Source organism: Niallia sp. FSL M8-0099 (assembly GCF_038006945.1).
Classification (GTDB): Bacteria; Bacillota; Bacilli; order Bacillales; family Cytobacillaceae; genus Niallia; species Niallia circulans.
The window spans coordinates 2,016,221-2,073,891 of record NZ_JBBOWF010000001.1 but is presented as its reverse complement, the minus strand read 5'-3'; the positions used below and the strand labels follow the sequence as shown (position 1 = coordinate 2,073,891).

The following is a 57,671-nucleotide window of genomic DNA, read 5'->3' as shown; positions in this document are numbered from 1 at the left end:
ACTCATACTCTCTCTTATGATCCTTTAAAGGATAAATATCAGCCGCTAAATGTCCATATGCTCTTATCTTATTCACTAATGTTACTGCTGCAATAATTTTTTCAACTTGAACTTCGGACTGTAGAGATAAATGATTCGTGCTAGTTTTTGTTTGATTATCAATTGGGGGACCCCATTGATCAAAATGCCTTTTCATTTCTTCATCAACTGAATTTGGATCTTGAACGTATTTCTCATAAAGCTCCATTACGAGCCCTAAGTTCGGCCCATAAAATCTTGGTTGGTATGAGACTGTACCATCAGATGGCTTCTCCATGAAAATTTCCCTCCACCACTTTTATTATCATTTTTTATCTTCCCTTTGTTATTGCGCTTTACACTTTCTAGTGAAAAAACATTTTTTAAAACGTTTACATTTCTATTCTATCATGGTTTAATAACAGCTTCAAAAGTTTTACACATTTTTATGGTAAAAAAATTAAAAATATTTTTTATCGGCCCTATCTTCAGAAAAAAAAAACAATCTTAGTAGTAATCATATGCAGCATAAAGTTTTACATGACAAAGCAAAAAAGAGTGAAACATAGTTAACCCGAAAAAAAAGCCAGACAAACATGGTTTCCTCTGTTTGTCTGGCTTTATTAGTTGCTCATAATAGGAATAATTCGAAAGAAATTACAGGATGCTAATATTCTGCTCCCTGCCCTTCTTCCTCTTTTTCTTTGATGATAACTATATTTTAAAGCGAACAATTACTTTTGTTCCTTGACCAACCTTACTTTTAATTTCAATTGTCCCATTATATAAACTAACAATTTGCTTTGCAATGGCTAATCCAAGTCCTGTTCCACCCTGTTCTCTACTCCTAGCTTTATCCACTCGATAAAACCGGTCAAATACTTTTTCAAGATCTTCTTTAGGTATTCCAATTCCATGATCGATAATTTCAAGGATAAAATGGTTGTCTTTTTCATACGTATGCAGAAAAATATTTTTTTCATGTACAGAATATTTGACCGCATTATCAAGTAATATAGTCGTTATTTGCTGCAAATGTTGCTCAGATACCTCATAAAGATGGAGAGAGTCAAGTTTTATCTCGAATGTAAAATCGTCATGGAGCATCACAAAATCACGAATAGTATGCTCAAAAATCCACTTTACCCTCTCAGGAGTTAATTCTGCATCCATTCTATTTTGCTCTAATTTGGATAAGTCTAATAAACTGATAATTAGTTTTTTTAGACGAGCAACTTCTTCAGTTGATGTTTGCAGTGACTCTTCTAATATATCTTCATTATTCTTCCCCCATCTATTTAGCATGGAAAGATGACCCTCTAAGACAGAAACCGGGGTCCTCAATTCATGGGAAGCGTCTTCAATAAATTGTTTTTGCTGCTGAAAGGATTGTTCAATCACATCCATCATCTCATTGAAAATAAGAGATAAATCAGCAATTTCGTCCTTTTGAGGATAGACTGGCATCCTTTCCTTGAATCCACTGTTTTTTATTTTTTTCATTGTTTTTGTCATCGAATTAACTGGTCGTAATAATAAATAGGAAATAAAATAACCAATAAGGGCGCTGATAATGAGTGCAGCAATTGCAAACATTGTCATTGCAAACCATAAGTGTTCTCGTACTTTATCTAAGGATTCCAGAGAACGAATAATTTCTACTCTGCCATTAAATGCTTTTGTCTTAATTTCCTTACTATAAACTAGTGAATTCTGATCTCCAATTGAAATATAATGAAACTGTTCATCATTATATATTTGATTGGGCTCAATAATCGGGAAATCTCCATTCATATCTGCAAGGATGGCTTGTCCATTTTCATCTAAAATACGAATTAGTTGGTTATTATTATTAAGTTTTTCTAATAAAGTGACATTTGCGGCGATTTCTTCGTCTGTAGGATTCTTTTCTTGCAAACTCAATTGTTTAACAACTTGGTTCATCGCTTGTTTTACATCTGTTTCTTCCTGATTTAATAACCAAGAAGAAACAGTATGAAATTCAAAAAAGGAAAAAATAGAATAAGTTAAAAAAATACTAAAGGATAACCCAAGTGTTAATTTCCATTTCCAAGGTAAAAGAGATATTTTTTTTATCCATTTCATCTCATCACATATCCTATTCCTCTGACCGTTTCGATATATACTTCTTGTCCAGATGGATCAAGCTTATTCCTTAAATACCTAACATATACATCGATTACGTTTGTTTCTACTTCTGATTCATAACCCCAGATTTTTTCTAATAATATATCTCTTGATAAGACAATATTAATATTGGTCATGAACATATAAAGCAAATCATACTCTCGTTTGGTTAAGGACAGAATCTCATCTCCTTTTTTGGCGATATGTGATTCCACCTCCAGAGTAATATCTTTATAAGTCAACTTTGTCATAATTTGATTGGAAGTATTTGTTTGTGGCTCTACTCGGCGAAATAATGCACGTAATCTAGCAAGCAGTTCTTCAATCGCAAATGGCTTAACCAAATAATCGTCTGCGCCACTATCTAATCCAGAAACTCGATCTAAAACGCTATCCCGTGCAGTTATCATTAATATTGGGGTGTTTTTTGTTTGACGGAGTCTTCTGCATACCTCAATGCCATTTAATTCAGGCAGCATTAAATCTAATAAGATAATATCCCACTCTTCCTCTAATGCTTTATGAAGACCGCTCCTACCATCTGAGCAGACTTCTGTTTTATACCCTTCATATGTTAATTCCAACTCGATAAATCTCGATAAATTTTTTTCGTCTTCTATAATCAAAATTTTTTTCATTATACCACGCTCTCTATTTAACATAGGCAATGTTACAAGCGGCATGTTGAAATTTGATTTATTATGAAAGGAAATTTCAACAAAACTGCTTTAACTTGCCTAAATATATGATTATTTTATCATGTTAGAAGCTTGATATACAAAAAATACCCCGTAATCTTTAATTTTGCTTCGAAAACATTGAATCCATAATAGCATGTGCCATTTCTACAAATTGAAATCCGAATAATGATGCTGCTGTTAAAGAACTAAATACAATCATTGCAATGCGAAGAAATTGCATGTTTCATCTCTCCTTTGAATTAAACTTTCGCTTAAAAGTATCGAGGTCATTCCTCTATTACCCATTAATAACTATATTGAAAGCACATTTCTAGTTAATTTAATAAATTAAAAAACTTTTCTAATGTGCTAATGTGAATAAAACTTATGGTATACCTCTTTTTGTAAAAAAGCATGAAAGAAACATTAAAATTTGATGAGAAGAAAAAATAAAGAATATAATTGATGGAATTAGCCATTATAAAATTAGAAACCTTTCTAATTATTGTAAGTCCTGACAACAGATATGGTTCATTCATACGAAAGGAAGCGTTCATGTAGATAGCCATTTCCATGAACAATGGTTTGTAAGTTTAGGAGGTAGATCGATGAATATTGGGCGTGCGATTGAAATTATGAATGCTGCAGATATTGTGGATGTTAGTTATCAAGGAGAAAAGATTATTATCCAGAATGTAAATGAAAAAACAAAGAAAGCAACTATCTATACAAAAACAAATCCAGAACACGAGTTAGATGTAGATGTATACCAGCTTATTGAAGAAATATGATGATATATTACAATAGAAAGAATATAGTTTCTTTTCAGAAATAACAAAATAATTCTTGCCAATAAGCGAAATATATAGTAAATTAATAGTCAATTACATACGTAATTCTTATCAAGAGAGGTAGAGGGAATGGCCCGACGAAACCTCAGCAACCTTCAGTATCCTATATACTGAAAAGGTGCTAATTCCATCAAGCAAATGCTTGAAAGATAAGAAGAATGACCATTAGTATCCAAAGTCTTCTTCTTATAACGAAGAAGGCTTTTTTCATGTCATTTTTCTTTATCTTTTCTTGGTTTGTTTTAATTACATAAAAAATCCACAATATGAGAATAGGAGAGTTATAGAATGTATAGTTTAGAAACGAAGTTAGCGCAAATTGGTAATAGAAGTGAAACAACTACTGGGTCAGTTAATCCGCCTGTTTATTTTTCAACAGCTTATCGTCATACAGGAATTGGAGAATCAACTGGCTATGATTATACACGAACAGGAAATCCTACTCGTCAAATTTTAGAAAATGCAATTGCTGAATTAGAAGAAGGAGACCGCGGCTTTGCATGTAGTTCCGGAATGGCAGCAATTCAAACAATTCTTTCCCTTTTCCAAAGCGGAGATGAATGGATTATTTCTAAAGATTTATATGGCGGTACATACCGTCTATTAGAACAAGGGTATAAAAAATGGGGTCTTCGATGTACGTACGTTAATACCTCAGATACTGATGCTGTGCGTGCGGCGATTTCCCCAAAAACAAAAGCAATCTTCCTTGAAACTCCTACGAATCCTTTAATGGAACAGACGGATATTTCTGTGATTGCTTCCATCGCAAAAGAACACAATATTCTGCTTATTGTTGACAATACTTTTTATACTCCTATTATCCAACAGCCGATTCGTTTAGGTGCTGATATCGTTATCCACAGTGCAACAAAATATTTAGGTGGACATAATGACGTTCTCGCTGGTCTTATTGTTGCAAAGGGAGAAGAGCTTTGTAATGAGCTTGCCTTACACCATAATTCAGCTGGAGCTGTTTTAAGTCCCTTTGATTCGTGGCTATTGATGAGAGGAATGAAGACACTGGCGTTAAGAATGGAAAAACATGAAGAGAACGCGAAAATACTCTCTACTTTTCTGCAAGAACATGACGCTGTTGTAGATGTCCTCTATCCTGGTCGTGGCGGAATGATCTCGTTTAGAATCCAAAGCGAATCTTGGGTTAATCCATTTTTGCAAAACTTAACGTTAATCTCATTTGCCGAAAGTCTTGGAGGGGTGGAAAGTTTTATTACATATCCTGCCACTCAAACTCATGCAGATATTCCACTTGAAGTCAGATTAGAAACTGGTGTCGATAATCGACTATTACGTTTTTCAGTTGGTATTGAAAACGCAAATGATTTAATCAAAGATCTAGATAAAGCCTTTTCTATTGCAAAGGGAATTGCACAGGAGGTAACAATATGAGTACATCATATACATTTGAAACAAAATTACTTCATAATAAACATAAATTCGATCCAGAAACAGGAGCTGTCAGCGTGCCAATTCAGCACGCTTCCACCTTTCACCAAAAAGATATTGATGAATTCGGAAAATACGACTATAGCCGAAGCTTAAATCCAACAAGAGAAGCATTAGAAGAAGTTGTGGCAGAATTAGAAGAAGGAACACACGGCTTTGCCTTCTCTTCAGGAATGGCTGCTATTTCAACAGCATTTCTATTATTATCGCAAGGAGATCATGTCGTTATTTCGGAAGATGTTTATGGTGGAACATATCGTATGGTGACGACCGTATTAAATCGATTTGGAATCGATCATACCTTTGTAGATATGACCAATCTAGAAGAAGTTGCAGCAGCTGTATTGCCAAACACAAAAGTCTTTTATGTAGAAACTCCTTCCAATCCTTTATTAAAAGTAACCGATATTGAAGCAATTAGCTTACTTGCCAAAAAATACAATGCACTTACTTTCGTGGATAATACCTTTTTAACACCAGCCTTACAAAAACCATTAACACTAGGTGCAGATGTTGTGCTTCATAGCGCTACTAAGTTCTTATCTGGCCATAGCGATGGAATTGCTGGAGTAGCAGTAGTTAAAGATGCAGAGCTGGCAAAGCAAATTGGTTATTTACAAAATTCGTTTGGCGCAGTTCTCGGCGTACAGGATTGCTGGCTGCTCCTTAGAGGAATAAAGACATTACATGTTCGGATGAAGCATTCAAGTGAAGGTGCAAGAATGATCGCTGAGCATTTGCAAAACCACCCATTAATAAAAAAAGTGCATTATCCAGGTTTTGAAGATCATCCACAATATGCGATCCAAAGAAAACAAGCGCTAAATCCAGGAGCAGTTTTCTCCTTTGAGTTATATTCAGAAGAGGCAATGCGTACTTTTGTAGAGAATGTCAAACTTCCTGTATTCGCCGTTAGTCTTGGTGCGGTTGAATCGATTCTTTCTTATCCAGCAAAAATGTCTCATGCTGCAATGGATCCTTTAGCTAGATCTGAACGTGGAATTACAGATTCCCTTCTACGCTTATCTGTTGGATTAGAGAATCCATTAGATTTAATCAATGATTTTGATACAGCTCTAAAAAAGACCGCAGAGTTACATTATATTTAACTGGAGGATTACAATGAATTTTCTTGATAGACTAAAAAATGAAATTTTAATTGGTGATGGTGCTATGGGCACCCTCCTCTATTCTTATGGAAAAGATACTTGCTTTGAATCTTTAAATCTTTCTCACCATGAACAGATTGAACAGGTACATCAAGCATATATCCATGCCGGCGCAGATATAATTCAAACTAATACATATGCTGCCAACTATTTAAAATTACAAAGATATGGTTTAGAAGATAACGTAAAGGAAATAAATAGCGCAGCCGTGAAAATTGCCAAAAAAGCTGTGGAAAATAAAAATGTAAATATATTAGGAACGATTGGTGGAAATAGAGGCGTGAAGCCCCAAGCAATTAGTTTAGAAGAACTGAAGCGTAGTTTTCGTGAACAGCTATACTGTTTGTTATTAGAAGATGTCGACGGGATTCTTTTAGAAACATTTTATGATTTGGAAGAACTCGAAACAGTACTGCAAATTACTAAAAAAGAAACAGATATTCCAGTCATTGCCCAGCTTTCCATACACGAAATAGGGATTTTACAAAACCAAATATCCCTTGCTTCTGCTTTCGATAGATTAGAAAATTTAGGTGCTGATGTTATTGGGTTGAATTGCAGATTAGGACCACACCATATGATTGCTTCACTTGAACAAATACCATTACCTAAAAATGCCTACTTATCTGCCTATCCCAATGCTAGTTTGCCGAGTTATATTGACGGAAAATTCGAATATAAAGATAATGCAGAATATTTCCAAAAATCAGCCGAAGAATTTAGAAAGCAAGGCGTTCGTCTTTTAGGCGGCTGCTGTGGAACAACACCTGAACATATCAGAAATTTCGCAAAGGTGTTAAAGGAAGCCTCCCCTATCACAGAAAAAACAGTTGCAACTAATAAGACTGCTGTGGATGCTATATTTCATCATTCCTCTCCCCCTAGGGATTACACCCCTTTGGAGGAGATTGTAAAAACAAGAGCTTCTGTTATTGTAGAATTAGATCCTCCAAGAAAACTAGATACGACTCGATTCTTTGAAGGTGCTAAAAAACTAAAAGAAGAAGGAATTGATGCTTTAACACTTGCGGATAACAGTTTAGCATCTGCCCGTATTTCCAATACAGCAATTGGTACATTAGTAAAGCAAAACATTGGGCTTCGTCCCCTTGTTCATATTGCTTGCCGGGATCGCAATATAATTGGTTTACAGTCTCATTTAATGGGATTACATACATTAGGAATTCATGATGTCCTAGCCATTACAGGAGATCCAGCTCGTGTTGGGGATTTTCCAGGTGCTTCTTCTGTTTATGATATGACTTCCTTTGACTTAATTTCGATGATTAAGCAATTAAATGAAGGTCTCTCCTTCTCTGGCAAAAATCTCGGACAAAAAACGACATTTTCGGTTTCAGCTGCATTTAATCCAAATGTTCGTCAAGTGGAAAAAGCAGTAAAGCGGTTAGAGAAAAAAGTAGCATGCGGTGCTGATTACATTATAACCCAGCCGATTTATTCCGAACAAAAAATAATTGAACTTTATGAAGCAACAAAACACATTGATATTCCTATCTATATCGGTTTAATGCCCTTAACAAGCAGTAACAATGCGGAGTTTTTACACAACGAGGTTCCTGGCATAAAAATAGATGACTCCATACGGCGCACCATGGCACAATTTAAAGACAATCCAGAACAAGCAGCACAGGAAGGTCTCAAAATCACCAAATCTTTAATCGACACTGCAGCTAATTATTTTAACGGTATTTACTTAATAACACCCTTTTTACGTTATGAGCTTTCTGTGGAATTAGCTCGCTATACGAAATTACGAACTGCGGCACTTAGGAGGACAACTGATGCAACAAACTTCATTAGCTGAACAACTTAAACGAAAAATTATCATTATGGATGGTGCAATGGGAACAATGCTCCAGCGAGAGAACTTAACGGCAGCCGATTTTGGTGGAGAAGAATTAGAAGGATGCAATGAAAATCTTAATCTAACAAGACCAGATATTATTACGAAAATTCATGAATCTTACCTCCATGCCGGAGCAGATATTATTGAAACCAATACATTTGGTGCAACTAAAATTGTCCTGGATGAATATCATCTAGGGCATATTGCTTACCAATTAAATGTTAAAGCAGCGAAACTTGCTAGAGAAGCAGCAAACAAATATTCTACAGCTGATTGGCCAAGATTTATTGCAGGTGCAATGGGCCCAACAACGAAAACATTAAGTGTTACTGGCGGCACTACATTTGAAGAACTCATTTCTTCATACGAAGAGCAAGCATTAGGATTAATCGACGGAGGTGTTGATCTCCTCCTTCTGGAAACAAGTCAGGATATGCTGAATGTTAAAGCTGGATTTTTAGGCATTAAACAAGCATTTGCAAAAACAGGAAAAGAACTACCACTAATGATTTCTGGAACGATTGAACCAATGGGGACTACTCTTGCCGGACAGTCGATCGAAGCATTTTACATTTCTATAGAACATATGCGTCCTATTGCCATTGGCCTAAATTGTGCAACAGGTCCTGAGTTTATGCAGGATCATATTCGCTCACTTTCAAGTCTGTCTAAGTTTGCTGTTAGCTGTTATCCAAATGCTGGCTTGCCTGATGAAGAAGGAAACTACCACGAAACAGCCTCCTCTCTTGCCAATAAACTTGGTGGATTCGCAGAAGAGGGCTGGCTTAATATTGTTGGGGGCTGCTGTGGTACTACACCTGAGCATATTCGAGCAATCGCCGAAAAAATGAAAGACATCTCCCCGCGAAATGTTGCAGAAACTAATTTTCACATGGTTTCTGGAATTGAGCCCTTTATTTATGATGATCCTACATTAAGACCAATTATGGTTGGGGAACGAACGAATGTTATTGGTTCAAGGAAATTTAAAAGGCTGATAAAAGAAGGGAAATATGAAGAAGCAGCAGAAATTGCTAGAGCTCAAGTCAAAGGCGGAGCCCATGTTATCGATATTTGCTTAGCAGATCCTGATAGAGATGAATTACAAGACATGGAGCTTTTCATGGAAGAAGTTGTAAAAAAAGTCAAGGTTCCCCTTGTAATTGATTCTACTGATGAACAAGTAATTGAAAAGGCACTCTCCTACTCACAAGGAAAAGCAATCATCAATAGTATTAACCTGGAGGATGGCGAAGAAAGATTTCAAGCTATCGCTCCTCTCATCCATAAGTATGGAGCAGCTGTTGTTGTCGGAACTATTGATGAAGATGGCATGGGAGTTACTGTAGAGAAAAAACTACAAATAGCCAAGCGATCCTATGATCTGTTAACAAAAAAATATAACATTAATGGTCAAGATATAATATTTGATCCCCTTGTCTTTCCTGTAGGAACGGGAGATGAACAGTACATCGGCTCAGCATTAGCGACGGTAGAAGGAATTAAACAAATAAAGCAAGCATGCCCAGACGTCCAAACTATTCTTGGAATAAGCAATGTTTCCTTTGGTCTCCCTCCTGTCGGTCGAGAAATATTAAATAGTGTCTTTCTTTATCACTGCACACAAGCTGGCCTTGACTACGCAATCGTTAATACAGAAAAATTGGAAAGATTTGCGTCCATAAGTAAAGAAGAAATTGAATTGGCTGAAAAACTTTTATTTGAAACAACAGATGAAACGCTGGCTATTTTCACAGACTTCTATCGAGATAAGAAAAAAGAAAAGATCAATTCACTTGAAAATTTAACGTTAGATGAACGGTTAGCTTACTATGTTGTGGAAGGAACAAAAGAAGGATTAATAGCTGATTTAGCTATTGCACTTACTACATATAGTGCCCCACTAGATATTATAAATGGTCCTCTTATGGATGGAATGAAGGAAGTTGGCCGCTTATTTAATGATAATCAGCTAATTGTCGCAGAAGTGCTGCAAAGTGCAGAAGTGATGAAAACGGCCGTTTCTTTTTTAGAAGGATATATGGACAAAAATGTTTCCGCATCTACTAAAGGCAAAGTTATTTTAGCAACTGTTAAAGGAGATGTTCATGATATCGGCAAAAATCTCGTTGATATCATTCTCTCTAATAACGGCTATGAAGTCATCGATCTCGGCATCAAAGTTCCCCCAGCAGATTTAGTTGCTGCTATTAAAAAGGAACAACCAAATATTGTTGGCTTGTCTGGTTTACTTGTAAAATCGGCACAACAGATGGTACTGACAGCTGCAGATATGAAACAAGCTGGCATAGAAGTTCCTATCTTAGTAGGGGGAGCAGCATTATCAAGAAAATTTACCGACACAAAAATTTCGCGTGAATATGATGGATTAGTATTATATGCAAAAGATGCAATGAATGGCCTATCTCTTGCAAATCAGCTGACTAATAAAGACGAATTCGATTTGCTTAAACAGGAACACGAAAAGAAAAAACAATTACTTTCAGCTAGTCCAGTAAAAGAATACACAAAACCTGTTATCACAGGGATTAAAAGAAAAACTGTTAACCTAGATGCTCCCGTCTTTGTGCCGCAGGATACAAAAAGACATTTATTAACGAATTATACGACCGGTCATATTAAACCATATATTAATAAACAAATGCTCCTAGGTCACCATTTAGGAGTTAAAGGAAAAATTGATGTTTTACTAGAAAATAAAGATGATAAAGCCGTCCAATTAAATAATATGATTGAACAATTGTTAATAGAAGCTGAACAAAATAATTGGATTCTGCCAAAAGCGGTTTATCGCTTTTTCCCTGCTCAATCAGATGGCAACAAGATCTATATCTATGATCCAAAAGACAATACGAAAAAAATCGAAACCTTTGATTTTCCAAGACAAGAAAGAGAACCATTTTTATGCCTAGCGGACTATCTAAAACCAGTCGATAGTGGAGTGATGGACTATGTTGCATTTTTTGCTGTGACAGCTGGTACTGGTATACGGGAAGCAGCAGAACAGCTTAAACGAAATGGAAGATTTCTTGAATCCCATGCCCTTCAATCCCTTGCGCTAGAAACAGCTGAGGGGTTAGCAGAATTAATTCATCGACAGATTAGAGATAGATGGGGATTTCCTGACCCGGCAACTTTTACAATGAAGGATCGCTTTACAGCAAAATATCAAGGACAAAGATTTTCATTTGGATATCCAGCTTGCCCGGAATTGGAAGATCAGAAAAAATTGTTCAGCTTATTATCACCAGAAGATATTGGAATTACCTTGTCCGAAGAATGTATGATGGAGCCTGAGGCATCTGTTTCAGCAATGGTATTTGCCCATCCGGATGCACGTTACTTTAACGTCTTATCTAGCAATTCCTTATAATATTATTGTCTAGTGAAGTATTTGCTAGCTACAAAAAAATCCAATCCTGCTGTCAGCAAAGCTGGATTGGATTTTTACTTCGTCTATCTCTTTCACACTGTAAAATACATATAATAATTATCCATTTTTACCCTTTCACATCTATATATATTCTTAATATTATGATAAACTTACAATTAACTATTTTCAGAAAGCAGAAAGAAGGTCATACAATGATTCGAGAACTTACAGAACAAGATCATGCTGAGGTGATGAAATTTTTACTTCAAGACCCTTCGATGAATCTTTTTATTATTGGCGATATTGAAGCGTTTGGGTATCATTCAGAATTTCAAAGACTTTGGGGAGAATTCCAGAGCGGAGAGATAAAAGCAGTGCTTCTCAAATATTATAAAAGCTATATATTTTACTCTGTCGATAAAGATCATTTTGACGTCCAAGCTTTTGCGGCTCTAATGGAAACCAATTCAAATCCAGTAACACTATCAGGAAGAGCGGATTTAGTAGAAAAATTTGAAAACCATCCTTCTTTAAAATTAGGAAGGAAAAGAGTAACTTATTTTGCTCAATGCGGCAAAAAACGAAAAATTGAAAAAACGAAAATGATCAAACAGGCTAGTCTTAATGATATTGATCGCATTGTCGCATTGCGCAATTCTATTGATGAATTTATTACAACAGATGATTCAAGAGATATGCTCAAGAAAGCGATCGAGACTAAAACCGGGCGGACATATTTTCTTGAAAACGATAAAGGAGAAATTATATCAACTGTCTCCACTACAGCAGAAAATTCCCATTCAGCAATGATTGTCGGCGTCTGTACACATAAAGACTACAGAAATAAAGGATTGGCAAGCAAGCTAATGACGGCCCTAGTTAATGATGTATTAGATGAAAAACAGTTTGTCTGCTTATTTTACGATAATCCTGATGCTGGTAAAATTTATAAAAAAATTGGCTTTGAAGATATTGGATTATGGACTATGTATCGCTAAACACTCCCTATATTTTGCACCTAATGGCTCGTATAAAACAATCTAGAAAACAAACCATTTCTAAATATTAAACAAAATAAAGCCAACAATTATACAGAGATGCATATAATTGTTGGCTTTTTTATTCCTATTATAAATGAATGTTTGCGGCTATCCTCTTTAGATAACCGCATTTTTCAAAGGACAATAAACTGCGTTTATTTATCAATCATCCTTCCAAATCGATTTAACTTATTTAAGCAATAATTCTAAATCGGTAAAAAGAGAAATCATTTTCTGCAGCTGTCTCCATTCCTTCGATTGCATATTCACTAAATCAACCGTATAAGTCGTGGTCACAGTAACCAATCGAGCAGTACATTTAACCGTTTCAATTCCTAGCAGCTCTTCTTCCCAATCCCACATTTTTAAGCGATATAATTCCATCCTTAAAGCATCAAACTCTTCCGGCTCAATTTTATTAAAAACCGGTGGGATCACAATCGGAAACTGACTCCATTCTTGAATTAAGTAGTTGCGAAGATCGAAATCAATATGAATACTGAAAGAATGTTCTTGATTTACTTTATATTCAACAATTAATTTTGTAATTTCTTTTGCTGGATGAATCGATACTATATCATCATAAACCTCAAACAAGTCTTTTTTTCGAGAAAGTACAGACTTTATGGAGGACATAGAAATAGGTGTATCTTCCTCTCCTAAATAACTATTTAATTCATTAAAAATAGCGGAAAGGGTTGTCGGGCCTTTTTGTTGCAAAACTTCAATTATTTTTTCGTACAATGTGCTCATCTGTATTTCCTCCACTATTTAAATCTACCTATTAATGACTGCTTGTCCCATTATCTTATCGCAAATTCCAAAAATTTTCCATAGCCAGTGTATATGAAAACTAATTCCACTATTTTCTTGCAAAAAAGACAAGTTACGATAATTGTTCTTGATGACTGCCGGTTAATCGGTTCATCTCCTCAAAAATAAAATAACTCATTTTCTTGTAGCCTTCAGCATTTAAATGAATTCCATCATCACTAATGAAATCAGCAATATTCCCAGCCTTTTTAAGAGCTGAGCGAACATCTATACTTGGAAGATTTAATTGCTCGATTAATTTGTTTAAATGAAAATTATATAAACCATGCCAATGCTCTATCCCGCCACAGCAGCTAATCCAATGACTAATTGCTGTACCATATCTATCTGCAATTGATTTATAATATCTGACTGGATCCAGTGGTGGCAAAGTTAACAATATTGGCGTGATATTAGATTGCTTCATTTTTGTGACCATTTGAGCAATGTTTTCGATATATTGATTAATCGGAACAATCGGCTCATGATTACTATCAGGATCCTCGGCTACTTCTTGCCATTGAAAATTGCAATCATTCCCGCCTACGTTTAATAAAACATAATTCGGCTCCTCAGAAAGCACATCCTTTTCCAATCGCTTTAGTAATAAATCAGAATTATCATTAAATACACCCTTATTTAAGACAATTGTATCTTCTGAATTATTTAAGGCAAATAATTTTCCAAGTAAAGCGGGATAATTGTCTTTAATTATTCTTATCCTACCTTTTACAAATGAGACACCTCTTGTTAAGCTATCTCCAAAACAGATAATTTTCATTTAACATCCCTACTTTTTTCATTCTAATACTATAACTTATTATAACAGAAAAAAGGTTGTGCGAGAAAACTTCTGGTTTTTCCAAAAATAGGGTATGAATTGTATTTTTGTCCTAAAATAAGCAAATAAAAAGCTGTCTCCAATAATTATTGGAGACAGCCTAAAATCACATTTGTATTAAGATTTTTGTCTATTTAAAACGATATCTTCTTCCTTCTTTTCTTCAGGAGCTGCTTGATTAGATGTTCGTAAAGGAATTTCTTTTAAGAAGAAAACTAATAAAAACGCAACAACTAGGACGATGGTTCCAGTTAAGAATACCGTTGATAATGTATCTCCTAATGCATCTCTGATTCCTTGAATCATTTGCGCAAATATTGGTTGTACATCTGCAGGTAAATTTGCTTCTGTCTGTTCGAGTAATGGTTTATTCATCAATGCTTGTGGATTGGCGAAACCAACCATTTGCTCTGTTACTTTCGGATCTAACGTTGCTAAATCTTTTACTACTGGCGAGTTTTGCATCGTATCTTGCAAGTTTGTCTTAAGATTATTTGCCATAACTGTACCCATGACCGCAATACCAATTGTACCACCTAGATTACGGAATAATTGAGTGGAAGCAGTTACTACCCCCAATTCTTTATGGGAAACGGCATTTTGAGTAGCAATTGAAAATACCGGCATACCAATACCTAGTCCCAAACCAAATACAATCATACTTAAAATCGCCATTGGTACACTATTCATAAAAATCATAATGGCCATACCAGCGATCATTGTTGGAACCCCGATTAAGGCAAAACGTTTGTATTTCCCTGTTTTTGAAATTAACTGACCTATAATGGTACTTGAGATAACCATAACAATAGACATTGGCATTGTTACATAACCAGCATAAGTAGGAGATATCCCTAATACACCTTGAACGAAGAAAGATAGATAAATCATGGCACCCATCATTCCAAAGTTCATAATAAAACCAATTATATTAGAAACAGTAACAATATTATTTTTGAATAGATGTAATGGTAAAATTGGATTTTTTGCTTTCTTTTCCACCAATACAAACACAATAGCAAAAACAATACTTGCTGCAATCAATCCGAGAATTTGTACGGATCCCCATGCATACTCTGTTCCTGCCCATGAAAAGGCCAATAATAATGGAACAATTGCGACAGTCATAAATAAGGATCCAATGTAATCAATACTTTGTTTTCCGTTTCCTTCTACTTTAGGGAATAGTGCCATAATCATACCAAATGCAATAATTCCAATTGGTAGGAAAATCCAGAATAACCAGTGCCAATCTAAATGATCAACTAAGTATCCTCCTAATAGAGGGCCAAGTACACTGGAGAAACCAAATACAGCCGTTAATAATCCCATCCATTTTCCACGTTCACGAGGCGGGAATAAGTCACCAACTGCTGTAAAAGCGGAAGATTGAATAATACCAGCACCTATCCCTTGGATACCGCGGTATGCAATAAATTGAAATACGTCATTGGAAGTACCTGTTAAGAAAGCACCAACCATAAATAATAATATCCCAATTAATAAGAACGGCTTACGTCCATACATATCGGATAGCTTTCCAACAAGCACTGTGGCAATTGTGGATGTGAGCATATAAATATTAATGGTCCATGTATAATAGTCCATCCCATCAAGGATCGAAATGATTTTCGGCATTGCAGTACTAACGATTGTTTGGTTAATCGCTGCAAAAAACATCGCTGCCATGATTGCAATCATAATCGACAGCTTTTTCTTTTGTGTTAAATGTTCCATTGCATTCTCTCTTTTCTTTATAAAATATTAGAAATTCTCGTTTAATAATTTAAAGATACGTTTTAAATGTTGAATATCTTCCTCTGTTAGCTTGTGAAAGTGTTCCTTCATTTTATTCTGCTGCTCTTTTTTCATATTATTAACGATAGTTCTTCCTTTATCGGTAATGGTAATATTGACTACCCTTCGATCTGTCTTTGATCGATCTTTTGTAATATAGTCATCCGCCAATAGCTGATCAGTTATGGTTGTTACAGCAGCGTTAGTAATGTGTACACTTTTGGCGAGATCTGAAACATTAAGGGATCCTACCTTATCTAAATGAAAAAGCAATTTATATTGAGTAATATTTAAATCACTGCTATTTTTATTAAAGTCACTAGTTATATTTTTAATAAAATTGCCAAACATCGCAGTGACTTCAAAAAGCTCTTCGCCATTATGCACCTATCCCCCATCCTTTCTTAAATTACTTTACAAATAAATGTTTAACTTCTTAATTATTAACCATTTAATAATATATAACTTAATTAATTACATGTCAAATATTATTTTTTGTTTTACGTTTTTTTACCCCGTTTTAATGCTAAAAGATTTTTTCCCCCTTTATGCTGCTTCTTTCTATATAAGAAGCTTTTTAAATAAAAGAAATTACAATCTATATGGTAATCGGAAAATAATGTGGAAAGAGGGTTAAAATATACACTTTTCCATAGCATTAGCCAAGATGGAAAAGTCAGCACCATAAATTTCTTTATAGATCCATTCGTAAACAGTTTTTAACCCTCCTGGGAAGTGATTCGTTATATTTTTCCGAAAGTAACTACAACGTTTTTGATTTCTTTTTAACTTTACGTTATCCTAAGTAAATACACTCTTTCTCTAAAGGCTTCAAAAGTGTAATCTCAACCAACGTCTAAATAAAATGATTCAGGGACTTTATAAAAAATTTTGTAATTAGCAACTGTACGGATATTTTTGGCAATGAGGAGAGGATAGAAAAGTAGTCTCTACTAAGAATCTATAATCAGGTTTACTCTCCTTCCAATCAAGAATCTTAAAGTATAGTAGATTGAGCATATTGGTTATTATTTCTTTTCCTTTAACGTATTGGTTATTTTTCAAATAGAATCATTTATGAATTGCTTAAACAAGAAAAGTGGCTGGGAGGCTTGGCACACGCCCCATGGAAAGCGAAGTGTATTCACGCTGCGGATGATTACCACAAACCTTCTTTCTAAAATTAATAAAACCACGAACAATTATACGAATATTTTTTAGTGTGTACGTATAATTGATCGGGGTATATTTGATTGAAATACTTATGTCCCACCCTTCATAGATAAAAACGATATCAGGAAAACAGTTTACAATTGTTTAGTATTTCCTCTGCACTAAGTAAGGTTGCTTCTCTTATCCCCACATTATTAGCTTTCATGAAGGACTGTACTGCTTGGTATCCAACTGCATATCCCGCAAACGGTGATAGCCCAACAGGTTGATATCCCTGTTCTATTGCAATGGTGTCACCAAACATATAACTGCTAACCTCAGCAAAGCCTTTAACATTTACTGCATCTTTTATTATTCCGATTGAGTATTCTAAATCTTCTTTATGAAAAGAAGTAACCCAAGGACCTAAATTGCTTTCTCCGTATAACTCTTTTGCAAATGACTCTGCTAAACCTTCTATAATTAGGTAATCTCCAACTGTAACATTACCATGATCCCAATCAAAATAAGAAAAACGGAGATTATGATGAAATTCATGTGCAATGACAGCAGGGATTTTAGGTATATTATAGGAGTTAGGGAAAATTGCCACTTGAATAAACCCTGGAATTCCCCCAAAGCCACAATAACCTTTTTGTAATTCTAGCTTTTTAGGATCAGCAATATACATTCCAAATTTCAATTCATCATTATTTATTTCTAAGTTCTTCTCTTGTATAAAATCAGTACAGTGATTCAAGGTATCATATGCCGTTTGAAGTGCATGAATCTTCTTTAAATTCTCTAACGCTATCTTTCCGATTTCGGTTTTCGTAACATCAAGATATCCAAGCATTTTTGCAGCCATTATTACGTCATATCCATTAGATTGATTAGCCTTTAAAGGAACATTAATAGTATTCCACATTTTTTCAAAAGGTTTCATCATGGAATACCGAAAGTAGTTTTCTTTTTCATCCTCCATAGAGAACAACTTTTCATATTGCTCGGTTGTATTTTCGATTACTATTTTCATTGTTACCACCTTTTTTATTATCTGAATACTTATCGCTTCAGTCGTAAATTTTGCTAATCCATTACCATATTGATTAATGTTTTTGATAAATCGTTTTAATATGGATTGGACCTATCCATAAAGGGAGCAGGATAGTATTTGGCAAGTTTTTCATTAAAAATGCCATACCATTCATTAATTTTACTTATACTTTTTTAGATTCGGGAGATAGATCACAAAGGCTGCAAGTTTATGGAAAATTATATCCCGCTTTTCAGCTACTCTTTTTACTCTCCTATTCATCTTTTTGTACCTCCTTCAACTGCTACTGTAAAGAATTACGCAACGTAAGTGTCAATAGTTAGAGGATATTTTGTTATGAGATTTTTATAGGAATGGGGAAATTGATTAACTTAAGACAAATTTTGAATGAGGAGTTTTTAATATGGAATTCTAGACTATTATCCGATTATTGGTAGGTGTTTTCTTATTAGCAGGGAATTTCTCCACCATAAGCCGTATATAAAAAATGTCTCACTCGATCTTAAGAGGAGTAATCTATTCACTCCTCAAAGATCAAATAAGACATTCGCTATTTTTATATGTTTTGAAAGGGATTTTTCCATTCCATTAATACTGCATAATTTAAAGAATCTTCATCGTCCAAGTAGTTAGACAATATCGTTACTGGCGTTCTTCCGCATCGCAGTAAAAACGTTAGAACAGGGTCTTGCAATTTGCCTGCCATCACATAGTCTAAATATTTTGCGGGAGAAAGTTTGTCGGCCACTTTTCTGTAACCTGGCATTCTTCCACCGCCCAGCAATCGCTCTATGCCTAAGTGTATAACTAAATAATAGGCACTTTGTATTAGCACTTTACCTAAACCGAGCTTACGATATTTTGGCCGGATACTAATATCGACTACATATAATGCATTTCCATTCTCATCATGTGTGGTAATATAGCCATTATCGGTTATTTTCCCCCATGTGTGCTGGGAATGTTCAGGATCATAAATTGTACGGAAACTTGTTAATGATCCAGCAAGTTCTCCCTCCACTTCCACACAGATTGCCCCTTGTGGGAAATAAGCAAGATGACTTGCTAATTGTTCATCGTTCCACCAGAGATCTTCTGGAAACGGGGCAGGAAAACATTCTGCTTGAATAGCAATTAGTTCGTTAAAATCTCTTTCTTGATAATTTCGGACCGTACATCGAATCGGTTTTTCCTCATCATAAAGAAAAAACTCACTAAAGATCATGCAGTAATCATCCTTCCACAGTCGAATTCCAGTCTGGATAAAGATCTGTTCTTCTATCTCTCCATGTTGTGACAGAACCTTTTTCTCTTACTTCATATAATAAGGAAAGATCTAAATCTGCTGTTACAATCATATCATTATTTAATTCCCCTTCAACGAGAATTCCTTGTGGGGGGAATGGGATATCATTAGGAGTAATGACTGCTGCCTGCCCAAAGTTGGCTCGCATAAAGTCCACATTCGTTAAGCTTCCAACTGTTCCTGTTACAACTACATATACTTGATTTTCAATGGCCCTTGCATGACAAGTATAGCGAACACGATGAAAACCATGACGATCATCTGTACAAGATGGACAAAAAATCACATCTGCTCCTGCTGCTTTTGCCATACGGACAATTTCTGGAAATTCAATATCATAACAAGTTAGAATGGCAATTTTTCCTTTATCTGTATCAAAAATACGGAAGGAGTCCCCTTTTTCCATATTCCATTCATATTCTTCTGTAGGTGTGATATGAAGTTTTGCTTGTTCTTCTATTCTTCCATCTGGATAAAACAAATGAGCTACATTAAATAATTTATCTTCTCTGCGAATAACATGAGTTCCACCGATAATATGCATTCCCGTTTCCACAGCAAATGATCTGAATAATTCCTGATATTGCTCCGTAAATCCAGGGAGCTCATTGATTGTTAAGGCGTTATTTTCATCTCCCATAGATAACAGCTGTGTTGTAAAAAATTCAGGAAATAAAACAAATTCTGCACCAAATTCAAGCGCTGTTCGAACATAATGCTCACATTGTTTAGCAAATTCTTCAAATGACTTAATGTTTTCTAATTTGTATTGTACGGCAGAAACTCTTATTTTCATCTTCCATCTCCCTTTATATGTTTATTTTATATCTTATATAGATAAAACACTTTTTACATAAATGTGTTTAATGTTCATAAAAATGATTATTCAAGATTTGATTATGCGTTATTCTTCTATATTTTTCAATCGTTTTGCACTATTTTTTTATTGGAATTTACTATTTATATTTATGTTCTTAAAAATATAGATGTTCATATTATTTTATGATAGTCCATTGTTTTGATTTTCGGAAAAAAAGGAATTGAAATAGAAGTTATAAACCTGCTGAAGGAGGGATTTTTATTGAGTATTTTCATTTATGCTTTTCTTGGTTTAATTTTGATAGAGGAATTGGCAGTGATTGGATTAAAAAGATACATAAATGGTTCATTTAAAATAGAAAATCATTTTCTACGCCATTATCGGACAAATAAAATAAAAGTTGATAGGGAAAAAGTTAGCTAAACATCTGTTTATGGCGGCTGGACATTAGTATTCCAGCCGTCATTTATAACCAGTTAATTATCCGTCGTTTTCAATTAAAATTCTGTATAATTGTTCGGGATTTTTATTCTTTCCACAAAGAAATTGGCGGTAATTATTCGCACACTGAACAACCTTAAAAAATAGCGACATGCAGAGAAGGACGCTCGACTTTTGCGATAGATAGGTTTTTTCCCAGATTTCTTTGAAATATTATTTAATATTCATTTATCGACTTTCGTGCCAGCTGCTCAATCGTCATATCATCCATTGGTGGGTTATGTAAGCCTGCGCGTACATCTCGGTAGTAGCGCTGAAGCGGACTTTTTGCAGAAAGGCTGCGTGCGCCGACGATACGCATTGCTATATCTACCACTTCAATGGCAGTATTCGTGACCACTAATTTAACAGCACTTAATTCTGGCAGCATATGGGATTGCTGCTCTTTATCTGCTTCATCCCATTTTTTACTTACGGAATATAGAAAGTGTTTAGCCGTTTGCATTTTTAACTCTATTTCCCCTATTTTGGATCTTACGCTCGGAATATCGCTGATTGTTCCTTTAATACTATTTGGAGAATAGTTTTTCGCAAAAGTAACTGCTTCTTTTTGTGCAGCACCAGCGATTCCTATATAACATGCCGGAATATGCAGAAGCCAGGGATTAATTTTTTTTCGACTATCTAATTTTTCGACAAAATAACGAGCTGGAATTTCCACATTTTCAAAATAAACATCGTTACTTCCTGTTCCTCTTAAAGCAATGCTATCCCATGTGTTTTCTATACGAATGCCTCTACACTCTTTAGGAATTAAGAAATTCCCTACATCGTCTGTATCATTTATGGATGCCGTTACAAGAAAATAATCTAAAACAGGAGACATCGTTGTAAAGGATTTATGTCCATTTATAACCCAACTCTGGCCCTTTTTTTCTGCGGTAGTTTGTGGTTTTCCACCTCTAGTGGGACTGCCAGTTTGCGGTTCTGTCGCAGCTCCATTAATTAAGGAACCAGATAATAGGTTCTCATATACCTCTGTTAATGTATCTTTATTCCAATTTGCTTCTTGGATATTTCTTACGATTCCCATATGCCAACCGATGGATAAAGCAGTAGATCCATCGCCTTGGGCAATCACTTCTTGTAATCTTACCAATTCATATAATGAGATTTCTTGTCCGCCAAACTCCTTTGGTATGGTTAAACTTGTGTAACCTGATTCCTGTAATTCTTTTACATTATCAAAGGGAAATGATGCAGTTTCATCTATTTCCTTTGCTCTTTCTGAAAATCTCCTGCTCATTTCCATAAGTTTATTTATTTTTTGTGCTAAATCTTTTTCCAAACTGAAAAATCCAGTCACTATAGTGCCATCTCCCTTTAACAAGATCATCTATATGGTATATCATAGCACTATTTCTATATACTGATAAGTAAAATGCAATTCCCTTTAAATAGGAATGAATTATTTTCTGTTTATTAAATTTTGACGATTCTCCATTGCTGGCGGCTCTTCTGTGTATCCTTTTTTTGCCATTAACTCTGCACCTTGTACTCCATAATCATAAATCTTTGCAATAAGTGGAATAAAGGTTGCTGACAAGTCTTTGCGTAAGCTGAAGGTCGTACCAATAGCATTGCTGCCAAGTCCAAAACTACAAAATAAACTTATACAATATAGCATTAATTTATCGGAAAATGGGGCAGTCGTGGAAAGTGTTGGACTACCAACCCACCCTAAGGGAACTTGTATATCATCATCCGTTAATTTCTTGGAAAGTTTCGCAATGATTTTTTTGGATAGTTCTTTTCCTTCCGTAAAAAATTTTTTTAACTCAGGATCTTTTGTTACTTGAGCAAAACCAGTTATTAATTGTTGACCAATACTATTGCTTTGAATCGATTGATAGAGAAAAGAAACCTCTACCGTATTTAAAACCCTTTTATCTCCTAATATCTTTGTGCCTTTCAAATACTCCGTACTAACAACCACTTCTACTTGCTCAGGCATTGCGACTTGAGGTGGGCGGCTTAATGCTCCTTTTTCTATTAGCAGTTCTGTACATTCTTCATAACAATGCTGGGTTGTAACTGATAATTCTTGGTATAAACGAATTATATCCTTTCGATAGGATCTTGCTAAATGTAAAGCATGTAGTCCCATGCCTATTTCTGCGAGCATTCTTACGATTTGCAAGGCAAAGGTTGGTTGAAATAAAGGTGGAGCTTGTTTATTTACATCTTGGTCAGAAAATCCATGTGGAATAACTGCACCTTCCGCTATCAATATCGCTTCTATTTTCTTTATTTCTTTTGCTAACTTGGTTAAATGACTTTCATAGAAGTTTTTCTCTTTCTTCTCTTCATTAACAGCATGGAAATATTCAACGACTCGAAGAAACATTGTTTTTTCTTGATATGTCATCCATAATGTTGCAAGCTCTGATGAAGTTAAAATTTCTTTTTTATTCATTATCTTTCCCTCCATTTCCGTAATATTATTATTTGAAAAGGGTCAGAAATTATTAATTAAATTAATAAGTCGTAAAACCTAGTATCCTTTGCAAACGATAAATAATATAGCGAAACATGGGGAAGTTTTTTTGCTTATCTACCCCTTTTGTAAAAAGAGCCTGTTCATTTCCCCATAATTTTTGGAAATAGGTCTTTGTTTCTCTCATAATTTTTTCTTTATGGTTGGCAATTATTTTTATATCTGTTTCCAAATTAAAATCATAAAGATTTCTTTGCGTAAGATTGGCTGAACCGCTTATAATGATACTTTCTCTATCTTTCAATCTTTCTATATATAAGAGTTTCGGATGAAATTGCTCTTTTCCTGTGTTATACCATTTAATGTGAATGTTTTTTGCGGCTTTTGCTTTTCTTAGGTCAGCAACAACTGGGATATTGGGTAAGCCAATTTTTTTATTGCCAAATGCATTTTGATTTGGGTCTAATATTATATATATCCTTACATCTCTTTTAGCAGCTGCCTTTATTTCCTTGATTACTTTTTGATCTGCTAAATAGAGCATGCCTATCCAAATCGTTTCGCTTTTTTTGGTATTTTTAATTTCCTGTAGTATATGCTTACCAATTTTCCCTTCAGTTAATAATTGAATTTTCACATTAGCACTTTTCGATTCAGCTTGTTCTTTTATTCTCGGCAAATCAATCGGTTCACTTAATCTTGCTGCACTCTCCTCACTTTTTAGCAATTCGTTAAGGATATTCCCATGCACTTTAAAGGCAGCATTAGAGTGATAACCGCTTGCATTATGAATATTACCACTCGAGATAATCGCTGTTGTTTCGGTAATCATGACTTTCCGATGATTTGCTTTTATGTTAAGTAATTCTAAATAGGATATAGCTGTTACTTTTGGAGCGCTTTTTGCAAGCAAATTAGGTAGATGACCATCTCCTCTTGTTTTTAGCCACTGTCCAAACATACGCCAAAAGCCAGAATAAAGTGGATTAGAATCTCGCAAGTCATTCAGCTCTGTTTCTATCACTTTCACTCCGTTTTCTTTTAATTGCTTAAATTCTTCTGACGGATAAGAATCGTACACAGTATTAATTTTATCCGTTATAAAAATAATATTTATCATTGGTTTTTCTTGCTTTTTCTTAATTAACACTTCTGTAAACTTTTCTACTAACTTTGGATATTGCTGGTCTTCATTTGTATCTTTATTAAATAAAAACATATCAATTATGATAAATTCATTTGCTTTCTCTACTTCCTTTATCATGGAATTAATTATTTCATGCTGAACCATTCTTTTCTTTTGGTTATTTTTGTAGGTTAAATCTGTTAATAGTTCAACATCCTTCACCTGATGAATAACGCCTTCCATTGACAATCCCCTTGGCAGTGGTTTTTTCAAATGGTGATAAATGGTACTACTATAAAAAATGATAAAAATAATGAATAGAAAAAAGAATAATTGTTTCATCTTTTCTCCCCTCTTCTCAACAAAATCCAACTTATTTCCCTTTAGTTTTTACCATTAGTGGCAAGATATATAGATAATTTTTTTTGAAAAAATGATGAGTTTTCGCAATTACATGGTACAATATAAAGGCAAATAGTATACATACGTGAAGGAGAATACGAAATTGATTATTGGACTTTTAATTATACTCGCTTATTTAATTGGATCTATTCCTTCTGGACTAATAATAGGCAAATCCTTTTACAATATAGATATACGAGAACATGGCAGTGGCAACTTAGGTGGTACAAATACATTTCGAGTTCTTGGAAAAAAAGCAGGCTTTGCTGTTACAATCTCCGATATACTGAAAGGAACAATTGCAACAGTTCTCCCACTGTTAGTCACACTTATTTGGGATGTGGAAATAGATATTAATCCGCTTATAATCGGAGTATTTGCTGTTATTGGCCATATGTATCCCATTTTTGCAGGTTTCAAGGGAGGAAAAGCAGTTGCTACTTCAGCAGGAATTCTTCTTGGACACGAACCTATCTTATTCTTGATTATTGTTGCGGTCTTTTTTATTTCGCTCTATTTATCAAAATATGTGTCGCTGTCCTCAATGATTGCTGGTTTGGCGGGATTAATATATTCCTTTATTCTATGGGAAGATAAATTACTCATTATCATCCTGGCGATTCTTACAATTTTTGTTGTCTATAGACATCGAGCGAATATTAAACGAATTATTAATAAAACAGAGCCAAAAGTAAACTGGTTATAAGAAAAAAAGACCGATTATGGTCTTTTTTTCTTGGTCGAATATTTATTTGACATAAAATGATTTATTTCGTCATACCTTTTACTATAATTGTTAAAGGAGCGAATACAAAATGAACTTACCCGCTACATCTTTTCATGTATCTGACGCAACTTTTAAATGTTTTATCAATAAATGGAAGCATGTGGAGGAAAAGCTGCAAGAACAATCAGCAACCATGGAAGCACTAACAGATAGTTTGCAATCACTCTCTCTTTCCACCACTTACAGTGAAAATATTGCCAAAATGGTTACAAGTATTACACATGAAGTGCGTAATCCATTAACTTCTGTAAGTGGCTTCCTTCAATTAATCAAACAAACAAATAATGTCGAACTTATTCATCAGTACACCGATATCGCTCTTGGAGAATTAACACGTGCAAATGAGTTAATCACAGACTTTTTAACGCTTTCCAAACAACAAGCAGACGATATCACTCCATTATCTATAAACGAATTACTCCTAAATTTAATACCTATTTTTAAAAGTGAGGCTCATTTAAAAGACATAAATCTAATAACAAAATTTTCCACTGACGAACTTTTATGCAAGGGCCATAAACAACATTTAACACAGGTGTTAGTTAATATAGTAAAAAATGCTTTCGAAGCAACAGAAGCAAATCTTTCATCTATTCCAAAAGAAGTAACAATAGCCACAAGAAAACAAAGAAATCAATTAGTTATTGAGATTAAAGACAATGGATGCGGAATACCGGAAGCACAATTAAAAAACTTATTTATACCACTGCAAACAACTAAAAAAAACGGAACAGGCATGGGTCTATATGTGTGTAAACAACTAGTTGAGAAGTATGATGGAAAGATGAATATCATTAGTTCACGAGAGAAAGGTACAACTATGAGTATCTTTTTTCCGTTGTATAATTCTTAAAGTATGTACGACACAAAAAAGTTACTGAATGCCTATTTTATGTAAAAATCCCCTATTTTCCTTACAAACTAGTATTTTTTTGGTATGCTATTAAATGTAAAGAAATAAATAAAATTTAGAATTGTAAAGAGGCTAGCTATGCAGAAAAAAACACATCTATTATTCGTTTTCCTCCTTCTTCTTTTTGGTATAATCGGCATAATACTTACATATACAATAGACCATTCATCTTCTGCCTATAAAGAAGTGCGTCCTAATTCAGGAAGCGACAAAGGAAATTTAGCAAAAGAAGAATCCAGCGAAATTACATTAGCTGCAATCGGCGACATTTTAATCCATGATCGTGTCTACAATGATGCACGAGAAGGAAATCGGTTTAATTTTGATAAAATGCTAGATAATATAACAAGCGAATTAAAGAAACCTGATTTGCTAATAGCAAATCAAGAAACAATTGTTGCCGGAGAATCGATTGGTTTATCCGGATATCCTGCTTTCAATAGTCCACATGAAATTGCTGATAGTTTAAAAAAAGCAGGCATCGATATTGTCACAACGGCTAATAATCATGCCCTAGATCGTGGAGTTGATGCACAAAAGCTCTCCCTTGATTATTTAAATCAAATTGGTCTCCCTCATGTTGGAACTTACTTGTCTCAGGATGATCAAGATAAAGTCGTTGTCTTGAAGAAAAAGGGCATCAAAGTTGCTTATCTAGCCTATACTTATGGCTTAAATGGAATCCCTATTCCCGAAGGAAAAGAATATATTGTAAATATATTGGATAAAAAAAGAATGAGCAGTGAAATCCAAAAAGCAAAAAAAGAAGCAGATGTTGTCGTGATGATGATTCATTGGGGAAATGAATACCAACGGTTCCCATCTAATGAGCAAAAAGAATTGGCACAATTTCTAGTAGATGAAGGTGTGCATATTATATTCGGCAGTCATCCACATGTTTTGCAGCCAATCGAGTGGGTAAAAGGTAAAAATGGACATAAAGGATTAGTAGTCTATTCATTAGGAAACTTTTTATCTGGTCAGGACGAAGAGTATCGGGATATTGGTGGAATGGTAACTGTTACAGTCAAGAAAAAGCAATTAGGAAAGCAGACATCTATTACAATGGACGCACCTTCTTTCTATCCCACTTTTGTTTCTAGTAAGGATGAAAAAGATTATAAGATGTATCCATTACAAGTTTCAGAGCATGCAATTAATAAATATAGTCCTTCTATTTATAAAGAAATCATGGAGCATATGCAAAAAGAGGGACAAGCAGAGTAAAGTAAAATTTACAGCTCTTTAGGAATGTTTTTGAAATTATCTTAAATTCAAATATTCGATAATTCTCATCCATTCCTTTATAATGAACTTATAATTAGGAATAGAATTAAAATGCTTCAAGTAGTCGAAGCAAAATTCATAAGAGGTGTTAATATGAAAATTGTAATTAGTGACAAAGCAGCTGAGTGGTATAAAGATGAAATGATGTTAAAAGACGGTGACTATGTACGCTTCTTTGCACGTTATGGTGGATGCAGTACTGTTCAGCAAGGATTTTCATTAGGAATTTCTAATGAGCAGCCAGTTAACATTGGGGTAGAAACAGAAAAAGACGGTATCCATTACTATATCGAAGAAAAAGATTTGTGGTATTTTGATGATCATGATCTATTTGCAGATTTCAATGAAGTTGCAAATGAACCAGAATATCGTCATGCTCAATAAGTTCAATTGTTGTTTAGGGGCAAAATTTAAAAAAACAGTGAGATACATCAAGTGTCTCACTGTTTTTTTTAACAACATATTTTTTCCAGCCTTATCTTAATCAAGTGTAAAAAAACTATTTCTCTATTGTAAAGGATGGTCAATTCCTTCTTCTTTTAAAATCTTCTTTTGTGTGTCGCCTAATAGGTCAAAATGAGAATAGCCGTCATGCCGATAATGTATCCATTCCTCTTTTAAGCCATATTTCTTTCCCCAGTTTTTTAATTTCTCCAGATCCGCACAGCCAACTTTCGTAACAGTCTTACAGCCTGGAAAACGATCATCCAGCCAATAATGAGTTAAAAAAGCAATTTCTCCATTATCGATTTTTCTTTTCCATTCTATCAGTTCCTTTTTCTTCAAACCAAAGGCCATAATCGCAACCCCCTTTTGCTATTCTTACTTGTCAGATGGTTGCTTTTTAATTTCTTCATATTTATTAAACCATTCTGGAAACATCTTTTTAAACGATTTAGGTCTAAATGTTTCTTTTGAGACTATAATATGCGTAGTAGTACCCTCTACACAAACTTCATCGTCCTGATTAATAATCTGATATCCGTATACAGTTTTTATGCCATCATTTGTTTCTACCCAGGTTTTCACCTTTGCCTGATCTCCATAGCGTAATGGCTTTTTATATTGAGCATACACATCATATACAGGGGCGAAATACCCCTTATTCTCCATTTCTAAATAACTATACCCAAGATCTTCAATTAAACCTGTTCTTCCTCGTTCAAAAAATTTAAGATAATTCGCATGATAAATAACACCCATCATATCGGTATCAGCATAATCTATTTTTAGGTCAATTTCACTTTGATAAAACAACGTTTCTCTCACCTTTCAATTTCAAATTTTACAAAAGTCACACAAAAGTCACATTGTGATTTATTAAATCATCTCGTCAAATTTGTCAATTGCATCGATATGCATTTGAGGCAATACGTGACTATATGTTCCTAAAGTGGTTTTGATATCACTATGACGTAATCTTTCTTGTACTAATTTAGGACTCACACCTTCGCTAATTAGGTAAGTTGCATGAGTATGTCTTAGATCATGGAATCTAATTTTAGGCAGTTCGAGTTTTTTAATCAAATTACTGAATAATTTTCTGAAATTAACAGGATTAAGGGGTGTGCCATATTTTGTGCACACGACTAAATCATTATTTGTATACATTTTTCCACATAATATCTTATCATTTTCGATTACTCTTTTATGATCATTTAACATATCAATCAATTTAGACGGAATAGCAATTGTAGCTTTAGAAGAAGAAGTTTTAGTTCTTTGGACTAGTTGGTAAGTTGATTCACCAGATGTTAAAACAAGAGTTTGATTTATAGTAATAGTTTTCTTATCAAAAGAAATATCCTTCCAACGTAATCCTAAAACTTCACCCATGCGCATACCAGTCATAACTGTAATAGCCATTCCAATATAATGCCTTGAAAGTATTCTGTTTGTTTCATGTGCACTCAAGAATTTTTTAACATCATCCTTGCCCCATACGTTAATTTTCTTAGTAACTTTAGGGAGGTATAGATCTTCTAATTCATTGATATCAAATGCTTTTTTCTTTGCTGCCTTATGGAGAACTTCCTTAACATATTTCCAAACTCTTTCAACAGTTGCAGAAGAAATCACATTGCCATTCACTGTGACTTTGTTAGATAATTCATTAATATATTCCTGAAGAATATCATGATTAATATTCTTTAATAGTATATCTCCGATATAAGGGTATACATTGTTTCGGAAATTCTGCACAGTATTTGCATAGGTATTATATTGAATGCTAATCTTTTTATTTTCCAACCATGCTGAAGCAAACTCTTGAAAGCTAACATTACCTATTGTCTTAGATTTAACATCATTATTTTCTGCATCTAACATTACTTTTTTTAAAGCACGTTTTGCGTCAGTAACATTCTTAAAACCAGATCTTCTAATTTGCTTTCTTTTACCTGTTAATTGATCTTTACCTGCGTCGTAAACAAAATAATAAGTGCCTAATTTTTCATTGAGTTTAATTTGAGTCATAACACATCACATCCATAGATAAAATGTGCGGTGATACATTCAATTATAACATAACGTGATTTAGTCACAACTTTTCCTCCTTTTAAAAAAGGACTCAATTAGAGTCCTTTCAACTTGAAAACATATGAGTTCTTCCGTTTATTATTGGTGAATAACCATTCATAAAAGTCCTTTTCGACAGCCATAAAACGATTCCCAAAACGATGTACGGTAAACTCCCCGCAATGTAGTAACTCATACACCTTATCTCTACCTAATCCAGTTATCTCCATAATATCCTTCACTGAAAGAAGCTCTTTTTTTCTGTTTGTCATTATTTCACCCTTTCTATTACTCTATTTATCTCCGTATCTATCGAAAACTATCTAAACTATATCGAATTGTATTCACTACATTCGTAGACATCATTAATTTCTACCTGGATACGACCTTCTTTTGCCTTTTTCAAAATAGAACAGTTCCTTTTATATCTCTTGCAACCCATACATCTATCTTCAAACTTATGTAATAATTCATCGTTTTCAAATATACCTGTATACTCAACAGGCTTTAATTCCACTTCAACTCTAGGATTTTCTGAATCAATTAATATCTTTTGTGTACGAGTTAATATTCTTGAATCGTTGTCATAAACAATCTTTTCTAAACTGTCATTGAGCAACTTGTATATGTTGTTGTCGTCCCGTCCTAAACGGTTCATGTATATGTAAGTATCTAAGTATAAGTATGTATTTTTAGTTATTTCATAATCCCACTCTTGAAATTTCATCTGTTTCTTTGTCTCTGAAATGATTTTATTTTTAATCTTTTTACCTTCAGCACTCATAATTCGCTTACCAGTTGGTGTTCGTGATTTTGTTTTAGGATTATATGAGAATTGATTTATGTAAAGCTTGTTTATAGATACCGGTAAAGGCAACGTTAATTTAAGTTCCAACCAATCACCCTTCACGTAATTTATTTTTATTATAATACACTCTATAAATGACATGTTTTATATAATCGTAGTTTAATTGTAAGATTCAGCTAATCTACTACTTATGTATGATTTCTCTTTATACAAATCTTTCAACTCTTGTTCATATTGATAAATAGTTTGTTGGATTGCAGTTATTCTTGACTGACAAGCTAACTTTGTACTCAATGATTTAGCTTTGTACATTTTATATTTTAATTCCGCTATTTCAATTTCTGATTCCATTTTTAATTCTAATATGTATCGCTCGTGTTTGCTTTCATTCTTAATTAGCTTTTTTAATTCAGTTTTAAAAACTTTAGCCAATTTACGTTGTATATTTTTTCTATGACTACCCGCTTCATGATTTGGTATTACCACGCTTATTACTTCGTTTCCTCTAACGATAATCTTTTTATTTTCATATAGATAACAATCTGCTATCTTATTGTCGTCACCTATAATCTTTCCAATATACTCTGATAAAGGTAGCACTCGTTTAAAGTAATCTATAGCCTTTACTCCGTGTTCATTTATTCTTTCTCCATATCTTTTCCTAGCATGACCAGAGACCTTTAATTTAGTTACCTCCAACATTAACAATCAACTCCTAACATGTAATTTATTTATAATTAAAATATACTACTAGACTAAGAGTTTGTAAATATATAATTGTAATTTATTTATATTTAGTTTCTTTCATATGTTACAAAACTATAATCATAATCATTATTTTCATCTGATAGGTGTTTTTCAATGTCGATTATCTTCCACTCATTCACACTGATATTAGGAAAATATGCGTCAACCTTATCGAATTCGTGATTAATTATAGTTACGTATAGCTTATTAACATACTTGATGGCTTGCTTATAGACTTCTTCCCCGCCTATGATAAATAACTCTTGTTCATTATTGTTTAGTTTATATTCCTTGATTACATCCTCAATGGAATGACGTATAAACGCTCCAGGAACATGAAACTTTTTATTCCTGGAAAGTATGATATTATGTCTATTCGGTAGTAATTTACCGATACTTCTATATGTAGCCGAACCCATTAATACAAAGTGACCTTGTGTTAGCTGCTTGAAACGTTTTAAATCTGCTGATTGATGTGAAAGGAGTTTGTTCTTATAACCAATTGCAGAGCTTTTATCCATACATACGATTATATTGATCGACATTAAATATAGTATCCTTTCATACTTATATTTTTATTTTTTATTTGTACGTTTTTCTCTAATAATTGTTGCGTTATGTAATTTATTTTTTCTTCATCTGTGCGTATATCATATTTCACGATTATTAACTTAATTCCTCTTTCCTCACACAATCTGATCTTCAGCTCATCTCTTTTTTGTAATTCTATAAATGATTCCTCATCATGATAAAAATACTCTATTTGTCTGTAATGTTGTTCCCCATTATACTCTAACGCTAATTTTAATTTTTCATTATACATATCAAGTTCTAAATAAGTATTATTGTCTTTATATGTTCCAAGAGTAGTCCTTGTTTTTATAAAAATTTCGCCAGTCAATTGTTCCAATATGTATTTACATTTTGCTTCATTTGAAAATCTATTTGTGCAAGTGGGACACCATGTATTATAAGACATGATACTATCCATCCCTAATTTAAATTCATGACCATTTGAACATTTCCATTTCAATAATTGTTTAGAGTGTCTATATTGTTTAATAGGAGTTAATAGCTCTGCATTCCTCCCATGCGCAATAGACAAAATTATACTATGATCAATTCTTTTCTAAGTTGCATTCTTTACAATTTCTATCCTTTTTAAAATTATTTGTATTACATTCCCAATAATGATTATTTTTGCATATGAACCTCAATCTTGTTTTTTGGTTCTTAAATTCATCTGCTGTGGTTAATAATCTATAGTCTCTTGATTTTGCTAATTTCACCAATGAATTGTATTCTTTAATTCTGATTTCATCAAGATAGCAAGAATTGCACCAATAGCTATCTTTGTAAAATATTGCATTCATGGTTTTTGTGTTTATATGTCCATTTTTACATTTGTATACAACAGTAGTGCTATCACTTATAAAATCTGGATTATCGTTAATTTCTAGTAATTCACTTTTATTAGCTAATATGAAAGTATTCAAGTATTCCAGAGAAATTTTAAATTGGTTCTTTCTGCAAATCGGACACCATTGATGGAAATTCTTAACTTTATAAAAATTCATCTCAAACATATGACCATGTTCACATTTCCACCTCATTAGATATTGATTACCTTCATACTTCTCACTCAAACATAAACCGTTATGCTCAGTTTTTGCATATTCTTTTAAATCTTCAATTGAATATTTTTTTCTAGAACATAAACCACACCAATTTCCTCCACTCTTGAGATTATTCAGATTAATCTCAAAGACATGTCCATCCTTACATTTTACACTCAATTTTGTATGCGCATTTATATAATCAAACGTTAACAATTCACCACCTTTTTCTTCTACTAGATACTTAAATTCGTTTAAATATTTTTGTCTTGTCCTGTTTTCTTTCTTTTCCTTTTTACACATATAACAATCTTTCATAACCCGAAATGAAGCCAGAGAAGTATTCAGTCTCCCGTGCTTCTCACATATATAGGTAATTACAGGTTTCACTTTTCCATTAAATACATCATTTTCTAATTTATAAAACCCTACATTCTTTTCAACACACATTTTCACAGCTTTGTCAATTAAAGATTTTTCGATTTTTTGAACATTATTATCTTTTATCAAATCATACACTTACTCTCATCTTAATATGAGGATGATATTTATAGTTTAATAGATTTACATCTTTGTCCGTAAAAGAATAAAAATCTTTAATATTCTTGTTTAAAGAAAAGATTGGCGCGTCATATGGTTCTCTGTTTAATATTTCTTTCATAGCTTCAAAATGCTGTTCATATATATGAGCATTAGTTAAACAGAAAATGATTCTACCGGCTTTCAGTCCACTTACTTGAGCTAACATGTGATTTAACACTGACATTTGAGCTACATTAAACGGCAAACCCAATGCCACGTCAGAACTACGAATTGTAACGTGAGTGTTTAAATGTCCATCGTTTACGTCCCAAATAGAATTAAACATACATGGAGTTAACATCATCTTATTTAGATCTTCACATTGCCATAAATTAATCATCATTCGTCTTGATTGATTGTTATTTTTTAAATCAGCAAGCAGTTTGTCCATTTGTTTATGTTTATTCACAATATATCCGTAAGCGTTCCCTATTGTATTTTTTTCGTTCGCCCATTCGTCCCAAATATGTATTTTTCTTTCTTGTAACCATGTAACATCATTGGATTGGATTTGATATATCCATCTCATTTCATTTACCAAAGATTTAAATGGAGTAAATTTAAGTGTAAGCATAGGGAACTCTTGTTGTAGATTTACTGTTATAACTTTCCCGAACACTTTTTTAGTATTATCCTCTGTTCTGTTTTCTGCGTAGTAACCATTTTTTAGAATATCACTGACTAATTCTTTGTATTGAATATCAAATTCACTCATGAACATACCTCACTACAATTATTTGTATATAGGGAAGAGAAATAAATCCCTTCCTTATTTTATTATTTATTAATTCTTTCCAGTACTTCCATGCCCACCACGATCTTCATTATCCAATGCATCTACTTCTTCAAACTCAACAGTTGGCATTTTCTCCATAATTCTAAACTGACAAATACGTTCACCTTCATTGATAACAGTGTCTCTCAATGCATACGCTGGAAAGAACCATTGATCATTATCCCCTTTATACGATTCATCAATTATTCCCATTGAGTTAGTTTCAATAATACCGAAGTGCTTAAATGTACTTGAACGAGGAACTACATGGGCTTCATACCCTTCAGGTAATTCCATTGCAATACCTAGTGGAATAAGTTTAAACTCATCTTTTTTAATTTCTACAGTTTTAGCTGCTCTTAGATCAATCCAGTCACCTTTCTCTATTTTGTTCACTTTTGGTAAATCCTTATTAAAGTATTTAATTTTAATTTTTAATGTCATCTGTATAATGCCCCTTTAATCTATTCTAAATTTACGTAACGTTTTCTATTTTACCACTAACTAATAGCTAGTTTAACCTCTAATAAAATCCATCTTTTAATGCAATTTACAATCTATATGTAGTAATCTCGTGTTAATAAAACACTATATATGGACATTATTAGTTAGATGAGCCATCCCCATAACCCATCTAACTAATACAATTATCTTTTAAAGTGCAATAATAATATTTTCTAACTCATCAGGTTTAAAACCAACGGATCTCTTAACTTCTTCTCCTTCTTCATCTAATAGGATGGTTACTGGTACGGATGAAATTTTGTACTGTACAGCAAGCTTTGGGTTTTCAAACGGATTAACTTTTTCTACATACACATTGTTTTCTTGTAAGAAGTTCTCAACCATAGTACAAGCAGGACAATTTTCTTTTTCAAATTTTAATAATTTCATATAAACATCTCCTTAGTTAATTGTTTAAATTCATTTATAACAATTGGTGTAGGATAACTTTCGAATTTTAATTTAAAGTTAATATCATTCTTCTTTTCTAGTAATCCTTCTAGAACATCTAATGCTCCGCAGAAATATTCATCTCCATAATGTGACTGACCACTACCGAACAAACCTATCTTTCTTTTTTCCATAGTGCTAAGCTGAGGGAATATCTTTCTAAAGAAAGCAGGTGGAACACCTCTACCTAGAGTCATTGTTCCAATAAGAATATACTCGTAGTCTTTGAAATTAACTTCGCTTGGTTTCATATCGTTTAGGTCATATACATCCCACTCAGTAAAGTCATCTAATTGTTCTACTAAGGATTTTGTATTGCCTGTTATTGAAAAGTAATATATAGCTTTAGAGATCAAATCCTTCGCCGCCTTCATGACTATAATTAATTACGTTAGTTTGGAAGAAATCTGCCTTAGTTGCTCTATGTTCACCGTTCTTCTCACCATAATTCAATATCCATTTTGATTTAATCTCTTTATTATCTGTATAAATATCACTTAACCCAGCGTTACGACAAATAACATTTGCTAGATATTCAATATAGTTCTCGTACTCACGAATAGACATTGTTTCAATATCACTGAATATTTCTTTTGCCCATTCTTTTTCTGCATCAACACATTCTTTAATAAAGTTGACAGCGTAGTCGTAATTATCTTGAGTGTTTAGCGATGAATTCTCTAACATAAGGATTTGCATTACTAATCCATAAAAAACATTGTGCTGGGTTTCATCTTTTTTAATCAAGTTAATCATATTGTTAGAGCCAATCATTTTGTTATCTCTAGCTAGAGAGTGGAAATACACAAATCCACCACTGAAGAATAAGCCTTCTAAGATGATGTAAGCCAACAGCGCCTCATATAATAATTTGTATAGTTTGGATTCTTCCTCAATTGCTTTTCCGCACATTATATCCTCTACATAGTCAACGAACGCTTGTATTTTATTTATAATAATGTCGTTTCGCTTCATTAGATTTTTTATTTCTTTTGGAGCATTAAACGCTTGCCTTTTCTCTGCGTCATTAAGCATAGTAGAAGTTAAATATTGATATGATCTGTTATGCAATCCCTCAAATGAAGCTATTAATTGAATACAACCTGCTACACTTGGATCAGTAGTTAAGTAACCTAATAGAAAATTGAATCTATTAGCAATAGAGTCTAATTGTGTTAGGTAGCCGGTTACAACATTGAACACGTATCTTTCCTTCTCAGTTAATTTTTGACGGTAGTCTTTTACGTCTTCACCTAGTCTAATCTCATCTTCAATCCAATACTCTCCAAACATTTCTTTATTGATTTGTAATAATGCAGGATATTTAATATCATCCCAATCTGATATACCACTAGCTACTCCTCCAAAAATTCTGGTAGCTTTATTTTCTACTTTTCCATTAAAAACTCTAAATGGTTTTACAACTGACATTAACACACCTCATTTAATTTATTTGTACCTACCTAGAAATTATCCAGGTAGGATATTTAAATTTAAGCTTCGCAGAAAGTACATCCTTCACTTCTATCGACATTATTTGTATCTGAATAGGTATAATAAATTGTTTTAAGTTCTTCTTCCCAAGCTCCGTTATCCAAACGTAACATTTCACTTGCTTGAATCGATTTATGAATATGCATATTATGAGAAATACCTTGGTCAACATGACGTTGAATTGCCGAAATAATCTTAATTGCCCACATTTCATCCATCTCAAATCCTGATTTATAGAACCACATTGTTTCTGGTGAGTAGTTAGGAGGAATCATCGTTACGTTCATCCCTGCTTTTTCTTCTTGATATATCACTTCATATAATGGATCACATGAAGGAGATACCCCACCCATAATTACTGAGTTACTTCCTGTTGGGGCTATGGCTTGAATATAAGAATTACGGATACCCTTTGTCATTACTTTGTCTTTTAATTCCAACCATTCAGGTGACTCGTAACCACGTTTATCAAAATAGTCACCGGTATTCCATTCAGATCCCTCAAACAAATCATAAGAACCTTTTTCAACAGCTAATTTGTGAGACGAATTAATTAATGCAAATGAATACTTCTCGAAAAGTTTATCTGCAAATTGCGCAGCTTCAGGACTATCCCACATAATTTGATTATCCGCTAACAAAGTAGCTAATCCCATCGCTCCTGCTCCTACAGCTCGATACTTATTATTTGTGTGAGTAGCCTGTTTAACTGGCGTTCTATTCAATGAGATAACATTATCTAACATTCTTACTTGAATATCAGTTATTCTTTGCAAATCTACTTCTGTATTCTTAAATACGTTAGGTAATACTAGTGAGTTCAGGTTACATGTAACCAAACCTTCTCCTTGTTTAACTTGGATAACTACTCCACCGTCTTTAAGTTGATCATTTTCATATGTATCAAACTCCATATTTTGAATTATTTCGGTCATTTATCTTCTATATGAGTCGCTACTTCATACACGTTCTCTTATGAACTGCTGCATGTCACCATACAGATGAGACTATATCATATTCCTTTTAAAAGGAATCTCTGCGTTTCGAATACCAATAGCTTGCATTCTACGTCTTTCGACTAGTCGTTAGGCATTTAATATTTGATTGATAGTTTATATGTATTAGTTAGCATATTTCCAATTAGTAAATGTGTTAGAGTTCAATCTATAACTAACAGTTGTTATTCCTAAGCCAAGTGTTTTACTGGCATTAGTTAAGCTCTCGTATTCAACTCCGTCTATTACTACTTTTTTAGAATTAGCTTCTTTAATTCTACGAATAGTGAGTTCGCTCTTAGGTTTACCATACATTGGATTATTTTTACCTTTCGCGTTCATGCTCTTAAGTTTACGAGTATGTTCCTTTTTAGGATTATTGGTAAAAGTATCACCTCCATCCATAGCGTCAGAAATGTTATATTTATCATATGATAAATCATCTATGTATTCTTGTTCTTTAAGCTCGGCTTCTGTTAGCGTTTCATAAACATGTAATTTCTTAAATTCAAAACTATTTTCACCGTATAAAGACCATTCTGCTTGTAATAGTGAATTGTTGTGGTTACCTCTTCTTAACATGTTTTTATGAGCTCTCCATCTTTTCTCAATTTCCTGACTTCTACCAAAATATTTTTTACCTGTTTTCATGCAAGTTATTGAATATACAACATGTCTCAATCTATTCACCTCCCTTAATTTTAATTTATTTTCATATCAATCGAATATATTTAGCACGGGATTGTCTTTAGCCTAAAAAGAGTTTCCCCGTTTAGCAGAGTTTGCTACATGCATTACTACATGAAGGTGCTACCATTTAACACAAATTACTTCCTAATGGACTACCTGCATGAGAATTAGGATTCTTTCTAGCTGCCGTGTCACTGAAATACATGAATGGTGTTCCACCTGTTTTACGTGCATTGTAAATATTCTTATAAATATCAGTAGCTTTAATTACCTTCTTCAATTGAAGGTCAGACTGTTCAGCAATTCTATAACTATATGTAAAAGCATGATCAATTGGATTAGGTATCTCGCCTTCTTGTAGTTTCTTTTTGTCATACAATCTATTTAGATCGAATCCTAATTTTTTATTTACTTCATAAGGGTCAAATATAGTCCATGTTTCTCGTGAGTTTAACCTTCTCATAAACTCATCAGGTAAACACACTGCGGTAAATAGTGAATGTGCTCTACGTTCTTGTGAACCTGTTTTTAATCTTAGGTCAAGGAAATCAAATATATCTAAATGCCATACTGGTAAGTAAGCACTAATTCCACCTTTTCTTGCCCCAAGCTGGTTCACGTATTCGGCTACATTATTTAATAATCTACAAGGATGTACTACTCCTGTTGATCTTCCTTTATAACCTCTTATCCAACTTCCATCAGCCCTTAGGTATCCTAAATAGATACCGATTCCAGATCCGTTTTGAGAAAAAGTAGCAGTATCTTTTAAAACATCCATAATTGACTGTAAACTGTCAGCCATTGTTAGTATGTGGCAACTAGATAAAGATCCTAAAGGTCTTCCACTGTTCATTAATGTTGGAGTCGCTAACCCTACAAAATGGTTAGACATTACCCAGTATGCTTCATTAACATATTCTAAACGTTTATTCACAGGCTCATCTTTCATTAGATAAAGTGCTGTTGTAAGGAATCTTTCTTGTGGTAATTCCATTTGCTCATTTTTATAACCTTTGATTAGATAGTTCTTGTTTAGTAAAAACAAACCTGGATATGAAAATAATCTATCTTTAGATTTATCAATGAAGCTTCCTGCTTGTCGTAGTTCCTCTTCTGAATAAGCTGAGATGATTTCATCTGAGTACAAACCTTTTTCAGTCATCATAAAGACAAAAGAATAATAATCTCCATAACCTTTTTTGTAATCAAAGCCACGCTCTTTAGATGCTTTCTTATATAGTTTTCTGAGTAAAGATGATGCAGATAAATACGTATATTGAGGTGTATCTTTTGTGATGTTATCGTTAGACTCTCTAATAATTAAATCAAATAATTTTTCAGCTTCGATGCTCTCTTTAAGTGAAACTTGATCAATAATAACTTTTTTAAATTCATCAATTTCAGCTTCTTGAAACTGTTTAGTAGAATCTTTTACTATTTCGTCTACAAATCTATTAAAACGGCTTACGTCAAATTCAGTTCGTTGGATATGTGATTTTCTATCTTTAGTTATAATTGTCACTCAGTTACCTTCTTTCATTTCAATTTAGGTATACCTTCTTCAGCAATCCTCTTTGTGCCTGTTATGTATATTTCATCTTCTTCTTGCTCAATCCAGTTTTCCATATTCGCATAAGCATTTGCCATAGCATTCTTATCTATTTTCTTCTTTTTGATTTCTACTTCTATGTAATCATCAATGTTGCTATCTGGTATGATATGCTGTTTTCCATCTAATCCAGTGAATATATAATCTCCCTTACTATAGTAGACTTCATGATCGAATTGGAGTATACTTCCTGGTTCTGTTGCTACCGTGACTGTTCCGACATTAGGCTTAAAAGCAACTAATTTAGACAACCGCCATTCTCCTTTTTGTAATTTATTTTTATTTATTTGTACATTTCTAATAAGTCTTCGATAGTAACAGTCTTGAAGTCTTCCCCTCTGTTTTGATCGTCAGCATCGAACCTTTTCTCGTCAATAGTTGAAATATTCATTAGATCACCTCCTTAAAATTAATTAATAACGTTATGTATAGTCTTACTTAATCTGTAATGATGATTTATTATTTGCAATTTTAACTCCTAACTCTTCAAATAACACCTCATCATCCAGTTTTTCCACTTGTTCTTTTAGGTACTTTAGTAAGTCAGATTTTCTAATTTCTCGTTCCTTTGGTTTATCCCACTCTGTCGGAACTCTATCAATATTTAATATTTCCAGTACAGGTGGATTCTTTTTAAAACCCACATTTCCAATGGAAGTCTTAATTTTCTTCTTGTTCTTATAGTCGTAACCAAGTCCATTCAATATTTCAACTAGATAGTTTTTAAGGTTCTCAGCTTTTTTCTTTGTTGTTTTCTCTAATTTATCTAATCGCTGCTTTTCAGCTTTATACATTTCAGCATCTGATTCAATGTTTTTAATAAACTTAACGATGTTATCTACCTTTTGAGTCAAATCCACGTCTACTAGGCTATCAAGATATGATTTTACTACATCGTAAGTAGCATCATTTTCATCCATTTGGTCTAATAATTCTTCTAATTGTGCAATATTTGAAGCGATTTCGTATAGTTTTGTCACTTGTTATCCTCCATTTTAATTTATTTTTAATAAAAGGTGAGTTTTATCTTGGTAATATTTCTGATAGTAATTCTATCAATTCAACCTCTTTTATATCATAGCCATCTGAATCCCTAAGTTCCAATGAATGATTGATATCTAATGTATTTCCATACGTAACAAATATCTCTCTCCCATTGCCAACATCCCACATTAATCCTAGAATATCATCACCATTTTTTACAGCGTATTTAAAATTTGCCATTAGTTCACCTCCTACAAAAGAGAGTTTTTAACCTATAATACAATTATCTAACTTAAACTCATATTCATATTTCTTCATCCACTTTTTACGAATTCTCTTTTTCTTCGGCAGTCCATTTCCCCTAGGGAGTCTATATCCCTTTCCAATAACAGTATAAGTTTTATTAACTGGAAGTAGCTTCCCAATAAAATCCGGCTCAACTTCTACATTTTTTATTGCGCAAGACATCTCTCGATTAAACAGAGTTAAGTTCTCGCCGTTTTTAATTTCTTTTTCTTCAGATTTTAACGTTAAATCTGCTGATTGCATGTTTCCTATTGGCTTACCATTTAAAGTAATCAAAAAGTCTGAAGCTTTAAATTTTTCTGGTGGCATTTTTATATCTCCCTTTTTAATATAAAAGTATAAATTTAAAACAAATCGTAATTTTCTCCAAAGTCTTCCAAATATTCTTCAATTGAATCCTGGATATCTTCAAGAAAGTCAACATCGTCGTGCAGTTTTTCGGATAGCTCTTCTATTTGACCATGAGCGAATTGCCATCTTCCATCTTCTTCTAACAGTTCCAACTGATGCTTTATTACCAGTTTGTAAGCTTTTCTCAAATCCATTATAATTTTCCACCTCAATTTAATTTAATTATATTTTAAAATCCTTTTATCAACTTACCTTTCGTCAAAAATGCTCCAATTCCAGCTAATATCGTACTAAACCATACTGTCTCAGTATCTAAATTCCAATCCCAGTTACTTTCTTCTTCATAATATGTATGTAATTCATCTTTTTCAATCTCACTAACGTTATTCATTTCATTAAGCTGTTCTTGCTGCTTTTTAAAAACTATAGCGTAGCGTTCATCAATTCTACTCAGCTTATTTTCTAAGTTGTGCTGTTTAACATAAAGATCATTCATCTCTTTGTTTATTGCTACTAACCTCATAGACATATCTACTAGTGTGATTAAAAATACGACTATTGTAAGGGTTATGAGGAATTTTAATGCCTTATTCCCCTTTTTCCTTTTCATCTTCTACTCTCCCATACTAAGATTATATTTATCTATTATTCCCTGTCTATCATATTCATCAATATCTAATTGTCTTAATTCTTTCATTAAGTCATCAGAACAATTATTATGTGATGTAATATATAACTTTTCCTTCTTTTTCTTATCCCATGAAATTTCAATTGTGCTTGTTTTACCTTCCATAATGCCTTCACAGATTGGACAGTTCATCTTAATTCATCCTTACTCTTCACAAAATAGGGTTCTAATTTAGTTCTAATGTGATTCTTTAATGCCGCTCTCCAATATCGATTATAACCTTCTTTATGACCGCCATTTACTTTAACTGAAAAATCATATTGAACAAAAATTCCGTCATCGTCTGGAACAGGATCGAATATTTTTACTCCGTTGTCCTTTAGAAATTTATTAACGTTGATTCTCTCATCGATGATTAACTTTCTTATGTATTCCAAGTGTTTAGCATACCCAATTTTCTTTTCCTTTTGTGACTTAACTATTCTGTTTTCTAAGTAGTTAATTGTTAAATCGATAATAATCTTTTCATGAATAGCGTTTTCTAAATCTTCACTAATATTAGCTTTCAATATAATCACCCGAGGGTATTATACCACAACTGCCAGACTTTCTTCCAAAGCATCCTTTTTGTTCAGTATATCTTCACGTTTCTGTTCTAGCTTCTCAATCATCTTATCCAATCTTTCTAACTCAATGTTTAACGATAAAAGTTCTGTCATGTAAATTAACCTCCACTTCGTATCCAATTTGTGTAAGCCAAGCAATATCGTCACGGTTGAATAAGTCATCGTCTCTACTTCCTGATGCCATTAAACTCATGATAGCCATAAAGATGATGAGTACAATACCTGAAACTAACCAGATCATTTCTCTCACCTTCTTTCTTGTTAGAGAGTTACTGTTTAGCAACTCTCTCTATCACTCAACTTGTATTTACATTGTAATTTATTTATATTTAAAAGTAAATAGTTTTTGTTAATTTATTTATATTTAGTTTTAAAATTTATCAAATGGTTCGTATGTATTTTCTTCGTCCGGTAATAAATTCTTAGCTAATCTCATTTGATCTAGAAACTTATTGTACAATACTTCATATTTACGGTACTCTTCCTCAGTAATATTTTCATTTCCTTCTAATTCGCCTAATAATGCACCAACGTAGATTTCAGCATTTTCAATGTGGAAGTCGATCATATCTTTATTCATATGTATTATTTCCCCTTTAACAAATCAAATTTTTGATTATATAAATCTCTCACTATTTGTAATTCGGTAGGATTATGTAATAAGTTTATGTCAATAAGTAAGTCACGCAGCGATTGTTCAAATTCGTTATTAAATTCGTATACATGTGTTATTTGACTCTCAACAAGCCATTGAATAAGGTATTTTTCAAATTGTACTCTATATTCAATTACTCCTTCTTCACCAACTCTTTCACGTTGATCAATAATTGTACCTTTACGATTTAGTGTGTTAGCAAATACTTCATCACCTACTACAAAACTCATTACCTTCCCTTCTTTCAATTATTAGATTTTCCACCATTTACGATGTGTTTGATACTGGATTGGCATTTTTCTTTCATATTTGTACCATATATGTAGATTATCTAAAGCGAATAGTAAGTACGAATATGTTAGAAAACCTAGTAGCATTAGGAATGTTGGCATTAAATCACTCCTTTTATGTAATTTATTTATATAAAATTGTAGCTTTATTAGTAATTAACAAAGCTACCTATCTTTTTAATTTTAAATATATATGATCCATAATTATAACCTTATTCTTACCTAATGCTTTTTTAACATGTTCCCTTCTAATGTCATGATAGGTAATCTTACTTTCCTTACAAAGTTTTTTGATAGTCCTTGTATCAATACTAACTTTCTTATTCATTCTCAATATATCAGTAACAAAATCACAAAATACCTTTAAATTATCGGGCGATTGATTCCACAACTCCACTGATGTAACATTCCCATCCAAGCGAATTTGTTCTTCATTCCTCTTATTTTTCTCACACCAGAATACATAATCCCTAAATTCCTTACTAGTCATTTGATTTAATGAAGCTAAATGTTCAACCAATGAATTAAATTTATCAACATCAATTTTTCGTCTTTCAGCCCAGATAAAGGGATTTTTTGCGTGTTTAGACAGGTTAAAGTGATCACTTAATGGAATTATATTACCGATATAAGTGCCTCCATGTCCCCAAGATAAAGGGATGAAATGGTCTATGTGTATTTTATCAGAGCCAGTCAAAGGGCACTTGCCGTCAAATTGTACATCTAAATAACGTCTCCAAAGTTTTAAATTGATATTAGTAGGTAAACTTTTCACTACACTTCTTCTTTTTTCACTATTCAAAGTGTTTCTCAATCGAATATATTCCGAGTTAAACAACCTATTATAATCATATAATTGTTTTCTTCTTTCTTTGTTCTTATCATTTTTAACCTTATCCTGCTTCCTTTGTTCCTCTTTACGTGACTCGATTTCTGATCTATTTAGTTCCATAACCCTTTTAGAGCTGTTCAGCATATCTACTATTCTATCCATAGTTATCACCCCTTCCCAATCATTAAATCAATTATTACGATTTTTTACAATAAAAACCAACTTTTATAATAATTTTATTATCGTATGCACTTGCTCCCAAGTATAATTTTCGCCATTGATAGTTCTTGTTTTTAATTGAATCCATTTTGACAATTGTTTATTATAGATTTCCATATCTTTTGCTAATTCCTTAAGTTTCTCATCCAAGACATCTACCGTATATCCATGTTCGACATTTTTCATATCAAGTTCGATTTGTTTCTTTTTGTCTGATAATCTATTTATTAAATTATTAGTTCTCTCTATTTTTTCATCCATTTCTTTTACTGTGAATGTTTCATAAAGCCAATCATAGTGAGCCATTTTTAAATCTCCTTTTCTAATGAAATCTGTAATTCAACAAAATTATTTTGTTATGTTTAAAAATATTGAAATAGCTAACACAATTGCTACTATGTCGTCTATTAATCTAGGGGTAACTTCTTTGTAAATCTTTAATTCAACAAATGTCCATAATCCAGCTATAACAATGTAAAGTAAGAATATTCCTAATAAGTTAAAAATAAAGTTAATCATCCTTCCTCCTCAACTTGTCATGTATTTTTTGATCTCTTTCTCACGTTCATTTCTTATGTATTTAATTTCATCTGTTGCTGGAAACAACCCGTCTTTGTTCTGTATCTGCTGTCTCAATTTATGAACACTTATTAAGTTCAATTTAATTTCATTTAAATCATCTAATGTTACAGCTCCAAGTAACTTAGCAGCTTGGATATATAGCTTATTGTCACTGTTCCGTGTCTCTGGATAGTGTTCTAACACATATAATACTAGTTGTTTAGTAGTCTTAAATTCTTTTAAAACATTCATCTTGTCACCTCAATTATCAAATATTCTTTTTATCTAAATTTGTTTATTTAGCCAACCCAGTAAACTTACAAACTCATTTACAACATCATTATGTTCTTGGTCTTCTCTAATTTGATATATAATATCCGTTAAAGACATATCATCTGTGGCGTAATATTGATTGAGTAACTGCTCTAACTTTGTCATAGACGATGCTCCCTTGATTTATTTTTACAATGAAATTCATATTTCGTTGTATTTTTCAATCCCAAATTGTCCAGTATGTATCGCTGTCTCCATCCTTATGTAATCTTTCATATTCTTCTTTGTCAATTTGACTATGTAAACATTTTTCATTGCAATAATACTGTTCTCCTCCATTAATACAATAACCTTGATCCATTTCTTTTTGACACGAATCACACAATCTATCCACTTCTTCACCTTCTAAATCTGTAAAATGTCTTGTTTTACTAACTCATTGAATATAGCTTCTAAGACTGTAACAACAATACTGTTACCTGGTAGCTTGTATAGTGCTGCCTTAGGTAAACCTACTGAAGCAACTTGTTCATAATCTTTTTCTGTGAATCCCATCAACAACCAACATTCTTTAGGCGTTAATTTTCTTATTGTATTTCCGTAATATACTGCTATGTTAGGACTAGTTGTTAAGGTTGCAACCATTCCATCTTGAACTCTTCCTCTTCTTGTTTTACTGTTAGGACGTTCGACGTTTACTGAATCAAATTCTTTAACTTCTCTAAATCCAGTTTTATTATTTTCTCTTATATACATCTTTCCATCTCTCTCAAAGAAGAGACTCTTTTCATTTTCACTTAACTCATAATCAGTGACATCAATTGTGGTATCTATGTAATCTTTTAATGTCCTAGTTAATTCTACTTCTTTTGGAAATTCAAAATTTTTATCTTCAAGTAAGCTAACTGTAAATATTCTCTCTCTATTTTGAGGAGTACCATAATGTTTAGAATTAAGTATTTTGAAGTTGTTTTTATACCCCAACCTTTCCATAGTAGATAAATAATGGTTGAAATGTTCTACATGACGTTTTGATATTAAACCGGGAACGTTCTCCCAAATAACCACCTTTGGTCTAGGATTTAACTCTTTTTCAATAATTTCTAAAGTTCTTTCATACAGAATTGATCTTCCAGAATTCACGTTATTCAATCCGTTTTTAGACCAATCTTGACAAGGTGAGCCATGTACGAGCAAATCAACATTCATGTTCCATGTTTTAACATCTTGAGGTTTGTAACTATGGTCAAATATTTGATTATAAGCATGTACTGCATGTGGAAGAATTTCAACATAATCAATACTTTTTAGGTCTATATTTAAATTTTCTAAAGCTTTTCTGGGAGCCCCAATCCCGCCAAATAATTCTAATATCTTCAACAAGTTCCTATTTCACCTCTGTAGTAATCTATTTTCCAATCAAAGAGTTATTTTGTTGCAAATCTCTTAGTCACTAATTCTCTCAAACTTACAAAAATTAAAACTAGAACTATGTATACTCCTAATGAGTAACAAATTGCAGCCCCATATTTCCAAATGTTTTTAAACAACTCATATTGTGATATTACAACTTGAACGGTAAATCCATTTGTATAGAAAGCAATCAGTATTAATGGTAATTCTTGATACCACTTTAAATTTAAGCTTTCATAAAGTTTGATTATCAAGAATCCACCTCCCTTCTAATTAGTAATTTAACTTTATTTAAATATCTGCTAAAATAACTTCCACTATTTCATCACTTGTCATTTCATTAGTATCAAGCATCCTTAACTTTAAACCAGATTGAAACATCACTTGTTCGTACATTTCACTTATTTTACTAACCATATCTAGTTCCACATACTCATCACCACGACTCTTAATTCTTTTTTTAATTACTTCGTCCGGAGCATATAAGTAATATACCTTTGCTTTATCAAACACCATTTCCTCTATACTCTTCCTTTGAGTATCTGTTAAGATGGCGTAATCTTTATAAAGAGTCGCATATACTTGGTTACTGTAAATAAAACGATCCATTATTACATTTTTATTTTTAGCAAACTCAATAAAATGCTTATATAATTCTTCATTGTTGCATTGAGCTAATTCAAAACTTGATCCTTTTATAATCGGATAATCCAATTTTTCATTGAGCTTGCTGGCTACTGTTGATTTAAAGCAACACTCATTACCTTCTAAGATAATCATCTCTATTCTCCTATTCTATCTAATTCACATTCTCTTACTCTTTCTAATATGTCATCTTCTCGCAAAACTATGTAATCGTATCTAATTGAATTTAATATGTATTGTGTAATCATAACTCTCTTTCCTACTGCACAAGGTAATCCATTTTTTGCTTGCTCATTGATTTTAGCTTTATCGCCAATTTTAAAGCTAAATTGCTTATTCATTTTTATCCTTTCCCCTCCCTAATTACGGTTACAGTTGCCTTTTGTCTACCGAACTCAATGGCTTCATCATAGCTACCTACAAGATAATCGATAATTTGTCCTTTTATTGCTCCTCCTCGATCTAATACAATCGCTTTAAACTCCGTATTATTTAATTTAATTTTAACAATTGAGAACATTGGTAACACATTCTTATCTGCTGCAATAATTTTGTATCCGTTATACTCTGTTATTCCCCTTAAGTCAATCCCACTTGCACTAACACCAGTACAACCTAAACAGCTATCTACATAAGCTGTGACAGTCATATTCAGTTTCCTGGGAGATTCCTCTTTCTCTTTTGCAGTTTTTAATTCATTTTTCAACTTACTTATTTGATTATCCTGCTTTTGAATTTTACCTTCATATTCTTTTAGCTCAACTGTTAGTTTTTCATTTTCAGTTACCCTACCTTTTAGATCACTTTGTAATTTAATTATATTATCACCTAGATAAGATAACTGTTCATCTTTCTCTCTATTCTCTTGCTGTGATTTTACTATGCCATTTTTCAATTCATCGGTGTCTCTTATGTATGTATATGCCATGTAACCATTTGATGCAGCTAAAACTGTGATTAATCCTGTTGCAATTAGTTTTTTCTTCATAAGCGTACCTTTCGTGGATAGAAAGGTTTCATCACCATCCTTTCAAACTTACAAACTGTTAATTTATTTATATTTTAACACGCAATTCTTTAAATTGGAAGTATTTTATGTAATTTATTTATATTTAATTACTTTGTGAAAAATAATGTTTTTCACCCTTGATATATCAACGTTTGCGGAAGCATTTCACAAACTCTTCTCTTATTTTTACTATAAAATTTAAGTTTTATCAGATTAAGCTATTTCTTCATCCTTTTTCTTACGTTTTGTAGTCTTTTTCTTATTAGGGATACCCAAGAAATCATTTAACCTCTTTTGCGCTATTTCTATGTAATAGTTCTTATCTAAATAATCTGGTACTTCTAACTCTTTTACATCTTCATTATTTATAAAGCATTTGTCTGGTGTATTTCCGATTTTCTCAGCTACTTCTTGTTCAACACCATCTTTCATTTTCAATTTCACTTTAAACACTCCCTTTGCATTTGGATCATTAGAAGCAAACACACGTAACACTTTTTCAGGAAGTTTTTCATCACCATGTAAAGCATGAAGATATAAACGAGATACTTTTACTATCTTTTGAAATTCCCTTAACTTATTACAGTTATTAATCGTCTCTTCCACAGCTATACCTTTGGTAAAATAGTTAATTAATGCTTTATTTACAATAGGTAAGTCATAATCTAAGTTATTTAATTTTTTAACATATGCTCCTTTGGATTTGTATTTACCATTCTTGTCGATAATAATATAGTTGTTTACATCCTTCTGATATATCTTTTCAAATACTTCCCATTCTAAATCAAGTCTTGTTCTTTTTTCCCATTCTGCAGCAACTTGTTTAATAATAGATATATCTTCTTCTTTATCTACCTTCAAGAATATACCATCTGTGTTTGATTGAATTAATTTAGCATACGGTTCTACTTTTTCAATCAAATCTAATAGTAATAGCTGACCTGCTAAACATACATTATTACTCATCAACGGGTCATATAAAGGGTTATACTGATCTTTCATAGCACCATAGTTTGCATTAATTACGATTTTCATAGGTAACTGTCTAGGATCTTTTTTAGCTTTTAGTTCTAAACGTTTATCCCTAATTTCCCTAAATTTATTAGGTTCATTTACATTTCTACTTATGTATCCATATTCAATCATCAGTGAAGGATAGAGCGATGCCACATCAGCACATAAGATTATTCCTTCATCTTTATATTTAGGTAACGCTCCATGAATTCCTCCCCAAGCAAAAATGTGAGGAACTCCAGCTACATCAATTTTTAATTTCTTTTTATAATTCATATTCTCTGGATCTTTGTACCAATCGACAATTTCCTTATATTTCTCCACTTTTAATGTATCAGGAAAGCTTAAATTGAATTCATCTCCTCTATCAGGTTGCTTTTCTGCTCCAATTATAAAGGCTGATAATTGGGCTTTTGTTTTCGTGAATTGTGACATGCTTAGATTAAAAGCTTCTATTAAAGCTAATTGAGATTCAAATTCTTCAACTTTATTTTCAAAAACTTCAATTGTTTGAAGAACATCATGTTTACAATAATCAACTACTTCTTTCATTTCATCTGATGTTAGTGGTCTATTAATATCAAAAGAAACAGAGCTTTCTTTAATTCTACTTCCCATGAAACCCTCTAATTGCTTCAAACTATGAAAACCTGTACTAATGTCAAAATTATTTAGTGGAATCTTATAACCTTCTCTTACTACATTGTGACCTTTAACTCCATCAATGATAATTCGTTTATTTATGAAAGCTGGATTCATACCTAATAATATACCTTTTAATATGTACTGATCATATCCACGACTGTTATATCCAATCCAGATATCATTTTTAAACATATTATAAAACTTTCTTAACAATTCTACATCATTGATTATTACTTTCCCTTTTCTAGTATCATAATCAACTATTACCACCATCCAATCATCTTGAAAGCACTCGAAGTCATAAAATATCTTTCTGAATGTTTGCATTGATTTTCACCTCCCTCAACTAAACAAATCCTCAAAATCATCCTTCTTATTTTTCTTATCAAATGAATCAGCATTTTCCTCTAGGAATCTCTTATAAAATGGACATGTTTTTCTGTGACCACATAGAGTACTACAGTAAAATGAATTATATTTATCTATCTCAATCGGTTTCCAGTCATATTCATTATTTTTATCCTTGCTATCAATAGCTGCTATGGTTTTGATAACATGTTCTTTTAATTCATCTAACTTCTCATCTGATGCTTCATATTCAATAAAACAATCTTCTAACCAATACTTATCTTTTATTTGTTGTGGCATACAATCGATATTATTATCTTCTACAGACTTATCTAAAAGTAACTCAATTTCAAAGTCATCTAATTCTAAGTTATAAAGATCTTTTTCTAGATTAGCTCTCATTTCTTTAACCCATTTACCACGACTACACATTTTTCTTTTTATCTTTTTGTTCTTTTGTACATTACAAACATATAGATACTTGATCATAAACCACATAACTTTATCTACTTTGTAATTACTCGTAGCTTCTAGTCCTAATTTATACATTAATAACTGTCTACCAGCTTCATTTAACTTCTTTCCAGCAAACTTACTTGATGTTTTCCAATCAATAATATTAACAAACGGTTTTCCTTGATCACTTGGAGATATGCTATCGATATATCCTTGCATCCAAATCCCATCCACAACTTCAAATACAATTAGTTTTTCGAGTAACATCTTCTTGTCAATTTTATTAAAGTTATCTATAAAGTGTCCTACATCTGCTTTCCAAGAGTCTCCTATCTTTTCACTTGGAAATTTAACACCTAGTATATCTAACTCTACTAATTTGTTAAGATAACTTTCCTTAAACTTATCTATATCGCTCTCTTGTTTATAAATTTTCTCTATGTTATCGTGCAACTCAGATCCTAATAACGTATAGATATTATCAATTCCTCTGTTTTTCTTAACATATGTATTGTAATATTCGTATTCGCAATTATTAAAAGTTCCTAGTTTGGAATGAGAATATACCTTAGCTCCTGACTCATACAATTCCTCTAATTTCTCTTTAGCGTTCAATTTACCATCTCCTTATAACCAAACTGTGCATTCTTTCACCAAGTTATTTAATTTATTTTTATCTAAATCACTGGGAGCCATCTTACTACCTAAAGGCAAATATTTGTTTTTCTTATCAAACACATATCCAACATTATTTTTATAAAATTTATTACTCTTTAATTGTTTAGCAATTTCAATACTATGTTCTTCCTCTAACCCTTCATCTAACATGAGTATAATAGTTTTAGGAAAAAGACTTTTAATATGGTTAGCTTGTATTTCACTCATAAAACTTCCACCCAATGAGATCCCAACATTTAATCCCTTACTTGCTAAACTCATAGTATGTTTTTCCGATTCACCAATCATAACAATCCCTTTGTCTAAAATAGTATGATAGTTATTAACAAAGCCATACAAGGTTTTTGACTTAGGAAAAGGCACAATAGGAAACCATTTTACTTCTTCATCATTTATCACTTTTTTATTCAACCTACCCATAACTCCACAAAGATTTCCATCAAAGGAATACCACGGAACTGATATTCTTCTGGTTAAACTATCATAGCCAATTTCATATTGAGTTTGAATATGAGGAAGTATACCATCCTCATAGAATAGTAAATTTGGTGCTAATTCAAATCGATTTAATAAATCACAAGAGTATGTTTCAATGTCTATTCCTTCTATGTCTCTGAGTTTTTGTATGTTTTTATAAAATCCACCAAAAGGTAATTTATATTGCTTATTATGTATTTCATGTTTAAAATCAACTAATTCTGCGATTTTCTTAATAGCTTTGGGAAAACTTAAATTTAATTTATATTGAACCAGAACTATTAAATCTCCCTTTAAATTGATTGAATAACAGGAAGAAGATAGTGTTTTTTTATTAACTTTCACTGCTGTTGGGTTAGTATGTTCGTCTAATGCACATCGATATTCTTTACCGATATCTTTTACTTTATGGAAGCCGACTTCTTCTAACACTAACTCAATGTAATCTGGATTATCAATTATGTAGTTTTTTAAAGAGAATACGTCCATTTCATATTCCTACCTTTGATGTTTAGGTGTACAATATCCGATTTCAATCCACTTATTCCACGCTCCGTCAAACTGATAAAGTAATGTAGTATCACCTTCATCATTTCTTGTTTTGTCCAGGAACACAATCATATACTTTTTATCTGGTTTTAATATTATCTCTTCTTTAATTTTGGTAAATTTCCCTTGAGCATCTTTCTTAAATCTGTATGCTTGGATATCAAACTTTTCACCATTTAATTCATCTTCCCATATTTGTCTAGTTAGTACTAACTCAGAAACAACTTCCTTAACTCCTTTAGCACCTGATAAACAAGCTGCTGTTAGATATCTCGTGTTCTCCATATAAATAGCTAATTGCATTGTTATAATTATTCCTACATCTTCTTTTTCAGCGATCTGTAAAAGTTGCTTGGATGACTCAATAAGTTCTCCTGTCATTGTTGCTGATGAAGAATCTTCGGATTTAAAAGTATCATACAAGCAGTAATTGAAACCTTGTTTAGCCATTTTTCTAATAATCTTTTTAACATCATCAATACTGTAATCATAAATTTTAGCAAACTTTAATCTACCTTTATAATGAGTGTTATAATATTCTCTTGCTTCTTGCATTTTTTCTTTTTGTTCATCGGTTAGGTTACCCATTTTTTGCTTCTTACGTGGAAGACCAAAGTAACCTAACTTTTGACTAAGTATTGTAGCCATTAGAATATGTTGCCAAGCTCTCTTATTCATCTCGTTTGCGATGATAGTTACTTTTTCACCTTGATCAAGGATAGGTAATATGTATGAATTAATACAAAAACTTGTTTTACCAGTACCTGAGAATCCTGCAAATATCTGAACATTTGATCTATGTAATCCTAGAGTATGATAGTTTAATAACGGACATGTTGCCGCATAACTGAGTCCCATTTCTTCACCTGTATCACACGCTTCTATAAAATCATCTTCAAAGTCTAAATCTTCAATTTTAACTCCTGATCCTCTATTTAAGAAAACATTGTCCAATTGATATTCATAGTAGTCATAAAGATTCTTACTAGTCATTTTTTGAAACCTTGTTAGTTCTTTGGTTACATTGAACCCCTTATCATGTAATTTCAATAACATATTACTTTTAACAAGCTCATCATAGTATCTGTCTACATTATCTTCATTTAGAATTTTCTTGATTTCGTCTACTGTTTTATAACCACCTCTTCTTGTAAATCCATTTTTCAGAACTTCTTTACCCTCAATGTAACTATAAATACTAGCATCATCAAAACTCTTATATTCCAAGTTATACATTTCTAACCCAAGAGAATAATAGAATCTACCATCTTCAGTTAATAAGTCTCTATCAGCCATAACATCCTTTTCGTAATCACCATAGAGCTCTAGATTCCTCCATAAACAAAATACAAATGAAGCTTCTATATGTTCTCTATTACTTACTAGTTCACTTGGATAGTTATCAATTTGATTCAATACAATTCACATCCATTTCATAAATCATTATCATCTAAAAAGTCTAGAATGCCATTATCAACTGGTTTAGTTTTTGGAACTATTGTTTCTATTTGGTTGATAATATTTACATCTAAATCTGTATTTTCAATTGTTATAGTTTGTTGTTTGTGATACTTCCATTGTTTATGGATATCATTAATATTCCCCTCAATAATTTTTAGAATATAACTGATCATTCCATATTCACTTGTAAAATTTTTATTATTTAACCAGTATTCTATTGTTTCTTTGTTAACTTCAAAACACTTTTGGATTACTTCATAATCATAAAACTGATTCATTGTACCAATTTTTTTTATTAAAACAGGAGGAACTATTTGTCCTTCCTCATAACCTAATACTTCTTCTGCTATAAATTTCATTAAATTGTTTCTTTTCTCTTTTTCTAAAGTGTAACTTTCATATTCTAGTTGACTACAGTAATACTTATTTTTGCCTTTATCATCAGTAACTTTATAAAAAGAATCAGTATTTCCTTTCGTCTTACATATCTGACAAGTACATTTTCTAGCCAATTTATTCACCCCTATATATTAAAAAGGGAATGTTTCCATTCCCCCATATGTAGTTATTAACCTAGTAAACTAACAATTTCTTTTAACCCTGCAGTTGGAATTGATTCAGGTTCTTTAAAAGAACTAAATCCATAGGTATCCATTACATTTTTCACTTTAGCTTTGACTTCGTCAGTAGCTTTACCAAAAGTAGATTGGATGGTTATAATGAGTTCTTCGTTTTCTTCTGTATTAATCTTATTCTTATTTGTCTCTTCCACAATCTGTTCAATTTCCTTTTCTTTCGCAACTTCTTGTTCTTTCTTAGTTACCTCAAGTGATTTTGCACCTTTTTGTTTAGCATGTGCTTTTTTAATTGCATCCTCTATCGCTTCAATAAATTGGTCTACATTCAAGTCAATCTGAGGAGTGATTTCATTAAAACGGGATTTAGAGTCAATGTTAAAGTTATCGTCTCTGAAAGTGATGATTCGACTTTCCCCAGTTACTTTACCTACAATCTTATCAGCACCGACTTTTTGTTTAATGCGTTGTTTTTCAATTGAGCGATCAATAGAAGCAACACCTAATACATGTAATTTAGTTTTAATAGCATTAAAGTATCTATTTGTTAAATTTGCTGTAAGTGTTTCATATTCTTCACCAGTGGCTACATCATTTTGGTTTTTTCGTTTTGTATGTCCTACCACAATCATTTGAACACCAACTGATTTTAACTCCCAAATCTTATCAAGAACTAATTCGATAGCTTTATCTTCACCTGCCATAAATCCACCAAATGCAGCTTTAATTGAGTTAGTTTTCTTATCAGGATAAGTCTTATTATGTAGTCTAATTACTTCTGGTTCTGCAATTCGAAATAACTCATCAATAGTGTCATACACGATAACTTTTAGATCTTTATAATCTGTTGAACGATTTTCGATAATGTCATCTGCAAACTCTTCAAATGTTTCCCAATCAGGAATATTTTCATAAATAGCATTAGGGATAGCATCTACGCCATCTTCTTTACCAATGTTAGCTAAGATATATCCATCTTCTCCTGCTAATCTCTCACAAAATTCAACAATCAACGTAGATTTACCAATACCAGATTCACCAATTAAACCAATATTGTAAGCTAAAGGATCAATTTTAATTACATTCTTTTTCCCAAATTTTCTACCCAATTCACATTTCTCCTTTTATTTTAATTTATTTTTATTCAGGGACTAAATTTATAGTCCCACTTGTTACGATTATGTTTTAATTAAGCAAACAAATCATCTAAATCTTCTAGTTGTGGAGCTTTTGATTCTTCTTTCTTTTCATCTTCTACTGGCTTACTGCTAACTAAGTTAGATTCACTGACATAAGCCAAGTCATCTACATCATAACTTGATTCTACTGCACCATCGATAAAGTTATTTACATTATCAAAAGTCTTTAACAATGGTTTTACTAATCTGTTTTCTTCTGTGGTTTCTCCCAGTACTCCACCTTTTGGAGCATAATCATCTAGCTTACCTAGACCAAATTCAATCGCTTCTCTTTGAGCAGGCGTTAGGTCTTTTTCTGTAAACTCAACTCTATCTGCACCTCTAAATACATTTACCTCCCAAGGTAAGTGGAATACTCCTTTTCCTTTTACAGAAAATTTATTTTTCAAGAAATTGAATCTTTTAACGTGCATTTCATTATTAAAATCAATTTTTCCTGCGTTAATTACGACTTGTTGTGGGAAAAACATATCTTTCTTAGCATTACTGTCATAACTTAATACGTAAGCTTCTATGTATACTTTCTTTTCTTTGTCGAAATCTTTATCATCAATAGCATCTTTAGTGAAGAATAAATCCATCGTTGCTCTTAATTTTGAAGGTGTGTCTGATGGAACGATTTCTAATGTAGTAGGTCTAAACTTTCTAAAGAATCTTCCTTTATGTTCTTGGTATTCAACATTTCCTGTTACCCTAAATTTATTATCCTTATATTTCCCAACATTTTCAGCAAAGAAAACAACCGCATCGTATTCGTGAATAAATTCATGTCTATCTGGTGCTTTTTCAGTTAGCTTAGTATGTAAGTCCATTA

At 32.6% G+C, this 57,671-nt stretch carries 70 protein-coding genes and 1 riboswitch (2 of these 71 running past the window's edge); of the genes, 11 read left to right on the top strand and 59 right to left on the bottom strand.

All coding sequences use genetic code 11. The annotated features are described in order from the left end of the window. The 4 genes from NSQ92_RS10220 to NSQ92_RS10205 form a co-directional block, all read right to left on the bottom strand. Window positions 1–316, bottom strand: the 5' portion of a protein-coding gene (locus NSQ92_RS10220) for a 2-oxoglutarate dehydrogenase E1 component (RefSeq protein WP_251687248.1). Its footprint begins 2,507 nt before the window's first position; only the first 316 of its 2,823 coding nucleotides appear in the window; its start codon is at window positions 314–316; the stop codon falls past the left edge of the window. 416 nt (window positions 317–732) lie between these two features. Then, complete coding sequence (locus tag NSQ92_RS10215; RefSeq protein ID WP_095257327.1) at window positions 733–2,124, bottom strand: HAMP domain-containing sensor histidine kinase; 1,392 nt, start codon at window positions 2,122–2,124, stop codon at window positions 733–735. After that, complete coding sequence (locus NSQ92_RS10210) at window positions 2,121–2,804, bottom strand: response regulator transcription factor (RefSeq protein ID WP_061798882.1); 684 nt, start codon at window positions 2,802–2,804, stop codon at window positions 2,121–2,123. Before NSQ92_RS10210 ends, NSQ92_RS10215 begins: the two co-directional genes overlap by 4 nt. 160 nt (window positions 2,805–2,964) lie before the next feature. After that, a complete protein-coding gene (locus NSQ92_RS10205) occupies window positions 2,965–3,087 on the bottom strand; it encodes a hypothetical protein (RefSeq protein ID WP_268874830.1) in 123 nt (40 codons plus the stop codon). 367 nt (window positions 3,088–3,454) lie between these two features. Here NSQ92_RS10205 and NSQ92_RS10200 point away from each other — a divergent pair, with 367 nt between their 5' ends. The 6 genes from NSQ92_RS10200 to NSQ92_RS10175 all read left to right on the top strand — a co-directional run bounded on the left by NSQ92_RS10200 (window position 3,455) and on the right by NSQ92_RS10175 (window position 12,592). Beyond that, window positions 3,455–3,637: an H-type small acid-soluble spore protein gene (locus NSQ92_RS10200; protein ID WP_061798884.1), complete on the top strand. Its 183-nt coding sequence runs from the start codon at window positions 3,455–3,457 to the stop codon at window positions 3,635–3,637. Between the two features lie 105 nt (window positions 3,638–3,742). Further along, window positions 3,743–3,853: riboswitch (SAM riboswitch) on the top strand. Window positions 3,854–3,985: 132 nt separating this feature from the next. Then, on the top strand, window positions 3,986–5,107 hold the full coding sequence (locus tag NSQ92_RS10195) for a methionine biosynthesis PLP-dependent protein (RefSeq protein ID WP_061798886.1): 1,122 nt from the start codon (window positions 3,986–3,988) through the stop codon (window positions 5,105–5,107). Then, complete coding sequence (gene metC / locus NSQ92_RS10190; RefSeq protein ID WP_341152749.1) at window positions 5,104–6,273, top strand: cystathionine beta-lyase; 1,170 nt, start codon at window positions 5,104–5,106, stop codon at window positions 6,271–6,273. The genes NSQ92_RS10195 and metC overlap by 4 nt, the downstream gene beginning before the upstream one ends. Window positions 6,274–6,286: 13 nt before the next feature. Next, a complete protein-coding gene (locus tag NSQ92_RS10185) occupies window positions 6,287–8,158 on the top strand; it encodes a bifunctional homocysteine S-methyltransferase/methylenetetrahydrofolate reductase (protein ID WP_047943531.1) in 1,872 nt (623 codons plus the stop codon). After that, window positions 8,136–11,594 (top strand): methionine synthase, encoded by a 3,459-nt coding sequence (metH, locus tag NSQ92_RS10180; protein ID WP_061798890.1) that lies wholly within the window; start codon window positions 8,136–8,138, stop codon window positions 11,592–11,594. Before NSQ92_RS10185 ends, metH begins: the two co-directional genes overlap by 23 nt. Before the next feature lie 212 nt (window positions 11,595–11,806). Beyond that, window positions 11,807–12,592, top strand: coding sequence for a GNAT family N-acetyltransferase (locus NSQ92_RS10175; protein WP_061798892.1), 786 nt, complete (start codon window positions 11,807–11,809; stop codon window positions 12,590–12,592). 231 nt (window positions 12,593–12,823) lie between these two features. Here the strand turns inward: NSQ92_RS10175 and NSQ92_RS10170 are convergent, their stop codons facing one another. The 7 genes from NSQ92_RS10170 to NSQ92_RS10140 form a co-directional block, all read right to left on the bottom strand. Then, entirely contained in the window at window positions 12,824–13,387 is a 564-nt protein-coding gene (locus tag NSQ92_RS10170) for a hypothetical protein (RefSeq protein ID WP_047943528.1), read from the bottom strand. 133 nt (window positions 13,388–13,520) lie between these two features. Continuing rightward, the gene (locus NSQ92_RS10165; protein ID WP_061798894.1) at window positions 13,521–14,228 is read right to left on the bottom strand and encodes an SGNH/GDSL hydrolase family protein; all 708 of its coding nucleotides are present in this window, start codon (window positions 14,226–14,228) and stop codon (window positions 13,521–13,523) included. A 177-nt stretch (window positions 14,229–14,405) separates the two neighbouring features. Next, the gene (locus NSQ92_RS10160; RefSeq protein ID WP_047943526.1) at window positions 14,406–16,025 is read right to left on the bottom strand and encodes an MDR family MFS transporter; all 1,620 of its coding nucleotides are present in this window, start codon (window positions 16,023–16,025) and stop codon (window positions 14,406–14,408) included. A 27-nt stretch (window positions 16,026–16,052) separates the two neighbouring features. Next, window positions 16,053–16,472 (bottom strand): MarR family winged helix-turn-helix transcriptional regulator, encoded by a 420-nt coding sequence (locus NSQ92_RS10155; protein ID WP_341152748.1) that lies wholly within the window; start codon window positions 16,470–16,472, stop codon window positions 16,053–16,055. A gap of 907 nt (window positions 16,473–17,379) precedes the next feature. After that, window positions 17,380–18,273, bottom strand: a complete 894-nt coding sequence (locus NSQ92_RS10150) for a DUF2268 domain-containing protein (RefSeq protein WP_061798898.1) — start codon at window positions 18,271–18,273, stop codon at window positions 17,380–17,382. Window positions 18,274–18,850: 577 nt separating this feature from the next. After that, the gene (locus NSQ92_RS10145; RefSeq protein ID WP_095320074.1) at window positions 18,851–19,519 is read right to left on the bottom strand and encodes a GNAT family N-acetyltransferase; all 669 of its coding nucleotides are present in this window, start codon (window positions 19,517–19,519) and stop codon (window positions 18,851–18,853) included. Window positions 19,520–19,526: 7 nt separating this feature from the next. Next, window positions 19,527–20,396, bottom strand: a complete 870-nt coding sequence (locus tag NSQ92_RS10140) for a carbon-nitrogen hydrolase family protein (protein WP_047943523.1) — start codon at window positions 20,394–20,396, stop codon at window positions 19,527–19,529. A gap of 285 nt (window positions 20,397–20,681) precedes the next feature. On the opposite strand from NSQ92_RS10140, the gene NSQ92_RS10135 reads away from it, so the two are divergent. Further along, a complete protein-coding gene (locus NSQ92_RS10135; RefSeq protein WP_156485421.1) occupies window positions 20,682–20,843 on the top strand; it encodes a hypothetical protein in 162 nt (53 codons plus the stop codon). 235 nt (window positions 20,844–21,078) lie between these two features. On the opposite strand, the gene NSQ92_RS10130 is transcribed toward NSQ92_RS10135, so the two are convergent. The 3 genes from NSQ92_RS10130 to NSQ92_RS10120 form a co-directional block, all read right to left on the bottom strand. After that, window positions 21,079–22,173 carry an acyl-CoA dehydrogenase family protein gene (locus tag NSQ92_RS10130; protein ID WP_061798997.1) on the bottom strand — a complete coding sequence of 365 codons (1,095 nt, stop codon included), beginning with the start codon at window positions 22,171–22,173 and terminating at the stop codon, window positions 21,079–21,081. A 156-nt stretch (window positions 22,174–22,329) separates the two neighbouring features. After that, a complete protein-coding gene (locus NSQ92_RS10125; RefSeq protein WP_341152747.1) occupies window positions 22,330–23,337 on the bottom strand; it encodes a DUF3231 family protein in 1,008 nt (335 codons plus the stop codon). A gap of 61 nt (window positions 23,338–23,398) precedes the next feature. Beyond that, window positions 23,399–24,826 (bottom strand): phospholipase D-like domain-containing protein, encoded by a 1,428-nt coding sequence (locus NSQ92_RS10120; protein ID WP_251687232.1) that lies wholly within the window; start codon window positions 24,824–24,826, stop codon window positions 23,399–23,401. A gap of 163 nt (window positions 24,827–24,989) precedes the next feature. Between NSQ92_RS10120 and plsY the strand changes: the two genes are divergently transcribed. From plsY to NSQ92_RS10100, 4 genes are all read left to right on the top strand, one after another. Then, window positions 24,990–25,592, top strand: a complete 603-nt coding sequence (gene plsY, locus NSQ92_RS10115; protein WP_047943520.1) for a glycerol-3-phosphate 1-O-acyltransferase PlsY — start codon at window positions 24,990–24,992, stop codon at window positions 25,590–25,592. Between the two features lie 109 nt (window positions 25,593–25,701). Beyond that, window positions 25,702–26,526, top strand: coding sequence for a HAMP domain-containing sensor histidine kinase (locus NSQ92_RS10110; protein WP_336045120.1), 825 nt, complete (start codon window positions 25,702–25,704; stop codon window positions 26,524–26,526). A gap of 138 nt (window positions 26,527–26,664) precedes the next feature. After that, window positions 26,665–27,813, top strand: coding sequence for a CapA family protein (locus tag NSQ92_RS10105; RefSeq protein ID WP_047943518.1), 1,149 nt, complete (start codon window positions 26,665–26,667; stop codon window positions 27,811–27,813). Window positions 27,814–27,966: 153 nt separating this feature from the next. Then, entirely contained in the window at window positions 27,967–28,257 is a 291-nt protein-coding gene (locus tag NSQ92_RS10100) for a HesB/YadR/YfhF family protein (protein ID WP_047943542.1), read from the top strand. Window positions 28,258–28,380: 123 nt separating this feature from the next. Here NSQ92_RS10100 and NSQ92_RS10095 read toward each other — a convergent pair whose 3' ends face one another. The 45 genes from NSQ92_RS10095 to NSQ92_RS09875 form a co-directional block, all read right to left on the bottom strand. Beyond that, window positions 28,381–28,671, bottom strand: coding sequence for a hypothetical protein (locus tag NSQ92_RS10095; RefSeq protein WP_047943517.1), 291 nt, complete (start codon window positions 28,669–28,671; stop codon window positions 28,381–28,383). Window positions 28,672–28,695: 24 nt separating this feature from the next. Next, window positions 28,696–29,130 (bottom strand): acyl-CoA thioesterase, encoded by a 435-nt coding sequence (locus NSQ92_RS10090; protein WP_341152746.1) that lies wholly within the window; start codon window positions 29,128–29,130, stop codon window positions 28,696–28,698. 63 nt (window positions 29,131–29,193) lie between these two features. Next, complete coding sequence (locus tag NSQ92_RS10085; protein WP_341152745.1) at window positions 29,194–30,348, bottom strand: site-specific integrase; 1,155 nt, start codon at window positions 30,346–30,348, stop codon at window positions 29,194–29,196. A 98-nt stretch (window positions 30,349–30,446) separates the two neighbouring features. Next, on the bottom strand, window positions 30,447–30,662 hold the full coding sequence (locus NSQ92_RS10080; protein ID WP_095328716.1) for a helix-turn-helix transcriptional regulator: 216 nt from the start codon (window positions 30,660–30,662) through the stop codon (window positions 30,447–30,449). A gap of 56 nt (window positions 30,663–30,718) precedes the next feature. Further along, window positions 30,719–31,285, bottom strand: coding sequence for a RusA family crossover junction endodeoxyribonuclease (locus NSQ92_RS10075; RefSeq protein ID WP_341152744.1), 567 nt, complete (start codon window positions 31,283–31,285; stop codon window positions 30,719–30,721). 72 nt (window positions 31,286–31,357) lie between these two features. Then, window positions 31,358–31,900, bottom strand: coding sequence for a hypothetical protein (locus tag NSQ92_RS10070; protein ID WP_341152743.1), 543 nt, complete (start codon window positions 31,898–31,900; stop codon window positions 31,358–31,360). A 92-nt stretch (window positions 31,901–31,992) separates the two neighbouring features. After that, window positions 31,993–32,490: a dihydrofolate reductase gene (locus NSQ92_RS10065; RefSeq protein WP_341152742.1), complete on the bottom strand. Its 498-nt coding sequence runs from the start codon at window positions 32,488–32,490 to the stop codon at window positions 31,993–31,995. After that, a complete protein-coding gene (locus NSQ92_RS10060; RefSeq protein WP_445669263.1) occupies window positions 32,490–33,050 on the bottom strand; it encodes a zinc-ribbon domain-containing protein in 561 nt (186 codons plus the stop codon). Before NSQ92_RS10060 ends, NSQ92_RS10065 begins: the two co-directional genes overlap by 1 nt. 13 nt (window positions 33,051–33,063) lie before the next feature. After that, window positions 33,064–34,080, bottom strand: a complete 1,017-nt coding sequence (locus NSQ92_RS10055) for a hypothetical protein (RefSeq protein ID WP_341152740.1) — start codon at window positions 34,078–34,080, stop codon at window positions 33,064–33,066. Further along, window positions 34,073–34,858, bottom strand: coding sequence for a thymidylate synthase (thyA, locus tag NSQ92_RS10050; RefSeq protein WP_341152739.1), 786 nt, complete (start codon window positions 34,856–34,858; stop codon window positions 34,073–34,075). Before thyA ends, NSQ92_RS10055 begins: the two co-directional genes overlap by 8 nt. 69 nt (window positions 34,859–34,927) lie before the next feature. Further along, complete coding sequence (locus NSQ92_RS10045; protein WP_341152738.1) at window positions 34,928–35,362, bottom strand: dUTP diphosphatase; 435 nt, start codon at window positions 35,360–35,362, stop codon at window positions 34,928–34,930. A gap of 210 nt (window positions 35,363–35,572) precedes the next feature. Next, entirely contained in the window at window positions 35,573–35,812 is a 240-nt protein-coding gene (locus tag NSQ92_RS10040) for a thioredoxin domain-containing protein (protein WP_341152737.1), read from the bottom strand. Further along, a complete protein-coding gene (locus tag NSQ92_RS10035; protein WP_341152736.1) occupies window positions 35,809–36,228 on the bottom strand; it encodes a flavodoxin family protein in 420 nt (139 codons plus the stop codon). The genes NSQ92_RS10040 and NSQ92_RS10035 overlap by 4 nt, the downstream gene beginning before the upstream one ends. Continuing rightward, window positions 36,218–37,303 carry a ribonucleotide-diphosphate reductase subunit beta gene (locus NSQ92_RS10030; protein WP_341152735.1) on the bottom strand — a complete coding sequence of 362 codons (1,086 nt, stop codon included), beginning with the start codon at window positions 37,301–37,303 and terminating at the stop codon, window positions 36,218–36,220. Before NSQ92_RS10030 ends, NSQ92_RS10035 begins: the two co-directional genes overlap by 11 nt. 62 nt (window positions 37,304–37,365) lie before the next feature. Further along, entirely contained in the window at window positions 37,366–38,301 is a 936-nt protein-coding gene (locus tag NSQ92_RS10025) for a hypothetical protein (protein ID WP_445669262.1), read from the bottom strand. 186 nt (window positions 38,302–38,487) lie between these two features. Beyond that, window positions 38,488–39,042 carry a GIY-YIG nuclease family protein gene (locus NSQ92_RS10020; protein ID WP_341152734.1) on the bottom strand — a complete coding sequence of 185 codons (555 nt, stop codon included), beginning with the start codon at window positions 39,040–39,042 and terminating at the stop codon, window positions 38,488–38,490. Window positions 39,043–39,178: 136 nt separating this feature from the next. Then, a complete protein-coding gene (locus NSQ92_RS10015; protein ID WP_341152733.1) occupies window positions 39,179–40,576 on the bottom strand; it encodes a ribonucleotide reductase N-terminal alpha domain-containing protein in 1,398 nt (465 codons plus the stop codon). A gap of 14 nt (window positions 40,577–40,590) precedes the next feature. Then, a complete protein-coding gene (locus NSQ92_RS10010; RefSeq protein WP_341152732.1) occupies window positions 40,591–40,914 on the bottom strand; it encodes a hypothetical protein in 324 nt (107 codons plus the stop codon). A 183-nt stretch (window positions 40,915–41,097) separates the two neighbouring features. After that, window positions 41,098–41,643, bottom strand: coding sequence for a siphovirus Gp157 family protein (locus NSQ92_RS10005; RefSeq protein WP_341152731.1), 546 nt, complete (start codon window positions 41,641–41,643; stop codon window positions 41,098–41,100). Between the two features lie 43 nt (window positions 41,644–41,686). Beyond that, window positions 41,687–41,887 carry a hypothetical protein gene (locus NSQ92_RS10000; RefSeq protein ID WP_341152730.1) on the bottom strand — a complete coding sequence of 67 codons (201 nt, stop codon included), beginning with the start codon at window positions 41,885–41,887 and terminating at the stop codon, window positions 41,687–41,689. 27 nt (window positions 41,888–41,914) lie between these two features. Further along, entirely contained in the window at window positions 41,915–42,262 is a 348-nt protein-coding gene (locus tag NSQ92_RS09995; protein WP_341152729.1) for a hypothetical protein, read from the bottom strand. 35 nt (window positions 42,263–42,297) lie between these two features. After that, a complete protein-coding gene (locus NSQ92_RS09990; protein WP_341152728.1) occupies window positions 42,298–42,498 on the bottom strand; it encodes a hypothetical protein in 201 nt (66 codons plus the stop codon). Between the two features lie 35 nt (window positions 42,499–42,533). Next, window positions 42,534–42,914 (bottom strand): hypothetical protein, encoded by a 381-nt coding sequence (locus tag NSQ92_RS09985; RefSeq protein WP_341152727.1) that lies wholly within the window; start codon window positions 42,912–42,914, stop codon window positions 42,534–42,536. A 3-nt stretch (window positions 42,915–42,917) separates the two neighbouring features. Further along, the gene (locus NSQ92_RS09980) at window positions 42,918–43,124 is read right to left on the bottom strand and encodes a hypothetical protein (RefSeq protein ID WP_341152726.1); all 207 of its coding nucleotides are present in this window, start codon (window positions 43,122–43,124) and stop codon (window positions 42,918–42,920) included. Next, window positions 43,121–43,501: a hypothetical protein gene (locus NSQ92_RS09975; protein ID WP_341152725.1), complete on the bottom strand. Its 381-nt coding sequence runs from the start codon at window positions 43,499–43,501 to the stop codon at window positions 43,121–43,123. Before NSQ92_RS09975 ends, NSQ92_RS09980 begins: the two co-directional genes overlap by 4 nt. 18 nt (window positions 43,502–43,519) lie before the next feature. Then, entirely contained in the window at window positions 43,520–43,651 is a 132-nt protein-coding gene (locus NSQ92_RS09970; RefSeq protein WP_341152724.1) for a hypothetical protein, read from the bottom strand. 277 nt (window positions 43,652–43,928) lie between these two features. After that, window positions 43,929–44,138, bottom strand: a complete 210-nt coding sequence (locus NSQ92_RS09965) for a hypothetical protein (RefSeq protein ID WP_341151422.1) — start codon at window positions 44,136–44,138, stop codon at window positions 43,929–43,931. A gap of 5 nt (window positions 44,139–44,143) precedes the next feature. Next, the gene (locus tag NSQ92_RS09960; RefSeq protein ID WP_341152723.1) at window positions 44,144–44,443 is read right to left on the bottom strand and encodes a hypothetical protein; all 300 of its coding nucleotides are present in this window, start codon (window positions 44,441–44,443) and stop codon (window positions 44,144–44,146) included. A 229-nt stretch (window positions 44,444–44,672) separates the two neighbouring features. Then, complete coding sequence (locus NSQ92_RS09955) at window positions 44,673–45,497, bottom strand: HNH endonuclease signature motif containing protein (protein ID WP_341152722.1); 825 nt, start codon at window positions 45,495–45,497, stop codon at window positions 44,673–44,675. A 63-nt stretch (window positions 45,498–45,560) separates the two neighbouring features. Then, window positions 45,561–45,860 (bottom strand): hypothetical protein, encoded by a 300-nt coding sequence (locus tag NSQ92_RS09950; RefSeq protein ID WP_341152721.1) that lies wholly within the window; start codon window positions 45,858–45,860, stop codon window positions 45,561–45,563. Window positions 45,861–46,082: 222 nt separating this feature from the next. Then, window positions 46,083–46,367 carry a hypothetical protein gene (locus NSQ92_RS09945; protein WP_341152720.1) on the bottom strand — a complete coding sequence of 95 codons (285 nt, stop codon included), beginning with the start codon at window positions 46,365–46,367 and terminating at the stop codon, window positions 46,083–46,085. A 33-nt stretch (window positions 46,368–46,400) separates the two neighbouring features. Beyond that, on the bottom strand, window positions 46,401–46,553 hold the full coding sequence (locus NSQ92_RS09940; RefSeq protein WP_341152719.1) for a hypothetical protein: 153 nt from the start codon (window positions 46,551–46,553) through the stop codon (window positions 46,401–46,403). 55 nt (window positions 46,554–46,608) lie between these two features. Continuing rightward, on the bottom strand, window positions 46,609–46,782 hold the full coding sequence (locus NSQ92_RS09935) for a hypothetical protein (protein WP_341152718.1): 174 nt from the start codon (window positions 46,780–46,782) through the stop codon (window positions 46,609–46,611). A gap of 11 nt (window positions 46,783–46,793) precedes the next feature. Continuing rightward, window positions 46,794–47,771, bottom strand: a complete 978-nt coding sequence (locus NSQ92_RS09930) for a DNA cytosine methyltransferase (RefSeq protein WP_341152717.1) — start codon at window positions 47,769–47,771, stop codon at window positions 46,794–46,796. Window positions 47,772–47,815: 44 nt separating this feature from the next. After that, on the bottom strand, window positions 47,816–48,055 hold the full coding sequence (locus NSQ92_RS09925) for a hypothetical protein (protein WP_341152716.1): 240 nt from the start codon (window positions 48,053–48,055) through the stop codon (window positions 47,816–47,818). A 37-nt stretch (window positions 48,056–48,092) separates the two neighbouring features. After that, on the bottom strand, window positions 48,093–48,587 hold the full coding sequence (locus NSQ92_RS09920) for a deoxynucleoside kinase (RefSeq protein ID WP_095328689.1): 495 nt from the start codon (window positions 48,585–48,587) through the stop codon (window positions 48,093–48,095). Further along, the gene (locus NSQ92_RS09915) at window positions 48,584–48,787 is read right to left on the bottom strand and encodes a YorP family protein (RefSeq protein WP_095328688.1); all 204 of its coding nucleotides are present in this window, start codon (window positions 48,785–48,787) and stop codon (window positions 48,584–48,586) included. Before NSQ92_RS09915 ends, NSQ92_RS09920 begins: the two co-directional genes overlap by 4 nt. Before the next feature lie 2 nt (window positions 48,788–48,789). Next, entirely contained in the window at window positions 48,790–49,434 is a 645-nt protein-coding gene (locus NSQ92_RS09910) for a 3D domain-containing protein (protein ID WP_341152715.1), read from the bottom strand. Window positions 49,435–49,668: 234 nt separating this feature from the next. Next, window positions 49,669–51,441: a hypothetical protein gene (locus NSQ92_RS09905; protein ID WP_341151435.1), complete on the bottom strand. Its 1,773-nt coding sequence runs from the start codon at window positions 51,439–51,441 to the stop codon at window positions 49,669–49,671. A gap of 15 nt (window positions 51,442–51,456) precedes the next feature. Beyond that, window positions 51,457–52,533: a PD-(D/E)XK nuclease family protein gene (locus NSQ92_RS09900; RefSeq protein WP_341151436.1), complete on the bottom strand. Its 1,077-nt coding sequence runs from the start codon at window positions 52,531–52,533 to the stop codon at window positions 51,457–51,459. A gap of 12 nt (window positions 52,534–52,545) precedes the next feature. Then, entirely contained in the window at window positions 52,546–53,562 is a 1,017-nt protein-coding gene (locus NSQ92_RS09895; RefSeq protein ID WP_341151437.1) for a hypothetical protein, read from the bottom strand. A 9-nt stretch (window positions 53,563–53,571) separates the two neighbouring features. Next, window positions 53,572–55,038 (bottom strand): DnaB-like helicase C-terminal domain-containing protein, encoded by a 1,467-nt coding sequence (locus NSQ92_RS09890; protein WP_341152714.1) that lies wholly within the window; start codon window positions 55,036–55,038, stop codon window positions 53,572–53,574. Window positions 55,039–55,055: 17 nt separating this feature from the next. After that, window positions 55,056–55,604 (bottom strand): hypothetical protein, encoded by a 549-nt coding sequence (locus NSQ92_RS09885; protein ID WP_341152713.1) that lies wholly within the window; start codon window positions 55,602–55,604, stop codon window positions 55,056–55,058. Window positions 55,605–55,651: 47 nt separating this feature from the next. Continuing rightward, complete coding sequence (locus tag NSQ92_RS09880) at window positions 55,652–56,767, bottom strand: AAA family ATPase (RefSeq protein ID WP_341151440.1); 1,116 nt, start codon at window positions 56,765–56,767, stop codon at window positions 55,652–55,654. Between the two features lie 80 nt (window positions 56,768–56,847). Beyond that, window positions 56,848–57,671: the 3' portion of a hypothetical protein gene (locus NSQ92_RS09875; RefSeq protein ID WP_341151441.1), read on the bottom strand. Its footprint extends 421 nt past the window's final position; 824 of the gene's 1,245 nt are visible here — the last part of the coding sequence; the start codon falls outside the window, past its right edge; its stop codon occupies window positions 56,848–56,850.

Bases quoted from the DNA above. Each gene is read 5' to 3' on its own strand.
- NSQ92_RS10215 (WP_095257327.1), bottom strand. From the start codon at position 2,124: ATGAAATGGATAAAAAAAATATCTCTTTTACCTTGGAAATGGAAATTA.
- NSQ92_RS10210 (WP_061798882.1), bottom strand. From the start codon at position 2,804: ATGAAAAAAATTTTGATTATAGAAGACGAAAAAAATTTATCGAGATTT.
- NSQ92_RS10205 (WP_268874830.1), bottom strand. From the start codon at position 3,087: ATGCAATTTCTTCGCATTGCAATGATTGTATTTAGTTCTTTAACAGCA.
- NSQ92_RS10200 (WP_061798884.1), top strand. From the start codon at position 3,455: ATGAATATTGGGCGTGCGATTGAAATTATGAATGCTGCAGATATTGTG.
- NSQ92_RS10195 (WP_061798886.1), top strand. From the start codon at position 3,986: ATGTATAGTTTAGAAACGAAGTTAGCGCAAATTGGTAATAGAAGTGAA.
- metC (WP_341152749.1), top strand. From the start codon at position 5,104: ATGAGTACATCATATACATTTGAAACAAAATTACTTCATAATAAACAT.
- NSQ92_RS10185 (WP_047943531.1), top strand. From the start codon at position 6,287: ATGAATTTTCTTGATAGACTAAAAAATGAAATTTTAATTGGTGATGGT.
- metH (WP_061798890.1), top strand. From the start codon at position 8,136: ATGCAACAAACTTCATTAGCTGAACAACTTAAACGAAAAATTATCATT.
- NSQ92_RS10175 (WP_061798892.1), top strand. From the start codon at position 11,807: ATGATTCGAGAACTTACAGAACAAGATCATGCTGAGGTGATGAAATTT.
- NSQ92_RS10170 (WP_047943528.1), bottom strand. From the start codon at position 13,387: ATGAGCACATTGTACGAAAAAATAATTGAAGTTTTGCAACAAAAAGGC.
- NSQ92_RS10165 (WP_061798894.1), bottom strand. From the start codon at position 14,228: ATGAAAATTATCTGTTTTGGAGATAGCTTAACAAGAGGTGTCTCATTT.
- NSQ92_RS10160 (WP_047943526.1), bottom strand. From the start codon at position 16,025: ATGGAACATTTAACACAAAAGAAAAAGCTGTCGATTATGATTGCAATC.
- NSQ92_RS10150 (WP_061798898.1), bottom strand. From the start codon at position 18,273: ATGAAAATAGTAATCGAAAATACAACCGAGCAATATGAAAAGTTGTTC.
- NSQ92_RS10145 (WP_095320074.1), bottom strand. From the start codon at position 19,519: ATGATCTTTAGTGAGTTTTTTCTTTATGATGAGGAAAAACCGATTCGA.
- NSQ92_RS10140 (WP_047943523.1), bottom strand. From the start codon at position 20,396: ATGAAAATAAGAGTTTCTGCCGTACAATACAAATTAGAAAACATTAAG.
- NSQ92_RS10130 (WP_061798997.1), bottom strand. From the start codon at position 22,173: ATGGAAATGAGCAGGAGATTTTCAGAAAGAGCAAAGGAAATAGATGAA.
- NSQ92_RS10125 (WP_341152747.1), bottom strand. From the start codon at position 23,337: ATGAATAAAAAAGAAATTTTAACTTCATCAGAGCTTGCAACATTATGG.
- NSQ92_RS10120 (WP_251687232.1), bottom strand. From the start codon at position 24,826: ATGAAACAATTATTCTTTTTTCTATTCATTATTTTTATCATTTTTTAT.
- NSQ92_RS10110 (WP_336045120.1), top strand. From the start codon at position 25,702: ATGAACTTACCCGCTACATCTTTTCATGTATCTGACGCAACTTTTAAA.
- NSQ92_RS10105 (WP_047943518.1), top strand. From the start codon at position 26,665: ATGCAGAAAAAAACACATCTATTATTCGTTTTCCTCCTTCTTCTTTTT.
- NSQ92_RS10100 (WP_047943542.1), top strand. From the start codon at position 27,967: ATGAAAATTGTAATTAGTGACAAAGCAGCTGAGTGGTATAAAGATGAA.
- NSQ92_RS10095 (WP_047943517.1), bottom strand. From the start codon at position 28,671: ATGGCCTTTGGTTTGAAGAAAAAGGAACTGATAGAATGGAAAAGAAAA.
- NSQ92_RS10085 (WP_341152745.1), bottom strand. From the start codon at position 30,348: ATGACTCAAATTAAACTCAATGAAAAATTAGGCACTTATTATTTTGTT.
- NSQ92_RS10080 (WP_095328716.1), bottom strand. From the start codon at position 30,662: ATGACAAACAGAAAAAAAGAGCTTCTTTCAGTGAAGGATATTATGGAG.
- NSQ92_RS10070 (WP_341152743.1), bottom strand. From the start codon at position 31,900: ATGTTGGAGGTAACTAAATTAAAGGTCTCTGGTCATGCTAGGAAAAGA.
- NSQ92_RS10065 (WP_341152742.1), bottom strand. From the start codon at position 32,490: ATGTCGATCAATATAATCGTATGTATGGATAAAAGCTCTGCAATTGGT.
- thyA (WP_341152739.1), bottom strand. From the start codon at position 34,858: ATGAGTGAATTTGATATTCAATACAAAGAATTAGTCAGTGATATTCTA.
- NSQ92_RS10045 (WP_341152738.1), bottom strand. From the start codon at position 35,362: ATGACATTAAAAATTAAAATTAAATACTTTAATAAGGATTTACCAAAA.
- NSQ92_RS10040 (WP_341152737.1), bottom strand. From the start codon at position 35,812: ATGAAATTATTAAAATTTGAAAAAGAAAATTGTCCTGCTTGTACTATG.
- NSQ92_RS10030 (WP_341152735.1), bottom strand. From the start codon at position 37,303: ATGTCAGTTGTAAAACCATTTAGAGTTTTTAATGGAAAAGTAGAAAAT.
- NSQ92_RS10025 (WP_445669262.1), bottom strand. From the start codon at position 38,301: ATGACCGAAATAATTCAAAATATGGAGTTTGATACATATGAAAATGAT.
- NSQ92_RS10000 (WP_341152730.1), bottom strand. From the start codon at position 41,887: ATGGCAAATTTTAAATACGCTGTAAAAAATGGTGATGATATTCTAGGA.
- NSQ92_RS09995 (WP_341152729.1), bottom strand. From the start codon at position 42,262: ATGCCACCAGAAAAATTTAAAGCTTCAGACTTTTTGATTACTTTAAAT.
- NSQ92_RS09990 (WP_341152728.1), bottom strand. From the start codon at position 42,498: ATGGATTTGAGAAAAGCTTACAAACTGGTAATAAAGCATCAGTTGGAA.
- NSQ92_RS09985 (WP_341152727.1), bottom strand. From the start codon at position 42,914: ATGAAAAGGAAAAAGGGGAATAAGGCATTAAAATTCCTCATAACCCTT.
- NSQ92_RS09980 (WP_341152726.1), bottom strand. From the start codon at position 43,124: ATGAACTGTCCAATCTGTGAAGGCATTATGGAAGGTAAAACAAGCACA.
- NSQ92_RS09970 (WP_341152724.1), bottom strand. From the start codon at position 43,651: ATGACAGAACTTTTATCGTTAAACATTGAGTTAGAAAGATTGGATAAG.
- NSQ92_RS09965 (WP_341151422.1), bottom strand. From the start codon at position 44,138: ATGAATAAAGATATGATCGACTTCCACATTGAAAATGCTGAAATCTAC.
- NSQ92_RS09960 (WP_341152723.1), bottom strand. From the start codon at position 44,443: ATGAGTTTTGTAGTAGGTGATGAAGTATTTGCTAACACACTAAATCGT.
- NSQ92_RS09955 (WP_341152722.1), bottom strand. From the start codon at position 45,497: ATGGATAGAATAGTAGATATGCTGAACAGCTCTAAAAGGGTTATGGAA.
- NSQ92_RS09950 (WP_341152721.1), bottom strand. From the start codon at position 45,860: ATGGCTCACTATGATTGGCTTTATGAAACATTCACAGTAAAAGAAATG.
- NSQ92_RS09945 (WP_341152720.1), bottom strand. From the start codon at position 46,367: ATGAATGTTTTAAAAGAATTTAAGACTACTAAACAACTAGTATTATAT.
- NSQ92_RS09940 (WP_341152719.1), bottom strand. From the start codon at position 46,553: ATGACAAAGTTAGAGCAGTTACTCAATCAATATTACGCCACAGATGAT.
- NSQ92_RS09915 (WP_095328688.1), bottom strand. From the start codon at position 48,787: ATGAATAAGCAATTTAGCTTTAAAATTGGCGATAAAGCTAAAATCAAT.
- NSQ92_RS09910 (WP_341152715.1), bottom strand. From the start codon at position 49,434: ATGAAGAAAAAACTAATTGCAACAGGATTAATCACAGTTTTAGCTGCA.
- NSQ92_RS09905 (WP_341151435.1), bottom strand. From the start codon at position 51,441: ATGCAAACATTCAGAAAGATATTTTATGACTTCGAGTGCTTTCAAGAT.
- NSQ92_RS09895 (WP_341151437.1), bottom strand. From the start codon at position 53,562: ATGGACGTATTCTCTTTAAAAAACTACATAATTGATAATCCAGATTAC.